Below are 53651 nucleotides of genomic sequence, written 5' to 3' on the forward strand. Positions count from 1 at the left end.
GCTCCGGCCCCCGCCGCCGGCGCTCCCGCCGCCGCGACCCCGGCCGCCGCCCCCGCTTCCGCTCCGGCCGCGGCTCCCGCCGCGCCGGCGGCCTAAGATACGATTGCAGGATTAAGTCCGATGGCTCACGCCGCTGACATCGATCACCACGACGCCCACGGCGCCGACGAAAAACCGCCCTTCTTCGCGCGTTGGTTCTTCTCGACCAACCACAAGGACATCGGCACCCTCTACATCCTGTTCGCCATCATGGCGGGCCTGGTCGGCGGCGCCCTGTCGGGCCTGATCCGCTGGGAACTGGCCGAGCCGGGCATCCAGATCTTCGGCCCCAACTCGTCGGTCAGCCTGCTGGGCCTGATCGAGCAGTCCAAGCACGGCTACAACGCCGTGGTCACCGCCCACGCCCTGATCATGATCTTCTTCATGGTCATGCCGGCGATGATCGGCGGGTTCGGCAACTGGTTCGTCCCGATCATGATCGGCGCGCCGGACATGGCCTTCCCGCGGATGAACAACATCTCGTTCTGGCTGCTGGTCGCCGCCTGGGTGCTGCTGCTGACCTCGATGTTCGTCGACGGCGGCCCGGGTCGCGGTTTCGGCGGCGGCTGGACGATCTATCCGCCCCTGTCGACCACCGGCCACACTGGCCCGTCGATGGACCTGGCGATCCTGGCCCTCCACCTGGCCGGCGCTTCGTCGATCCTGGGCGCGATCAACTTCATCACCACGATCTTCAACATGCGCGCGCCGGGCATGACCCTGCACCGCATGCCGCTGTTCGCCTGGTCGGTGCTGATCACCGCCTTCCTGTTGCTGCTGTCGCTGCCCGTCCTGGCCGGCGCCATCACCATGCTGCTGACCGACCGTAACTTCGGCACCCACTTCTTCGACCCGGCCGCCGGCGGCGACCCCGTCATGTTCCAGCACCTGTTCTGGTTCTTCGGTCACCCGGAAGTGTACATCCTGATCCTGCCGGGTTTCGGCATCATCAGCCACATCGTCTCGACTTTCTCCAAGAAGCCGATCTTCGGCTACCTGGCGATGGCCTACGCCATGGTCGCCATCGGCTTCGTCGGCTTCATCGTGTGGGCCCACCACATGTACACCGTCGGCATGAGCATCAACCTGCGCGCCTACTTCGTGGCCGCGACGATGGTCATCGCGGTTCCCACCGGCGTGAAGATCTTCTCGTGGATCGCCACGATGTGGGGCGGCTCGATCAGCTTCAAGACGCMCATGCTGTGGGCGATCGGCTTCATCTTCCTGTTCACCGTCGGCGGCGTGACCGGCGTGGTCCTGTCGAACGCCGGCATCGACTACAGCCTGCACGACACCTACTACGTGGTGGCTCACTTCCACTACGTGCTGTCGCTGGGCGCGGTGTTCGCCATCTTCGCCGGCTTCTTCTACTGGTTCGAGAAGATGTGGGGCGTGAAGTACAACGAGTTCCTGGGCTGCGTGCAGTTCTGGATCATGTTCGTCGGCGTCAACCTGATCTTCTTCCCGCAGCACTTCCTGGGCCTGCAGGGCATGCCGCGTCGCTATGTCGACTACCCGGTGGCCTTCGCGCACTGGAACTACATCTCGTCGGTCGGCTACGCGATCACGGCCGTAGGCGTGGTGGTGTTCCTGGTGATCCTGCTGGAAGCCGCCATCCGTCGCCGCAAGGCCGAGGCCAATCCGTGGGGCGAAGGCGCCACCACCCTGGAATGGACCCTGTCCTCGCCGCCGCCGTTCCACCAGTTCAGCGATCCGCCGGTCATCAAGGCCGACAGCCACTGAACCTGGTAGACTAAGACACGCCTAAACGCGGGGGCGCGGGCCGGATGAGAATCCAGCCCGCGCCCTTCGCCCATCAAGACCTGAAGACCCTTAAGTATTATGGCCCGTACCACCGTCCTGAACCCTGACGCCGAGGCGACCGAAACGGTCCGCCACGCCCGTTGGCAGGACTATTTCCAGCTGATGAAGCCGCGGGTGATGTCGCTGGTGGTCTTCACCGCGCTCACGGGCCTGCTGGCCGCCCGCACCCCGATCCACCCGCTGCTGGGCGCGGTGGCGGTGTTCTGTATCGCCGTCGGGGCCGGGGCCTCGGGCGCGCTGAACATGTGGTACGACGCCGACATCGACGCCAAGATGCGCCGCACGCGCGGCCGCCCGGTGCCCGCCGGCCTGGTCAAGGGCGAGGAAGCCGCCACCCTGGGCGTGGTGCTGTCCATCCTGTCGGTCATGCTGATGGGCGTGGCGATCAACTGGCTGGCCGCGGGCCTGCTGGCCTTCACCATCGTGTTCTACGCGGTGGTCTACACCATGTGGCTCAAGCGCTGGACGGCCCAGAACATCGTCATCGGCGGCCTGGCCGGCGCCCTGCCGCCCGCCATCGGCTGGGCCGCGGCCACGGGCCACGCGCCGCTGAACGCCTGGCTGATGGTGCTGATCATCTTCCTGTGGACCCCGCCGCACTTCTGGGCCCTGTCGCTGTACATCTCGACCGACTACGCCAAGGCCGGCGTGCCGATGCTGCCCGTGGTCAAGGGCGCCAAGGAGACCCGCAAGCAGGTTCTGCTCTACAGCCTGGTGCTGATCCCGATCTGCGTGGCCCCGGTGTTCACCGGCCTGGGCGGCTGGCTCTATCTGGCCGTCTCCGGCCTGGGCGGCCTGGTGTTCCTGACCCTGGCCTGGCGGGTGTTCGCCAGCAACGCCGGCGACGCGGCCGACCCGCGCCCGGCCGACCGCGACCTCTACGAGGTCAAGGACGAGGCGCCAGCTACCGACAAGAAGGTCCTGGCGGGCGGCGCCAAGAACGCCCGCAATCTGTTCGCCTTCTCGATCCTCTATCTGTTCGCCCTGTTCGCCGCCCTGCTGGCCGAGGCGGTGCTGGGCCTGCCCACCCTGGAGCTGCCGCTATGAGCCGTAAGGACCTCGATCCCGCCGCCAAGGCGCGCGGCGGCCGCAACATCGCCCTGGGCCTGGGCCTGGCGGCGTTCGTCATCCTGGTGTTCGTGGTCACCGTCGTGAAGCTGGGAGGCAATGTTGGCCCCCACTTCTAAGGACGAGCTGTCACCCGAGGACCTGGCCAAGATCGAGGCCGACAACAAGGCCGGGACCGCCGAGCGTCCCGCCAAGCGCAGCCACGCCAAGGTCGCCGCCATCTGCGGCGTCGCCTTCTTCGGCATGGTCGGCGCGGCCTACGCGGCCGTGCCGCTGTACAAGCTGTTCTGCCAGGCCACCGGCTTCGACGGCACGGTGCGCAAGGCCGTGGCCAAGCCGACCAAGGTGCTGGACCGCAAGGTCGAGGTCCGCTTCGACGCCAACGTCCGCACCCTGCCGTGGGACTTCCAGCCCATGCAGACCAGCCAGCAGATCCGCATCGGCGACACCGGCCTGGCCTTCTACAAGGTGACCAACCATGGCGACAAACCGCTGACCGGTCGGGCGCTGTACAACGTCGTGCCCGAACAGGCCGGCGCCTACTTCCAGAAGCTGGAATGCTTCTGCTTCTCCAACCAGACCATCGAGCCCGGCCAGACGGTCGAGTTCCCGGTCGTCTACTTCGTCGACCCCGGCTTCGTCACCGACGCCGACACCAAGGACAAGCAGACGATCACCCTGTCCTACACCTTCTTCCCGGCCGTTCCGGACGCACCCGGGAAGAAAGACGCGGCCACGCCGCCCCGTATCGTCGAACCCCTTGGCGGCAAGCCGCCGAGGGCGCTATAGCGTTTCACACATGAGTGCGTCGGGCGGGGGACTGGCCGGCGCATTCCGAGGGATTAAAGGGTTAGCACGCACATGGCCCACGGCGCCGTCAAACACGATTATCACATCCTGCCCCCCAGCCCGTGGCCGTTCGTCGGCTCGGCCTCGGCCACGCTGATGGCCCTGGGCCTGATCGCCTGGATCAAGGGCGGCGTCTTCGGCATCGAGAAGGGCCAATGGTGGCTGTTCGCGACCGGCCTGGCCGGCGTGCTCTACACGATGTTCGGCTGGTGGCGCGACGTGGTGAAGGAAGCCAACGCCGGCGACCACACCCCCGTCGTCTCGATCGGCCTGCGCTACGGCATGGTGCTGTTCATCGCCTCGGAAGTGATGTTCTTCGTGGCGTGGTTCTGGATCTTCTTCGAGATGGCCCTGTTCCACCACCACCGCACCCTGTCGGGCATCGAGGAAGTCCGCACGGCCTGGGCCACCTGGCCGCCGGCCGGCGTCGAGACCGTCTCGCCCTGGCACCTGCCGCTGGTCAACACCCTGACCCTGCTTCTGTCGGGCACGACCATCACCTGGTCGCACCACGCCCTGCAGCAAGGCGACCGCAACGGCGCCAAGTGGGGCCTGATCCTGACCATCCTGCTGGGCATGCTGTTCACGACCATCCAGGTCTACGAGTACAGCCACATCAACCACGAGCACCTGTTCTACTCGGAAGCGGCCGCCAATTCGGGCCTGTACGGCTCGACCTTCTTCCTGGCCACCGGCTTCCACGGCTTCCACGTGTTCGTCGGCACCCTGTTCCTGATCGTCTGCCTGATCCGCCTGCTGAACGGGGCCTTCACGCCCAAGCAGCACTTCGGCTTCGAGGCCGCCGCCTGGTACTGGCACTTCGTGGACGTGGTCTGGCTGTTCCTGTTCGCCTTCATCTACGTGATCTTCGGCGGCTCGCCGCACTAGATCATCCGCTTCGAGAGGGCCCGGAACGCCAAGCGGTGTTCCGGGCCTTTTTCTTTTCGAGATCCCCTCATGGCCCAAGTGAACCCCTACCTCGCCRGCGCGACCGGCCATTGCCCGCGCTGCGGCGAGGGGATGCTGTTCGACGGGTTCCTGAAGGTCGCGCGGACCTGCGAGGCCTGCGGTTTCGACCTGGGCGCCCACGAGACCGGGGACGGGGCGGCCACCTTCGTGATCCTGATCGCCGGCTTCCTGTGCGCCTTCGGGGCGCTGTTCTCGATGTTCGCCTTCGCCTGGCCGGTCTGGCTCTTGCTGGTCGTCTGGCTGCCGGTGACCCTGGTCGCCTGCCTGGCCCTGATGCGCCCGGCCAAGGGCCTGATGGTCGCCGCCCATATCGCCAACCACGCCTCCGAGGCCGGCCGCCACGATGTCTGACGCTCTCGCTCCAAAAGACCGCCGCTTCCCGATCGGCCTGACGATCGCCACCCTGATCGCCTTCGCCATCCTGTGCGGCCTGGGGACCTGGCAGGTGAAGCGCCTGCACTGGAAGGAAGGCCTGCTGAAGCGGATCGAGGCGCTGAAGACCGCGCCGGCCCAGCCGCTGGACGTGGTGCTCAAGGCCGGCCAGGCGCCCAAGGACCTGGAGTGGACGCGGGTCACGACGACCTGTCTGCCGGAGCAGGGCTTCAGCGTTCCGATCCCGCCGCGCTACGCCCTGCGCGACGGCGAGATCGTCTGGCGGGCGATGGACACGTGCCGGCCTCGGGGACCGAACGGTCCCGTGTTCCTGGTGGACCGCGGCTATATCGAGGCGTCCAGCGGCGCGATGACGGCGCCCGCCTTCCAGGCCGCGCCGCCGGTCCAGCTGACCGGCATCCTGCGGACCGCCATCCCGCCCAAGATGGCCATGCCCAGCCCGGCCGAGATCGAGAAGACGGCGCCGCCTCCCAGGCCGAAAGCCGAGGGCGCCGACGCCGTCGTGGAGGAGATCGTCATCACCGGTCAGCGCTTCGAACCGATGATGATCGTCGTCGAGCACGAGACTCCCGCCGCGCCCGGCGTGACCCCCGCGCCGCTGCCGGCAGAAATTTCCAATCGGCACCTGGAATACGCGCTTACGTGGTTCGGTCTTGCCGTAACCCTGCTGTTTATCTATGCCGCCATGCTCTGGCGGAAGATGAGATCCTGATGCGCTACGTTTCGACCCGGGGCGAATCCCCCTCGATCGGTTTCCTGGACGCGGTCCTGGCGGGCCTGGCCCCCGACGGCGGGCTGTACGTGCCCGAGCGCTGGCCGACCTTCACGCCCGAAGAGATCGCCGCCTTCGCCGGCCAGCCCTACGCCAAGGTGGCCGCCGCCGTGGTCGGCAAGTTCGTCGGCGACGACATCCCGGCCGACGACCTGCAGCAGATGTGCGACGAGGCCTACGCCACCTTCGCCCACGCCGCCGTCGCGCCGCTGAAGCAACTGGCCCCCGGCCGCTACCTGCTGGAGCTGTTCCACGGCCCGACCCTGGCGTTCAAGGACGTGGCGATGCAGCTGCTGGGGCGGCTCTACGACTACGTGCTGTCGCGCCAGGCGCGGACCATGACCATCATCTGCGCCACCTCGGGCGACACCGGCGGCGCGGCCGTCGAGGCCTTCCGCGGCCGCTCGCACGCCCGGATCGTGGCCCTCTTCCCCGAGGGCCGGATCAGCGAGGTCCAGCGCCGGTTCATGACCACGGCGACCGACAAGAACGTCGCCTGCGTCTCGATCCAGGGCTCGTTCGACGACTGCCAGGCCATCGTCAAGCAGGCCTTCCAGGACGACCAGTTCCGCCACGCCGTCGACCTGTCGGGCGTCAACTCGATCAACTGGGCGCGGATCGCCGCCCAGAGCGTCTATTTCTTCACCGCCGCCGTCGCCCTGGGCGCGCCGGCCCGCAAGGTCGCCTTCGTCGTGCCCACCGGCAATTTCGGCGACGCCTACGCCGCCTATGTCGCCACTCGCATGGGCCTGCCGGTCGCCCGCGTGGTGGCCGCCACCAACAGCAACGACATCCTGGCCCGGGCCTTCGAGGAGGGCCGCTATTCGCGCGGCGCCGTGGCCGCCACCCAGAGCCCGGCCATGGACATCCAGGTGGCCTCCAACTTCGAGCGCCTCTATTTCGAGGCCGTGGGCCGTGACGGGGTCGAGACCGGCCGCGCCTTCCGCGCCTTCGCCGGCACCGGCGTGCTGGACATCCCGCCCAGCGCCCACGCCAAGATGCGCGAGCTGTTCCAGGGCGCCTCGGTCAGCGAGCCCGACACAGCCAAGACCATCCTGTCGACCCTGAACGAGACCGGCGAGGTCATCGACCCGCACACCGCCGTCGGCGTGGCCGCCGCCAACGTCCTGCGCCTGGCCGATCCGGCGACCCCGGTCGTGGTGCTGTCCACCGCCCACCCGGCCAAGTTCCCCGAGGCCGTCCAGGCCGCCGCCGGCGTCGTCCCGGCCACCCCGCGCGCCACGCCGGACCTCTCCCAGAAGCCCGAGAAGTTCGACCGCCTGCCGGCCGACGMCGAGACGGTGAAGGCCTTCGTGCGGGTTTTCGCGGGGAACTGATCGAAATCCTTCTCCCCTTGCGGGAGAAGGTGTCGGCGAAGCCGACGGATGAGGGGTCGCTAGACCTGTCCGGAAAGGCCCGCGCGACCCCTCACCCGGCCCTTCGGGCCACCCTCTCCCGCAAGGGGAGAGGGACCAGGGGCGCTTGGCCACACTGGCGCGGCCGCCTCCGCACCGCTATGTGCGTGGGCAGATGAACATCGCCACAACCCTCCACACCCTCGAAAACGGCGTCCGCGTCGTCCATGACCCGATGCCGGGCCTGGAGACCATCGCCCTCTCCGTCGTCGCCGGGCGCGGCGCGGCCTATGAGGATCCGGCGCGGTCCGGCTGGTCGCACCTGCTGGAGCACATGGTGTTCAAGGGCGCCGGCGCCCGCAGCTCGCGCGACATCGTCGAGGTGATCGAGGCCGAGGGCGGCCAGATCAACGCCGCCACCGGCTATGAGCGCACCAGCTTCCAGGTCCGCGCCCTGAAGGGCGGCCTGGACCTGGGCATGAGCGTCCTGTCCGACCTGGTCCTGCGCCCCATCCTCGACGCGGCCGACCTGGCCCGCGAGAAGCAGGTGGTGGCCCAGGAGATCGCCGAGGCCGCCGACGCGCCCGACGACTACGTCTTCGACCTGGTCCAGGCCGCCGCCTGGGGCGACCACCCGTTGGCCCGCCCGATCCTGGGCACGGTCGACAGCGTCAACGCCGCGACGCCCGAGGATCTCGCCCACTGGCGCGGCCAGCTCTACGCCGCCGACCGCCTGATCGTCAGCTGCTCGGGCGCCGTCGATCTCGACGAGGTGCTGGACCTGGCCCGCCGCGAATTCGGGTCGATGCCCGCCGCGCATGGGGCCCTGGCCAGCGACCCCGCCGGCTTCGTGGGCGGCCGCAAGAGCCAGGCGCGCAAGCTGGAGCAGGCCCACCTGGTCTTCATGCTGCCGGCCGTCAGCGCCCGCGAGGACGACTATTTCGCCCTGCGCATCTTCGCCGAGGCCCTGGGCGGGGGCATGTCGTCGCGCCTGTTCCAGGAGGCCCGCGAGAAGCGGGGGCTGGCCTACAACATCGACGCCTACGCCGACACCTACGCCGACGCCGGGGCCCTGGGCGTCTATGCCGGCTGCGCGGCCGGCGACGCGGCCKAGACCGCCAAGGTCTGCGCCGAGCAGATCGCCCTCCTGGCCGCCCGCATCGACGACGCCGAGCTGGCCCGCGCCAAGGCCCAGCTGAAGGCCCACATGTTCATGGCCCGCGAACAGCCCCTGTCGCGCGCCGAACAGGCCGCCGGCCAGGCCCTGATGTTCGACCGCCTCTACACCCCGGCCGAGCTGGCCCAGGCGGTGGACGCGGTCAGCGTCGACGACCTCCAGCGCCTGGGCCGCACCATCCTGGGCCCGGGCAAGGCCGCCAGCGCCATCCTGGGCGCCAAGGCGGCTCTGAAGGCGGGGGACGTGTTCGAGACGGCGCTGGGCTAAACCCCTCTCTCTTAGAGAGAGGGAGGGGCCCGCCGCCGCAGGCGGTGGGAGGGTGAGTGGTTACACCCTCTCAGGATCAGGCTCCGACGAAGACGGCGCGTGTGTGTCCGCCGTAGCGCCCGCACCTTTTCGATCGTGTCCACCGCCCTGGCCTTTCCGGCCGGCGGTGAAACCTCTCACCCTCCCACCGCTTCGCGGCGGGCCCCTCCCTCTCTCAAAGAGAGAGGGATTCCTTACGGTCAAGCTATCGTAAAAAGTGTCCACTACAATCATAACTTGTGCTTGAATACCCCTTTCGGGCGAAGAACGCCCTCGGAGGGAACGAGATGACGGGACGCTGGATGACCGTGGGCCTCTGCGCGCTGGCGCTGGCCGCTTGCCACAAGAAGGAGGCCGCCAAGCCGCCGGCCCCGACGGCCGAGACCCCCGCAACGCCGGCGACCACGGCGACGACCACCACCACGACGACGGAGACCACGCCGGCCGCGACGACCGAGACCCCGGCGGCCCCGGCCGACGTGCCCGCGACCCCGCCGGTCGACCCGACCGCCACCGTGCCGACCCCGCCGCCGCCCGGCGTGACGCCGGTCACCAGTCCCAACGCGCCGCCGAGGCTGGTGCCGCTCAAGCCGCTCCGGGTGATCATGCGGCCGATCAAGCCCGCCCCGACGGCTTCGGCCCCCGCCTCGGCCCCGGCGCCCGCGCCTGCCCCGGCCGCGTCGCCTGCCCCGGCCCCGGCCAAGGCCGCCCCGGCGGCGCCCATCAGGATCGGGGGATCGACCTCGGGCGCTTCCGGCCGGCCCGGCGGACGGCCGCCGCCGCCGCCCAAGTCCCCGGTCCAGGTGAAGGCCGAGCGTGACATCCTGGGTCTGTGGACCCAGCAGAAGAGCCACGAGATCGTCAACTTCACCTCCGACGGCAGGGTCACCTACGTCGAGAAGATCACCGACAAGCCGAAGTGGACGGGCAGTTGGAGGGCCGGCGCGGACGGAGTGGTGGTGTTCACCCTGTCCATGCCCGGCGCCACCAGCAGCCTGGAATATTCGGCCTATCCGACCGCCTCCAACATCATGGCCATCGCCCCGCATTTCACCAAGGAATGGGGCGGCGAGGGGCAGTACGCCTACGAGCGGCTGCAGTAGGGACGTGACGGACCCTCTCCCCTTGCGGGAGAGGGTGACCTCGCGGGAGCGAGGTCGGGTGAGGGGTTGCGCGGGCCCATCAGGATAGGTCTATCGACCCCTCATCCGTCGGCTTCGCCGACACCTTCTCCCGCAAGGGGAGAAGGACAGGAGGCTCGTCTAAAGCCGCCCGCGCCGTCCGCCCTTCAACTTGTCCAGCGCCCGCCGGGCGTGTTCCGCCTGGGCGGCCACCGGCGCCAGGGCGGCGTTCAGCGGCTCCAGCGACAGGTCGGCGGTCGCCTTCACGGCCTTGGCCGGCGTCGTTCGCGGCGTCGGTTCCAGCAGGGCCACCTTGCGGCCCATGACGGCGATCGCGCCGACGGCCTTGGCCCGGTCGAGGGCCGCGCGGATCTCGGCGGGATCGACGCTGCGTTCGATGATCGCCCAGGCGGCGTCCAGCGCGTCCATGAGCTTGGTCTGCAGGGCCTGGCGCCAGGCGATGGCCGGGGTCAGGGGCGGAGCGGGGGTGTGTTGGGTCTGGTTCATGCCCCTAGTGTGCGGCCGTCCCGGAGGGTGGGGATCGGAACCGTGCGTTTTCGTGTAGCGCGTTGATTTCGTTGAGGGCGGGTTTGGAATTTGCGGGGATAGAGCTCGTTTCGCTCACCTTTCAGCTCGTCATCCCGGGCCTTGTGCCCGGGACCCCTCTCTCAGCCGCAGGTGCAGCAGGGGCGAACCGCCGGCGGTTCGCTTGCACTTCACGTGCGAGCGGACACAGGGGTCCCGGGCACAAGGCCCGGGATGACGGCGCTAAGAAGGGAGGGACGCTCTGGTCCCACCTGCGACCCTGTGGATAACTTCCGCCTCTTGCCTCGGGCGGCTCCACCCCCGAAGGTGCGCGTCTCAACGAGACCCTGTTCGCCTTGACCGCCTTCCTGCGCCTCTTCCAGCCCGATCCCGGCCCCCGCCTCGAAGGCGACAAGGTGTTCCTGCGTCTGCCGCGCCTGCACGACTACAAGCCGTGGGCCGAGCTGCGCGCCCAGTCGGCGGCCTTCCTCAAGCCGTGGGAGCCGACCTGGCCCGAGGACGACCTGACCCGTCAGGCCTACCGCGCCCGACTGGCCGCCTACGCCCGCGAGCTGGAGCTGGGCGAGGCGTTCCCGTTCTTCATGTTCCGCCGCGACGACGGGGCGCTGATCGGCGGCGTGCGGCTGTTCCACATCCGCCGCGGCGTCGCCCAGTGCGGGGTGATGGGCTACTGGATCGGCCAGCCCCACGCCCGCCAGGGCTACATGCAGGACGGCGTCCGGGCGGCGATCGCCTTCGCGTTCGGCGAGCTGGGCCTGCACCGGCTGGAGGCCGCCTGCATGCCGGAAAACCAGCCTTCGGCCGCCGTTTTGCTGAAATCGGGCTTCTCGGAAGAGGGATATGCGCCCGCTTATCTGAAAATTAACGGCGAGTGGCGAGATCATCGTCTGTTCGGGATGGTCGCGTCGAGTTAGCGCGCTCGCCCGTGCGTTGCGCCCTTGGGCGTGGGGTCAGGCATGTCGTTCAAGATCAGTCAGCGTCGCGTATGGGACGCCACGGCCACCCTCGAGGCCCTGGGCGCCGCCGAAGTCGCGCTTTGGCTCTGGGAGCCCGAGGCCGACCGGCTGCGCGTGAACGGCGCGGCCAGGGCCTTGGGCCTGGGGCCGCTGGCCCCCGACTGCTCCTCCGCCGCCTTCCGCGCCCTGACCCTGCCGCAGGACCGCGCCCAGGCCGAGGACATCCTCAAGGTCCGCCCGCCGGGCACCGAGATCGTCGCCCGCCTGCGCGTGCGCAACGGCGAGATCTGCATCTGGCGCGGGACCTGGCTGGAAGACGGGGTGCGCGCCGCCGGCGTCATCGCCCCCGAAGTCAAGTTCGCCGCCAGCGAGCGCGACACCCTGACCGGCCTCCTGGACCGCAAGAGCTTCATCGCCCAGGCCCGCGAGCGGCTGGGCCGCAGCGGCGTGCACGAGCTGGTCGTGGCCGACGTCGACCGCCTGCGCCGCCTGAACGAGGCCCTGGGCCACGAGCGCGCCGACCTGGTGCTGGCCGCCCTGGGCTCGCGCCTGGCCGCCGCCTTCCCGTCCGAGGCCCTGCTGGGCCGGATCGGCGAGGACGAATTCGCGGTGCTGTGCGACCCGGCCGGCTTCGAGCCCGCCGAGCTGCTGCGCACCGCCCTGGAGCAGCCCCTGCGGGTGGCCGGCTTCGACATCCACCCGACCCTGTCGATCGGCGCCGTCTCGGCCGAGGGCGGCGAGGACGCCCCCGAGGCGGCCGAGCTGCTGCGCCGCGCCGAGCTGGCCGTCGAGGCCGCCGCCTCKGCCGGTCGTGGCGGCGCCGCCGCCTACGGCCGCTCGATGGAGACCGACGGCCTGTCGCGCCTGGCCCTGGAGGCCGACCTGCGCGGCGCCATCGGCCGCGGCGAGATCACCCCCTTCTTCCAGCCCGTGGTGCGGCTGTCGACCGGCGCCCTGTCGGGCTTCGAGGCCCTGGCCCGCTGGATCCATCCGCGCCGCGGCATGCTGCCGCCAGACGAGTTCCTCCCGCTGGTGGAGGAGATGGGCCTGATGAGCGAGCTGGGCGAGCACATGATGCGCACCTCGGCCGCCCAGCTGGCCGCCTGGCGCGCCTCGCACCCGGCCGTCGGCGCCCTGACCGTCAGCGTCAACCTGTCGACCGGCGAGATCGACCGCCCTGGCCTGGTCCACGACGTGCGCCAGGTGCTCAAGGAGCACGACCTGCCGCGCGGCGCCTTGAAGCTGGAAGTCACCGAAAGCGACATCATGCGCGATCCCGAGCGGGCCGCGGTGATCCTCAAGACCCTGCGCGAGGCCGGCGCCGGCCTGGCCCTGGACGACTTCGGCACCGGCTTCTCGTCGCTGTCGTACCTGACCCGCCTGCCGTTCGACACGCTGAAGATCGACCGCTACTTTGTGCGGACCATGGGCAGCAACGCCGGCTCGGCCAAGATCGTCCGCTCGGTGGTCAAGCTGGGCCAGGACCTGGACCTGGAAGTGGTGGCCGAGGGCGTCGAGAACGCCGAGATGGCCCGCGCCCTGCAGGCCCTGGGCTGCGACTACGGCCAGGGCTTCGGCTACGCGCCCGCCCTGTCGCCGCAGGAGGCCGAGGTCTATCTGAACGAGGCCTATGTCGACGGCGCCGCGCCGGTGAAGGCGCGGGGGTAGTTCACCCCTCTCCACCCCATCAAATAGATCCGTCATTCCGGGCCTTGTGCCCGGAACCCCTGGTGCAGCCCGCACGTGAAGCGCCTTGGCGCGCTGGCGCGCCACCCCTCCGCACCTGCGGCGGACAGAGGGGTTCCGGGCACAGGGCCCGGAATGACGACTGAAAAAAGAAGGGGAGGGCGAGCGGGCGGCGTTGCCCCAGTCGCTCAGGTCGTGGCTTCCCCGCCGACACCCTTGGCGCTGGTCGCGGGGGGCTTCGAACCCAAGCCCAGGATGACGGGCTTGGGCGGCGTCTGCGTCTGGCCCACCGACCCGGTCCGCTGCTCCCACGCCACCGCATAGCTGCGCAGCTGGCTTTCCCGCTGCTGGTAGGCGGTCAGCAGGTTCTCGGGCGAGGTCTGGGCCATGGCCTCGCGGGTGGCCAGCCAGCGGGCCTGGGAGCGGCCCAGGGCCGCCGGCGGCACGCCGGCCGCCAGCACCGCCTCATAGGCCAGGGTCATCCGCTGCTCGGCCTCGCGCAGGGTGGGGTCGATGCAGGTCATCTGGGCCGCCAGGGTGGGCGCGTCGCGGCAGGCCGACGTATCCTCGGCGGGGACGGCGTCGGCCAGGGGCGAGGCCACCACCGGCGCGCCGACGGCGGTCGGCAGGGCGCCCCAGGTTTCCGGATGGGTCACGGGGCGGGCGTCGGTGGTCAGCACGATCTTCAGGCCGCGCGGACCGTCGGCGGTCGCGACCGTCCCGAACGGGTCGGGAGCCTCGCCCGAGGGGAACGCCGCGGGCGTGGCCTGGGCGGGCGGGACCTGGAACACCAGCGGCTGGGGCGTCGTCTCGTCCGGCCCGGCGCCCAGCAGCAGCCACAGGCCCCAGACGCCCATCGGCATGGCGATCATGCCCAGCAGGATGTTGCCGGCGAACCGTCGGCGGGGCGGCGGCATCACGCCGTAGCGGCGCTGGCCCCAGGTGTCCGGCGGTGGGTTGCGTTCGTCCCGGGTCGTCCAGTTGTCGTTCGACGGCGATGTGAGACGAAGGTAAGCCATGCCACTGTCCTGACCCACACGTCCCGCATGCGCGCGCGAGCCGGGTCCCCCAATGACGGCTTGAAAAGCAACAGCGTGACTATGGCGGAGTATACCCGCTCCCGCTGGTCAGTATAATAAGGTGAATTACTGGTTTTTGGCCCGTCGTCGTCTTGACGAAGTACTCAAGCTCTACCCGCTTGGGAGGACAGGTGATCAGCGGTGATTCCGATCTTGGCCAGGGCCATGGTCCATTTGTTGTCGTAGTCGTCACCGAAGAGTAGCGCTTCGTCGGCGTCGCAGATCAGCCAGACGTTATCCCGCAGTTCCTGCTCCAACTGGCCGGGACCCCAGCCCGAATAGCCCAGGGCCAGTATGGCGTGGCGCGGGCGGCGGACCTTGCTGCCCAGGGCGTCCAGGGCGTCGCGGGTCACGGTCAGGGCCAGGCCGTCGGCCACCGGCACGGTGGAGTCGGGCGAGACGTAGTCGTCGGTGTGCAGCACGAAGCCGCGCTCGCGCTCGACCGGGCCGCCCAGCATCACCAGGTCCCCGCCGGTCTCGATCTCGGGGGCGACCCCCAGATTGTTGAGCAGCTCGAACAGGGTCAGGCCCTCGACCGGGCGGTTGACCGCCAGGCCCATGGCCTGCTCGGCGTCATGGGCGCAGACATAGAGCACGGCGCGCTCGAAACGCGGATCCTCGATGCCGGGCATGGCCACCAGCATCTGGCCGGCCAGGAAGCCGGCGCCGTTCCCCGATTTGTCCTTGCCTGGGTGAGCCTCGCGAGACGTGTCCATGATCAGAGGATCGGTTCGGAACGCGTCGGTTTCAAGTCCAACCTGCCCTTGGCGATCGGTCTCGGCGCCTTTATCTCGGTTGCGCGCTTTCAACGAACACCCAAGACACTCAGGGACACCGCACATGACGATCAAGGTTGGCGACAAGCTTCCTTCGGCGACTTTCATGACCAGCACGGCCGAGGGCCCGGCTCCGGTCACGACCGACGACCTGTTCAAGGGCAAGACGGTGGCCCTGTTCGCGGTGCCGGGCGCCTTCACCCCGACCTGCTCGGCCAAGCACCTGCCGGGCTTCAAGGAGCACGCGGCCGAGCTGAAGGCGAAGGGCGTCGACACGATCGCCTGCGTCTCGGTCAACGACCTGTTCGTGATGAAGGCCTGGGGCGCCGACCAGGGCATCACCGACGAGGTGCTGCTGCTGGCCGACGGCAACGGCGAGTTCACCAAGGCCATCGGCCTGGACTTTGACGGCAGCAAGTTCGGCATGGGCCTGCGCTCGCAGCGCTATTCGCTGATCGCCAAGGACGGCGTGGTCCAGAGCCTGAACGTGGAAGAGGCCGGCGAATTCAAGGTCTCGTCGGCGGACTACCTGCTGGGCCAGCTGTAGGGCTTTCGGGCCTTGAAATGAGAAGGGCGGCTCCTCGCGGAGCCGCCCTTTTTCTTTGCGGCGAACACTTGCCCCCTACGGACCGCTTCGCGGTCGTCTTCCCCCAGAGGGGGAAGAGGGCGCCGAGCTTCCGTCCTCCGCCCCCTATGGGGGCGGACAGACGGCGAAGCCGCCAGGTGGGGGCAAGTCAGTGTGCGCCCAGCATCTCCGGCGTGACGCTCTCGAGATCCGCCCCGCCGCCCGTCACCGCCGCGGCCTGCCCCGGCACGCCGGCCAGCACGTTCTCGCCATAGACCCGGGCCAGGGTCAGCCGCAGGCCTTGCGGCTCGGCCAGCGCCCCCTTGGCCAGCATCCAGCCGCCGACTGTGTCGCCCAGCAGCTTCAGATAGGCGGTGGCGCCCGACAGGGCGTCGGGCATGGCCTTGGCCCGGCGTTCGACCAGCCAGACGGTGGCCGAGCCCACCGCGTCCAGGGCCGCCTTGAAGCGCAGGGCGAAGCCGCCCAGGTCGCCGCCGGTCGCCTCGAGGGCCTCCTGGGTGTCGCGCATGTCGTCCATCAGGTCGGCGATCGCCTGGCCTTCGCCGAGACCCAGCTTGCGGCCGATCAGGTCGATGGCCTGGATGCCGTTGGCGCCCTCGTAGATCGGGGCGATGCGGGCGTCGCGATAGTGCTGGGCCGCGCCGGTCTCCTCGATGAAGCCCATGCCGCCGTGCACCTGCACGCCCTGCGAGGCCACCTCGACGCCGACGTCGGTGGACCAGGCCTTGGCGATCGGGGTCAGCAGTTCCTCGCGCAGCTTGGCGGTCGTCCGCTCGGCCTCGTCGGCGGAATGGGCGGCCAGGTCGGCGGCCACGGCGGTCGACAGGCAGATGCCGCGCGCCGCCTCGATCTTGGCCTTCATCAGCACCAGGGTCTTGCGGATGTCGGGATGGTCATAGAGCCGCGAGGGATAGGCCCCGGTCCAGGCCGAGCGGCCCTGGGTGCGCTCCAGCGAGAAGTCCAGGGCCTGCTGATAGGCCCGCTCGGCGATGGCGGTGCCCTGCGCGCCGACCTGCAGGCGAGCGGCGTTCATCATCGTGAACATGTGGGCCAGGCCCGCACCCAGCTGGCCGACCAGCTCGGCCTTGGCGCCCTCGTACAGCATCACGCAGGTGGGCGAGCCGTGGATGCCCAGCTTGTGCTCCAGCCCGCCGACCCGCAGGTCGTTGTGCGCGCCCAGGGCCCCGTCCTCGGCGACCATCACCTTGGGGGCCAGGAACAGCGAGATGCCCTTCACGCCCGGAGGGGCGTCGGGCGTGCGGGCCAGCACCAGGTGCAGGATGTTGTCGGCGGCGTCGTGGTCGCCCCAGGTGATGAAGATCTTCTGGCCCGACAGGGTGTAGCCGCCGTTGCCGTCCGGGGTGGCCATGGTGGTCAGGGCGGCCAGGTCCGAGCCGGCCTGGGGCTCGGTGAGGTTCATGGTCCCGGTCCATTCGCCGGAGACCAGCTTGGGCAGGTAGAGGGCCTTCTGGCGGTCGGAGCCGTGATGGGCCAGGGCCTCGATGGCGCCCAGGCTCAGCATCGGGCACAGGCCGAACGCCATGTTGGCCGCCTGGACCATCTCCAGCACCGCCACCTCCAGGGTCTTGGGCAGGCCCTGGCCGCCGTGCTCGGGCGCGGCCGCCAGACCCGTCCAGCCGTCCTGGGCGAAGCGGCGATAGGCGTCGGCGAAGCCGGGGGCGCTGCGCACCACGCCGTTCTCCAGCTTGGCCCCGACCAGGTCGCCGGCCCGGTTCAGCGGGGCCAGCACCTCGCTGGCGAACACGCCGGCCGCCTCCAGCACGGCCTCCACCGTGTCGGCGTCGGCCTCCGGGAAGGCGGCGGCCAGGCGGTCGAAACCGGCCACGTGCTTGAGGGCGAAGGCGAGGTCGCGGACGGGCGCGCGGTAGGTCATGGGACAGGTCCGATCGGGCGGAAACTCAGGTGAACTTCGTTTAGATGCTGGGGCGCGCGGTGCAAAGGCGAACCGATCACGGCTTCGTGAAGCGCGGTCCCTTCATCCTCGGGTCAAGCTTCCTAAGTTGGGGGTTCAGCAACTGCTGCAATTACAGTTTGGAGACTGTCCCCATGAACCGCCGCTTCGCCTCAGCCCTTCTGGCCGGCGCCCTTCTGGCCGCGCCGCTCGCCGTTATTCCGGCCGTCGCCTCGGCCCAGACCGCCGTCACCGACCCGGCCCAGGCCCCGGCCGGGACCTGGACGGTCGACAAGCGCCACACCAGCGTGACCATGAAGGTCCGCCACTTCGGCGCCTCGAAGTACACCTTCCGCTTCGGCCAAGGCGCGGTGGACGCGTCCTACGACTACAATCCGGCCAAGCCGCTGGACACCAAGGTCTCGGTGACCATCGACGCCGCCGCCGTCGACACCGGCCTGCCGGACTTCAACAAGGAGATCGGCACGGACCCGAAGTTCTTCAACGCGGCCCAGTACCCCAAGATCACCTTCGTCTCGACCAAGGTCGAACCGGGCAAGCTGACCGGCGACCTGACCTTCCGGGGCGTGACCAAGCCGGTGACCCTGGACGTGGTCTATGACGGCTACGCCAAGACCCCGTTCGGCTCGCAGATCATGGGCTTCTCGGCCACCGGCAAGATCAAGCGCTCGGACTTCGGCTTCACCCACCTGGTGCCGATGGTCAGCGACGACGTCGACCTGCTGATCGAGATCGAGTTCAATCCGAAGAAGTAAGGCGCGAGGCCGGGCGTGAGCTTGGCCTTGGAAACGACATGGGTCCGGGCCCTGATCCGGACCCGGACTTAGAAGCTTGAGACGAGGACGACCATGACCGCCGAAGCGCCTATCGAGACCGCCTCGGCGGCGGGTCGTCCTCCTCGCTCCCGCTACACCAGCGTTGCGATCCTCCTGCACTGGCTGATCGCCGCCGCCATCATCTTCCAGATCATCCTGGGCTGGCGGATGGGCGACGAGCCCAAGGGGCCGGCCACCTACGCCATCTTCCAGCTGCACAAGTCGATCGGCATCACCATCCTGCTGCTCAGCCTGGCGCGCCTGGCCTGGCGGCTGTTCCACAAGCCGCCGCCGCATCCGGTGAACCAGCCGCGCTGGGAGACGATCGCCTCGCAGGTCGTTCATGTGGCGTTCTACGTGATCATGATCGGCCTGCCGATCACCGGCTGGATCATGGTGTCGGCCAGCAAGCTGAACATCCCGACCCTGCTCTACGGGACCATCCCCTGGCCGCACATCCCGGGCCTGCCCGAGCTGGCCGCCGGTCCCAAGCACGCCTGGCACGAGGCCGGCGAGGTCGGCCACGGCCTGCTGGTCAAGTTGACCTACGGCCTGCTGGCCCTGCACCTGGGCGCGGTGGCCAAGCACCAGATCCTCGACCGCGACGAGGTGCTGGGCCACATGGCGCCGGGCGCCCGTCCGGGCTGGCTGGAGCCGCGGGCCTGGTTGGCGGCGCTCGGGCTGATMGCCGTGGTCGCGGCAGGCTACGCCTACAAGCCGGCGGTCAAGCACGCCGCTCCGGCCGCCCCTGCGGCGGAAGCGCCGGCCGCGGCCCCGGCCCCGGAAGCCTCCGCCGCCGCGCCCGCTCCGGCCTCGCCGGAAGCGGCCGCCCCGGCCGCGCCCGACACCGCCCTGAAGGATCCGGTCGCCTGGACCGTGGCCAAGGGCTCGACCCTGTCGTTCTCGGCCACCTGGGCCGGCGACGCCATCGAGGGCCAGTTCAAGCGCTGGACCGCCGACATCCTGTTCTCGCCGGAAGCCCTGGACCGCTCGAAGCTGACGGTCAGCATCGACATGACCTCGGCCGCCACCGGCGACGACCAGCGCGACCAGAGCCTGCCCAGCGACGACTTCTTCGCCGCCGCGACCCATCCGAAGGCGACCTTCACGGCCGGCAAGTTCCGCAAGACGGGCGAGGGCAAGTTCGTCGCCGACGGGACCCTGGACCTGCGCGGTGTCAAGAAGCCGGTCAGCCTGCCCTTCACCCTGAAGATCGACGGCGACACGGCCACGGCGCGCGGTGTAACCACCCTGGACCGGACGGCGTTCGGGGTTGGACAGGGCGAATGGGCGTCTACGGATCAGATCGGCGGCAAGGTGAAGGTCAGCTTCGCCATCACGGCCAAGAAGAAGTAGCAGCCGCCGCGCGGGCCCTCCGCGACGGGGGGCTCGTGCTGCTGCCCACCGAGACCGTCTACGGCCTGGGCGCCGACGCCTCCAATCCCACGGCCGTGGCCGCGATCTTCGAGGCCAAGGGCCGGCCGCGTTTCAACCCGCTGATCGCCCACGTCCACGACGTCGAGACCGCCGCCCGCATCGCCGCCTTCGACGACCGCGCTCGGGCCCTCGCCGCCGCCTTCTGGCCCGGCCCCCTGACCATCGTCGCTCCGGTGCGCGACACGGCCGCCGTCTGCGACCTGGCCCGCGCGGGGCTCGACACCGTGGCCATCCGGGTGCCCGGCCATCCGCTGTCGCGCGCCGTGCTGGAAGCCTTCGGCGGGCCCGTGGTGGCGCCCTCGGCCAACCGCTCGGGCCGGCCCAGCCCCACCACCTTCGAAGACGCCTTCGCCGAGACCGGCGACAAGACCGCCGCCGCCCTGGACGGCGGCCCCTGCCAGGTGGGGCTGGAGTCGACGGTCGTCGCCGTGCTGGACGGCCCCGTCCGTCTGCTGCGCCCCGGCGCGGTGACCCGCGCCCAGCTCGAGGCGGTGGTTGGCCCGCTGGCCGAGGCCGACAACGACGCCAAGCGCTCGCCCGGCCGCCTGGCCCTGCACTACGCCCCCGACGCCCCGGTGCGGATCGAGGCGACGGCGCCGGCCCAGGGCGAGGCGTTCCTGGCGTTCGGGGCATGGCCGGACGGGGAGGGGGTGTTCAACCTCAGTCCGTCGGGCGACCTGGCCGAGGCGGCGGCGAACCTGTTCGCCTTCCTCCGCGCCGCCGACCGCATGAAACCCGCCGGCATCGCCGTCGCGCCGATCCCCGACGAAGGCCTGGGCGAGGCCATCAACGACCGCCTGAGACGGGCGGCCGGGTTCGTGGGATAAGGGCGGATGAAATTCCGCATCATGTACCTGGAAGACAAGTCCAAGGGCCTCAACGGTCCGGCGCGGATCGGGCGCGTCAGGGTCTCCAAGACCGGCGAGACGCTGTACTACGCGGGCCGTACGTTCCAGGCGCTGCGCAATTCGGGCCTGAAGGCCAATTTCAGCGACAGCGAAACCGGTCAGCCCTTCTGGATCGCCAAGGCCCGCAAGGGCGGCGACGACCGCCTCTACAAGGGCGCGGGCGAGCCGCCGACGATCGACGAGGACGTCCGCGAGGAATACTGGCGCGACGTTCGCGGCGTGCCCGATCCGGCGGCGGGCTAGACGTCCAGCGCCGACCTGACGTCGGTCAGCGGAAAGTCGTCGCCCTTGTAGAGCAGCGGCGCGTCCAGTTGCTTGGCCAGGGCGTAGGCGAAGCAGTCGGCGAGGTTGAGCTTCGCGGGGTGATAGCGCCGGCCATAGACGAGGTAGGCTCCAAGCGCGACAGTGGAGAGGTTCTCGTCCGGCGTGACCTTCACGCCCAGTCGTTCCAGCCAGGTGTCCAGATCGTCCTGGGTCGCGACACGTCCCCGCCCGATCAGGATCAACCCGGTTTCGACGTAGTTCACCGCCGAGATACAGGATGCGGTGCGTTCCAGAACTTCAAGGAAGCGGTCAGCTTCGGGTTCTTCGTCACCGATGGCGACCAACGCCGAAGCGTCGACCACGATCACTGAGCGTCATCCACGTCCGTAACGCCCGGGATTTCCCAGAGCGCGTCAAAGTCAGCCTTGGTGACGTTGAGCTTGATCTTGTCGAGACCGGCCTTGCGCCGAAACTCCGCTGTCGCCGCGCGCATGCTCTCCAAGGTCCGAGGTGGCGGCGCAGGCGCTTCTCGCTCCAGCGCTTCGCGCGCCAGAGCGTCGATCACACCCGTGATCGTCTGACCCCGCCGCGCTGCGATCTCGCGCACGGCCTTTTCGGTCTCGGGGTTCTTGATGAAGATGCCCATGACGGCCTCCGGTATATACCGAGTATATACTATGCCCCGGCCGCTCGGAAGCGTATCCTCCGGGCCATGACCAAGCCCGTTCCCGCCGACGTCGTTTCCCGCCTCAAGGCCGTGCTCGGCGAGGGCGGGTGGAGCCAGGACCCCGACCGGCTGGCGCCCAAGCTGAACGAGTGGCGCGGCCGCTGGTCCGGCCAGACGCCGCTGCTGGCCCTGCCGCGCACGGTGGAACAGGTGTCGGCGGTGGTCGGGATTTGCGCCGCCGAGGGCGTGGCGATCACCCCGCAGGGCGGCAACACCGGCCTGGTCGCCGGCCAGATCCCGCAGGGCGAGGTCCTGCTCTCGACCGAGAAGCTGACCGCCGTCCGCGACGTCGACGCCTTCGACGACGTGATGGTGCTGGAGGCCGGGGTCACCCTGGCCAAGGCCCACGAGGTCGCCCTGTCGGTCAACCGCCGCTTCCCGCTGAGCCTGGCCTCGGAGGGCTCGTGCACCATTGGCGGCCTGGCCTCGACCAACGCSGGCGGCACGGCGGTGCTGCGCTACGGCGTGATGCGCGAGCAGATCCTGGGCATCGAGGCGGTGCTGCCCAACGGCGAGGTCTGGAACGGCCTGAAGCGCCTGCGCAAGGACAACACCGGTTATGACCTCAAGCACCTGCTGATCGGGGCCGAGGGCACGCTGGGGATCATCACCGCCGCCAGCCTCAAGCTCTATCCGCTGCTGGCTTCGCGGTGCGTGGCGATCGCCGCCGTGGCCACGCCGCACGACGCCATCGCCCTGCTGGCCAAGGCCAAGGACGAGACCGGCGGCGCCGTCGAGGCCTTCGAGCTGATGGGCCGCTTGGGTGTCGCTTTCGCGCTTAAGAACATACCGGGCCTGCGCGAGCCCCTGGAGGCCGCGCACCCCTGGTACGTGCTGATCGAGACCGCCTCGGGCGAGCCCGGCGCGGCCGAGGCGGCCATGGAGCGGCTGCTGGCCGGGGCGCTGGAGACCGGCCTGATCCAGGACGCCGCGATCGCCCAGACCGAAACCCAGGCCCACGCCTTCTGGGCGGTGCGCGAGAACCAGTCCGGCGGCCAGAAGCCCGAGGGCGCGGCCTGGAAGCACGACGTCTCGGTGCCGGTCTCCAAGGTGGCCGACTTCATCGACCAGGCCACGGCGGCGGTCGAGGCGTTGTCGCCCGGCGTGCGGGTGGTGGCGTTCGGCCATGTCGGCGACGGCAACGTGCACTACGACGTGTTGCGGGCCGACGGGGCGGCCGACGATCCGCACGACGCCCTGCGCGACGAAGGCGCTCGGGTGGTCCACGACATCGTCGCGAGCATGAACGGCTCGATCAGCGCCGAGCACGGCCTGGGGGCGATGAAGTCGGTCGAGGCCCTGCGTTACAAGAGCCCGGTCGAGATCGAGGCCCTGCGCGCCGTCCGCAACGCGCTGGACCCTAAGCGGATCATGAACCCGCGGGTGCTGTTCTAGGCTTCGGTCCGGGCCTCATCCTCGCGGCGCTGGGCGGCCTGGAGCCGGGCCCGTCGCACGCTGACGCAGATGAACATCGAGACCAGGGCGCCCACGGGGAACGAGGCCTTGTAGAAGCCGGCCTGCTGGCCGGTGCCCAGGATGTTGATCGCCGCCGGCACGAAGCCCCAGACGCCGTCCGAGGCCCGCATCCAGAAGGCGCCGACCCCGATGAAGCACAGCACCGCCCAGGCGATGCGCCACTTCAGGCCCGGGGTGCGCAGCACCAGGAACAGGCCCACGAACATCACCAGCGGCGAGATCAGGGCGGCCAGGAGGCCGAGGGTTTGGGGCGACATGCGGTTCCACCGGAAAACGAGGCGCGCAACCTCGTCGAGCGCGCCTCGAAAGTCCAGTCTCGGCTAGAGCCCGTCCACCCCGGCCATCATCGCCTTCAGGGCCGCCAGATGGCCCTTCAACGCCTTGCGTCCGGCGGCGGTCAGGCTGATCCAGGTGCGGACGCGGCCGTCCAGGGGCGTCTTGCGCACCGAGACATAGGCGGCCTCCTCCAGGGTCTTGATGTGCTTGCTCAGCACCGACTCGCTGACGTCCAGGGCTTCGCGGATCGTGGCGAAGTCGATGGTGTCGGCCGCCGCCAGCATGCAGCACATCTGCAGGCGGTTGGGGGCGTGGATCACCGGGTCGAGGGCGGGGCTCAAAGCGAACCGCCGTCGCGCAGGTCGCGGCGGAAGGCCGCTTCCCAGAGATAGCCGCCGATCGTCGCCACGACCGCCACCAGCGCGCCGCCCGCCCAGCCGGCCCAGGCCACGCCGTGCTCGCGCTGCAGGTAGACGCTGGCCAGCATGATCGCCGCGAAGGTCACGGCCAGGCCCACGGCCACCCAGCGGGTGCGGCCGGCGCGATAGCCGTTTATCCACAGGCCCGTGTGGCGGCGATAGGCGCGCATCAGCAGCCAGCAGCCCAGGCCGAAGACCAGGTAGTAGCCGTAGACCGCGATCAGCGGCGCGCCCTGGACGGCGACCACGCCGCCCAGCAGCAGGCCCAGCGTCCAGTGGTACCAGCCCGGCGCCACGGCCCTGCGGGCCAGTTCGGCGTTGGCGGCCTGGACCTCGGCCATCATGCGGGCCGCGTCGTCTTTTTGGAGTGTCATAAGGGTGATCTCACTTTCCATGATGGAAAGTTGCCTGTGACTTTCCAGATCGTCAAGTCAAAACTTTCCATGTTGGAAAGTCGATGAGCGAGGTTCCTTAAGCGTCCGCTCCACACTGGCGTTCCGGGGCCGTTCGGCCTATCTGCACCGCCATGCTGATGGTCATTTCTCCCGCCAAGTCGCTGGACTTCACCGCCCCCGACAAGGTGCTGCCGCTCACCACGCCCGAGCTGAAGCCCCAGATCGCCGAGCTGGCCAAGGTGACGCGCAAGCTGACGGTCGCCGACCTGCGCCGGCTGATGCACATCTCCGAGAAGCTGGCCGAGCTGAACCGCGAGCGCTTCCAGCATTTCGACGCCGCTGTCGAGGAAGGCCTCCAGGCCGTCATCGCCTTCAACGGCGACGTCTACGCCGGCCTCAACGCGCGGGAGCTCGACCGCCCGGCCCTGGACTGGGCCCAGGACCACCTGCGCATCCTGTCGGGCCTGTACGGCGTGCTGCGGCCGCTGGACGCCCTGCAGGCCTACCGCCTGGAGATGGGCACGCGCCTGAAGACCAAGAAGGGCTCCAACCTCTACGACTTCTGGGGCGAGACGATCTCCAAGACCCTGAACGCCGCCGCCGAGGGCCACGCCGACCCGACCCTGGTGAACCTGGCCAGCCAGGAATATTTCGGCGCCGTCGACGCCAAGGCCCTGAAGCTGCCGACCGTGACCTGCCACTTCAAGGAAGAGAAGGGCAACACGCTGCGGGTCCTGGGTTTCTTCGCCAAGAAGGCCCGCGGCCGCATGGCCCGCTTCGCCATCGACAACCGCATCGACAAGGCCGCCGACCTCAAGGCCTTCGACCTGGACGGCTACAGGTTCCGCGCCGACCTCTCCACGCCGGCCGACTGGGTTTTCGCTCGCCTCCAGCCCTGAATTCATCTACCGATGAATTTATAAGGGCTCGCTCATCGCAACAGCGAGCTATATGCTGCGTTGCAGCAAATTTGGCAGGATTGTCAGGGAGCTCGCGATGGCCGTGGATTTCGGTTTGCAGGGGCAGGTCGCCATCGTGACCGGCTCGACCAGCGGCATCGGTCGCGCCCTGGCCGACGCCCTGGCGGCGCAGGGCGTCAACATCGTCCTGAACGGCCTGGGCGAGATGACGGCCATCGAGAAGACCCGCGCCGAGCTGGCCGAGAAGCACGGGGTCGAGGTGCTGTACCACGGCGCCGACATGACCAAGCCCGACCAGATCGCCGACATGGTCAAGGCCGCCAAGGCCGAGTTCGGCGAACTGGACATCCTGGTCAACAACGCCGGCGTCCAGCACGTGGCCCCGATCGAGGACTTCCCGATCGACCAGTGGGACCTGATCATCGCCATCAACCTGTCGTCGGCCTTCCACGCCACGCGGGCCGCGATCCCGATCATGAAGGAGCAGGGGCGCGGGCGGATCGTCAACATCGCCTCGGCCCACGGCCTGGTCGCCTCGCCGTTCAAGGCCGCCTATGTCGCCGCCAAGCACGGCATCCTGGGCCTGACCAAGACCGCCGCCCTGGAGCTGGCCACCTTCGGCGTCACCTGCAACGCCATCTGCCCGGGCTTCGTGAAGACCCCGCTGGTCGAGGCCCAGATCGTCGACCAGGCCAAGGCCCGGGGGATCTCGGAAGAAGCGGTGATGAAGGACGTGATCCTGGCCGCCCAGCCGACCAAGCAATTCGTCACCTTCGACCAGCTGAACGGCATCCTGCTGTACCTGGTGTCCGACGCCGGCGCCTCGGCCAACGGCGCGTCCTTCAGCGTCGACGGCGGCTGGACGGCGCAGTAGTCCCAGCCGGGGACATGCCCTTGGGCGTGTCCCCAAGCCTTGGCTCGGCGCTTTCTGATGGGGACACGCCGCGAGGGCATGTCCCCGATCGTATGACGGAGTCCGCATGCCCATCGGTCCGTTCAAGAAGAAGCCTTCCGGCCCCAAGCCCATCAGCCTGGCCCTGCAGGGCGGCGGTTCGCACGGGGCGTTCGAGTGGGGGGTGCTGGACCGCCTGCTCGAGGAGGAGGACCTCGACATCCTGGCGGTGACCGCCGCCTCGGCCGGGGCGATGAACGCCGTCTGCCTGGCCCAGGGCCTGATCGACGGCGGCCGCGACGGGGCCAAGGCGCGGCTGGAGCGGTTCTGGAAGCAGGTCAACCGCAACGGCGGTCGCAACGTGTTCGGCGACACCAGCATCTGGACCAGCGCCTTCGCCGGCGGGGCCGACTGGATCAAGAACAGCCCCGGCTGGCGGCTGGCCGAGACCTTCGCCCTGTCGATGAGCCCCTATGAGTTCAACCCGTTCAACCTGAACCCTCTGCACGACGCCCTGGAAGGCGAGATCGACTTCAAGGCCCTACGCGAACGCTCGCCGATCAAGCTGTACATCGCGGCCACCCAGGTGCGCACCAGCAAGGCCAAGGTGTTCCGCGAGACCGAGCTGACCGCCCGCCACATCATGGCCAGCGCCTGCCTGCCCCAGGTGTTCCAGGCGGTGGAGATCGACGGCGAGCCCTATTGGGACGGCGGCTTTCTCGCGAATCCGCCCCTGTGGCCGCTGTTCTACGACGACACGCCCGACGACATCCTGCTGGTCAGCCTCAACCCGTTCGTCCGCGAGGAGACGCCCAAGACCCCGGGCGAGATCATGGACCGGCTGAACGAGATCACCTTCAACGCCGCCCTGGCCAGCGAGCTGCGGGCCATCGGCTTCGTACGCAAGCTGCTGGACGAGGGCCTGCTGAAGGACACCGCCCGCGGCCGCTACCGGCGGATGCTGATGCACGCCATCACCGCCGACAAGGCCCTGGCCGACCTGTCGCTGGGCAGCAAGTTCGACACCGAATGGAGCTTCCTGACCGACCTGCGCGAACGCGGGCGCAAGGCGGCCGACGACTGGCTGGGCCATTGCCTGACCCAGGTGGGGGTCAGCTCGAGCTTCGATCCGAAGGACGGGGTTCCGTAGCGGGGCCGGGGACATGCCCGCGCGGCGTGTCCCCAAGTCCTGGCGCGGCGTTTGCTGATGGGGACACGCCACAAGGGCATGTCCCCGGGCGGAGAGGTCTTCCACCCGACCCGCCCGGGGCGTATCTGACCCCGCATGGTTTCCGCTTCCGCCGTCCAACCCGCCGCGTCCGCCGCCGAATATCCCGTCCCCACCGTCGGCGTGATCTGCCTGCGCGGCGACCAGGTGCTGCTGATCAAGCGCGGCACCCCGCCGCGCCTGGGCCAATGGAGCCTGCCCGGCGGACGTCTGGAGCGCGGCGAGACCACGGTCGTGGCGGCCCTGCGCGAGCTGGCCGAGGAGACCGGGGTGCGGGCGCAGTTGCTGGGCCTGGTCGACGTGGTCGACGGCCTGTTCACCTCGCGCACCACCGGTGAAACGACGCGGCACTATGTGATGATCGACTACGCCGCCCGGTGGGTCAGCGGCGAACCCGTGGCCGGCGACGACGCGGCCGAGGCGCGGTTCGTGTCGCTGGACGAGGCGCTGGCCATGGTCGAGTGGGACGTGACGCGCGAGGTGATCGCCGAGACGTTCGCGCGGTTCGGCGGCTAGCGCCCGCGGAGCGTCACGCCTCGTATTCGAACTCCACCAGATAGACGTTCTGGCCCGGGCCGTGCTTGGCCACTTTCAGAAGATCGACCACGCCCTGGAAGCCGGAACGGCGCGCTAGGGCCGGGGTGATGTCGTCCAGGCCGATCTGGCGGATGGCGGTCACGTGGATCGCGCCCGGCCCCAGCGGATAGCGGCCGCCGGCCTTCACGCGGGGGCTCTGCCAGATGCGGACGCTGCAGGTGATCTCGCCCCGCATGACGGGTTCCCGCAGCCGCTTGGTGAACATCATCGGATAACCCCCATGAGGCGCCKAACGCTGGCGTTCGTCCCGCGCTGACGCCATGTTCCTCGAAAAGAGGAAGCCCCGCCATGACTCTCCACACCCTGGCCATCCCGACCTTCACTCAGATGCTGCGCAACCTGTCGGGCCAGCTCGACAAGGGCGAGGCGTTCGCCGCCGCCCAAGGCCTCCAGCCGGCCGACCTGATCGACGCGAGGCTGGCGCCCGACATGTTCCCGCTGTCGGACCAGGTGCGGTTCACCTGCCACCAGGCCCGCCAGACGGTCGCGCGCCTGACCGGCAAGACGCCGCCCGACCTGGCCGACGTCGAGCCCGGCTTCGCGGCGCTGAAGGCGCTGATCGCCGCGACGGTCGATGGCTTGGCGGCGACGCCCGAGAGCGCCTTCGACGGGGCCGCCGAGCGGGCGATCGAGCTGGTCATGCCCAACGGCATCGTCTTCGACATGACCGGCGAGCAGTTCCTGCGCGACTGGGCCTTGCCGCAGTTCTATTTCCACCTGGTCACCGCCTACGACATCCTGCGCCACAAGGGCGTGGCCCTGGGCAAGCCGGACTATGTGGCCCACGTGCTGCCGTACATCCGCCCGGGGACGATGCCGGGGCGGTAGGTCCGTTCCTCTTCCCCCTCTGGGGGAAGACGACCGCGAAGCGGTCCGTAGGGGGCAAGTGTTCGCTGCGGAAGCCTTGACGTTCAGCCCCACACCCGCTCCTCTCAAACAAACGTTCGGGAGCGAAACGCGCATGGCCTACAAACCCTTCGACCTGACCGGCCGCACGGCCCTGGTCACCGGCGGCAATCGCGGCATCGGCCTGGGCATGGCCACGGCCCTGGCCCAGGCCGGGGCCGACATCGTCATCTGGGGCAGCAACGCCGAGCGCAACCAGGCCGCCGAGGCCGAGCTCCTCAAGTACGGGACCCGGGTCAAGGCCCAGGTGGTCGACGTCAGCCAGGAGGACCAGGTCCGCGAGGGCATGGAGGAGGCCGTGGCCGCCCTGGGCCGGGTCGACAGCGTCTTCGCCAACGCCGGGGTCGGCTACGGCGCGCCCAGCTTCGTGGAGATGAAGACCGAGGTCTATCGCAAGACCCTGGCGGTCAATCTGGACGGGGTGTTCTTCACCTTCCGCGAGGCCTGCCGGCACATGGTGGAGCGGGCCAAGGGCGGCGACCCGGGCGGCTCGATCGTCGGCATCGCCTCGCTGGCCGCCATCGAGGGCGCGGCCCGCAACGAGGCCTATGCCGCCACCAAGGGGGCGGTGATCTCGATGATGAAGTCGGTCGCCGTCGAGCACGCCCGCTGGGGCGTGCGGGCCAACGCCATCCTGCCCGGCTGGATCGCCACCGACATGACCCAGGGCGCCCAGGACAACCCGGCCTTCGCCGAGAAGGTGATCCCGCGCGTGCCCGCCCGCCGCTGGGGCCAGCCCGCCGACTTCGGCGGCGTGGCCGTCTACCTGGCCTCGGATGCTTCGAGCTACCACTCGGGCGACACCTTCGTGATCGACGGGGCCTATTCGATCTTCTGATCACGGTGCGAAAACTGGACGGCTGGGTCCACGAAATCCCGTTATAAATAAGGGACTTGCGGAACCTCCGGGCCGGTGAGAAGCTTTCCCTGTCGACAGCCCGGGCGAAAGATCCGGGCGTCGCCAGAGGAAACGAGAGATGACCCCGCAAGACATCGTGGGCCTGACGCCGCCGCGCGGCATGCTGGCCCTGATCGCGATGATCCTGACCTCGATGGCGGCCTGCTTCTGGACGTCGGAAGCCKAGGCGCAGCCGGACGTCCTGCGGCGGAATTAGGCGACCTGGCCCCCTCTCTCTTTGAGAGAGGGAGGGGCCCACGCCAAAGGCGTGGGAGGGTGAGTGGTTTCACCCTCCGCCGGAAATTCCCCGTGCTTTCCGTCGCGCTTCTTGGAGGCGTCAGGCTCGCTCCCAACAGGACTTCGCTCCCGAACCGTCTTCGTTTGAATCCGGTTCTGAGAGCTCGTAACCACTCACCCTCCCACCGCTTCGCGGCGGGCCCCTCCCTCTCTCTAAGAGAGAGGGGGTCATTCCCTCGCGGCACGCTTTGCGCCCTCTGAAACAGCGCCCATCCTCCCCCGAAAGGCGGCGAACAAGCCCGGGAGGAGACCCCATGACCCTGCACACCCCGCTGTGCGACCTGCTCGGCGTCGAGCATCCGATCCTGCTGGCCGGCATGGGCGGGGTCTCGTACGCCCAGCTCGCGGCGGCCGTGTCCAACGCCGGGGGCTATGGCGTGCTGGGCATGGCCGGCACCAGTCCGGATTTCATCCGCCTGCAGATGGCCCAGGTCCGCGACCTGACCGACAAGCCGTTCGGCGTCGACCTGCTGGCCGCCACGCCCGACGCCCTGACCGCCTCGGTCGACGCGATCATCGAGGGCGGGGCCTCGTCCTTCGTCGCCGGCCTGGGCGTGCCCCTGCCGATCATCGAGAAGCTGAAGGGGGCGGGGCTGAAGGTCATGGTCGTCTGCGGGGCCGTGAAGCACGCGGTGAAGGCCCAGCAGGCCGGCTGCGACGCGGTGATCTGCCAGGGCGGCGAGGGCGGCGGGCATACGGGCCTGGTGGGCGCCCTGGCGCTGATCCCCCAGGCCGTGGACGCCGTCGACATCCCGGTGGTGGCGGCCGGCGGGCTGTTCGATGGGCGCGGCCTGGCCGCGGCCCTGGCCCTGGGCGCCCAGGGCGTCTGGATGGGCACCCGCTTCATCGCCTCGACCGAAGCTCATGCGGGCGACCTCTATCGCCAGGCGGTGGTCGAGGCGTCCGACGAGGACACCGTCCGCACCCGGTCCTATTCGGGCAAGCCGATGCGGGTGCGCAAGAACGCCTGGGTCGAGGACTGGGAGTCCCGCCCCGCCGACATCCTGCCCTTCCCGCAGCAGGCCATCGCCTCGATCCAGGCCGGGGCCATGGGCGGCATCGGCGGTCAGATCGAGGGCCTGGACCCGGACCGGTCGTGCTTCGCCATGGGCCAGAGCGCGGGAGGCGTACGCGAGGTGCTGCCGGCGGAGGAGATCGTGCGGCGGATCATGGCGGAGGCGGAGGCGGCGATTGGGCGGACAGCGGCGTTAGTGGCTCACTGACTTGCCCCCACCTGACCGCTACGCGGTCTGTCCGCCCCCATAGGGGGCGAATGCCGCGAGCGCGGCGCCCATCTTCCCCCTGTGGGGGAAGACGATCGCGAAGCGATCCGTAGGGGGCAAGTACTAGCCGCCGAAAACCCTCAGGTCTTCACCTCGGGTAGCATCCGCTGGAAGTGCGCCTCGACCTGGGCATGGCACTCGCAGGCCCGCCGCTCCAGCCTCGGCTGGTCCAGGATCTCGATCCGCCCGCGCCCCGTGCGGATCAGCCCTTCATCCTGCAGCGCCTTGGCCACGGCCGTGACCGTCGTCCGCTGGACGCCCAGCATGTCGGCCAGGGTCTCCTGGGTCAGGCGGATGGTGGCGTCGTTGGCGCGGTCGTGCGTCGACAGCAGCCAGCGGCACATGCGCTGGTCGATGCTGTGCAGGGCGTTGCAGGCCGAGGACTGCATCATCTGGGCCAGCAGCACGTCGGCGTAGCGGGCGAACAGGTCGGCCAGGGCCGGAGAGCGCAGCTTGGCCTCCTCCAGCCGGTTGGTGGGGATGCCCAGGGCGGCGCCCGGGATGCGGACCACGGCGCGGCCGTAGGCGGGCTTGAAGCCGGCGCTGACGATGCCGCCGACCGCGCCCTCGCGGCCGATCGAGGCGACCYCGATCTCGTCGCCGTCGCGGGTGACCACCAGCAGCGAGGCCATGGTCGAATAGCAGGGCAGGACCGTCGTCACGACGTCCTCGCCGGCGTCGAACAGGGTCTGGCCGACGGACAGGGTCATCGGCGTCAGATACGGCGCCAGCAGCGCCAGGTCATGGGGGCGCAGGGCGGCCAGCAGGCGGTTGCCCGCGCAGCCCGGCGGGGGGATCGTATTCGCGACAGCCATTTCGGCGGTGTCGGCCATGGTCGCCTCCTGGAGGCCAGTCAAGCTCGTTGAGACGATAGCGCGCGACGGGGCGATCAGTTTCCTGTCGACGCCGGCCGGGTTCCGAGTCACCGTCCGGCGCAGCTTGGTTAACCCAGGGCTCTTGGGGGGGAGAGACGACATGCGGGACCGCGCCGTCATCCGGCATCGCCTCAGCCAGTACAGCGCTCTGTGGCTGGGCGGCTTCCTGCTGGTGCTGATCATCGCCGCCGGAGGCAGCCTGGTGGCGGGGCTGGACCTGGTGGACGTGGCCGACTGGGTGCTGCCCACCGCCTTCGTCCTGCTGGGCGCGGCCATGGCCTACGGGGTCGGCGCCACGGCGCTGTCGCGGGCCGGCCTGGCGACCAAGAGCCTGGTCACGGCCCTGGGCCTGCTGCTGGTGCTGCCGCTCTTGTGGGCCCCGGTCCTGGCGGTGCTGGTCGTGGCGGCCATCGGCGGGGCGGTGATCGAATATTCCACCGCCTATGCCGGCTTCCGGATCGCCGTCAGCCAGATCATCTACCCGCTGGTCTCGCTGTTCACCGAAAGCCCGCTGGCCACTGCGGTGTGGGCGATGTTCCAGGTCGTGGCCTCGGTGATCGGCTTCGTGGCCTCGGTGGTGCAGGTGCTGAAAGCCGTGCGGGGCTTCCTGTACGGCGGCGACGACGGCGGGGACGTGGAGGCGGCCTGAGGGGAAGGGCGAAATCAGAAAACGGAAAGCCGAAATCAGCTCAGCAAGGTCGGCTGGTGCAGCTGGCCGGTGTCGTCCTGCAGGTGCATGCGGACCGGCAGGCCTACGCCGGTGACCTGTTCGGCCAGGCGGCGGGCGGCGGTCTCGGCCTGGCGGCGGGTGGCGTAGGCGCCCACGCGCAACTGGTCGCCGATGATGGCCCAGGTTTCTCCGACGCGAACCAYGCCGTAATGCACTTCAGCCATATCGGCCTCCCTGCGCGTGTTGTTCCCCACGTTATCCACAGGGTCGCTCCGATCCGTGGCCATCGCAAGGCCTGTTCGAGTCTTTTTGTGCATCCGCACGGTTCGCGTGAGGCGCGCGGAACCGTGACAACGGCGCGGCCAGCGGAGATAGTGCCGTCCATGAAACGCCTGCCGCTCAACGCCTTGCTCGCCTGCGCCGTCCTGTTCGGGGGCGGGGCCGCCGTCGCCCAGGATCGGGGTCCGACCGAGCGGCAGTCCCTGCTGGACCTGGCCTTCACCCTGGGCGAAAGCCACGCCCTGCGGCAGGTCTGCGAGGGCGGTGGCGACCAGTACTGGCGCTCGCGCATGGTCCGGCTGACCGAGGTTGAGAAGGCCGACCAGGCCTTCGACGCCCAGCTGCGCGAACGGTTCAACACCGGCTTCGCCGCCCGCCAGGGCCAGTTCCCGCAGTGCGACGACGCCAGCCGCCAAGCCGAGCAGCAGGTCGCCCGCAAGGGTCAGGCCCTGGCCGCCAAGCTGTCCCAGTCGATGGTGACCCGCGCCGCGCCCGATCAAGCGGCGCCGGATTCCGTGGCGGAGAACTGAGCCAGGCGCTAGGCTGCCTTCCAATGGTTGTGGGAGGCTTTTGAAGTGCTGTCTTATCTGGTTCCGCTGGTGCTCGTGGCGCTGGCGATCTTCCTGGTCGTGAACGTCATCAAGATCGTGCCCCAGGGGCGCKAGTTCACCGTCGAGCGGTTCGGCCGCTACACCCGCACGCTCAAGCCCGGCATCAGCATCCTGACCCCGTTCATGGAGAGCATCGGCCGGCGGGTGAACATGATGGAGCAGGTGCTGGACGTGCCCCAGCAGGAGGTCATCACCAAGGACAACGTCTCGGTGAAGGTCGACGCCATCGTCTTCATCCAGGTGATGGACGCCTCGCAGGCCGCCTATCGGGTCGACAACCTGATGTACGCCATCACCCAGCTGGCCCAGACCAACCTGCGTACCGTGGTCGGCTCGATGGAGCTGGACGAGGTGCTCAGCCAGCGCGACCAGATCAACACCCGGCTGCTGTCGACCATCGACCACGCCACCGGCCCCTGGGGCGTGAAGGTGGCGCGGATCGAGATCAAGGACCTGACGCCGCCGTCCGACATCACCAACGCCATGGCCCGCCAGATGAAGGCCGAGCGCGAGCGCCGCGCTGTGATCACCGAGGCCGAGGGCGAAAAGCAGTCGCAGATCGCCCGCGCCGAAGGCCAGAAGCAGTCGGCCATCCTGCAGGCCGAGGGCCGCCGCGAAGCCGCCTTCCGCGACGCCGAGGCCCGCGAACGTGAAGCCGAGGCCGAGGCCAAGGCGACGGCCTTCGTGTCGGAAGCCATCTCCAAGGGCGACGTCAACGCCATCAACTACTTCATCGCCCAGAAGTACGTCGAAGCCTTCGGCGACCTGGCCCGCTCGCCCAACGCCAAGACGGTGATCGTGCCGGCCGATTTCGCGGGCCTGACCGGCACCGTGGCCGGCGTCGCCGAGCTGGTGAAGACCCTGGGCGGCAGCGACGGCGGCGGGGCGCGTCCGGCCGTGCCGCCGACGCCCAAGCGCGGAGGCTGACGCCATGCACGGCCTGATGGAGTTCTATGCCGGCCATCCGTTCTGGGTCTGGCTGGCGGTCGCGGCCGTGTTCCTGGCGGTCGAGGTGGCCACCGGCACCGGCTGGCTGCTGTGGCCGGCCGCCAGCGCCCTGCTGGTGGGCCTGCTGACCCTGGCGGTCCAGCCCGGCTTGCCGGTCGAGCTGGGCCTGTTCGCGGCCCTGACCATCGCCACCACCTACCTGGCCCGGCGCTTCCTGCGGCCGGTGCTGGACGCCGGCAATCCCGACCTCAACGACCCGTCGCTGCGCCTGGTCGGCCGCGACGGCGAGGCCCTGGACGGCTTCGCCAACGGCAAGGGCCGGGTGTTCGTCGACGGCAAGGAATGGGCCGCCGTGGCGCCTGAAGGCGTGGAGCCCGCGGCGGGTCAGAAGGTGCAGGTCGTGGCCGTCGAGGGCGCGGTGCTGACGGTGCGGTGACCCGTATCCCTCTCCCATAGGGAGAGGGAGGGACCCATGCGAAGCATGGGAGGGTGAGGGGTTAAAACGCCAGACGGCGCGCCGGCAGGGCGTTCGTGCGAAATAAGTGAGGGTGTAACCCCTCACCCTCCCACCGCTGCGCGGCGGGCCCCGCCCTCTCCCTCTGGGAGAGGGTTCTTTTAGGCCTAGACCTTCAGCCGGTACCCGGTCTTGAACACCGCCCACACCGCCGTCAGGCAGGCGGCCAGGAAGCACAGGGTGGCGCCGAAGCTGACGATGGGGTTCAGGTCCGACACGCCGTAGAAGCTCCAGCGGAAGCCGCTGACCAGATAGACCACCGGGTTGAACAGGGTGATCTTCTGCCAGATCGGCGGCAGCATGCTGATCGAATAGAAGCTGCCGCCCAGGAAGGTCAGCGGCGTGACCACCAGCATCGGCACGATCTGCAGCTTCTGGAAGTCCGTCGCCCAGACCCCGATCACGAAGCCGAACAGGCTGAACGTCACCGCCGTCAGCACCAGGAAACCCAGCATCCAGAACGGGTGGGCGATCTCGTAGGGCACGAAGACCCGGGCCGTGGCCAGGATCAGCAGGCCCAGGCACACCGACTTGGTCGCCGCCGCGCCCACATAGCCGATCACCGTCTCGATCCACGACACGGGGGCCGAGAGCAGTTCGTAGATCGTGCCGGCCCACTTGGGCATGTAGATGCCGAACGAGGCGTTGGAGATGCTCTCGCCCAGCAGCGACAGCATGACCAGGCCGGGGATGATGAAGGCCGCGTAGCTGACTCCGTCGATGGCCTGCATGCGCGAGCCGATCGCCGAGCCGAACACCACGAAATAGAGGCTGGTCGACAGCACCGGCGAGATCACGCTCTGGGCCAGGGTGCGGAACCAGCGGGCCATCTCGAAGCGGTAGATGGACTGGATGGCGTGGATGTTCATTTCGCGTCCCTCACCAGGCTGACGAAGATCTCTTCCAGCGAGGATTGGCTGGTGTGCAGGTCCTTGAAGTCGACGCCTTCCTCCGAAAGCCGGCGCAGCAGGCCGGCGATGCCGGTCTCCTCGGCCTGGGCGTCGAAGGTGTAGATCAGCTCGTGGCCGTCGGCGGCCAGCTCCAGGGCGTAGTCCGACAGCTTGGCGGGCACGGCCTCCAGCGKGCTCTGCAGCTGCAGGGTCAGCTGCTTCTTGCCCAGCTTGCGCATGAGCACGTCCTTGTCCTCGACCAGGATGATCTCGCCCTTGCTGATCACCCCGATCCGGTCGGCCATCTCCTCGGCCTCCTCAATGTAGTGGGTGGTCAGGATGATGGTGACGCCGCTTTCGCGCAGCTTGCGGACCATCTCCCACATGTCCCGGCGCAGCTCGACGTCGACGCCGGCGGTGGGCTCGTCCAGGAACAGGATGGTCGGCTCATGGCTCAGGGCCTTGGCGATCATCACCCGCCGCTTCATGCCGCCCGACAGCGTCATGATCTTGGCGTCCTTCTTGTCCCACAGCGACAGGTCGCGCAGGACCTTCTCGATATGGGCGTCGTTGCGGGGCTTGCCGAACAGGCCGCGGCTGAACCGGGTGGTGGCCCAGACGGTCTCGAACGCGTCGGTGTTCAGCTCCTGGGGCACCAGGCCGATCTTGGTCCGGGCGGCGCGGTAGTCCTTGACCACGTCGTGGCCGTCGGCGGTGACCGTGCCGGTGCTGGGATTGACGATGCCGCAGATGATGCTGATCAGCGTGGTCTTGCCGGCCCCGTTGGGACCCAGCAGGGCGAAGATCTCGCCCTTCCGGATCTCGAGATCGACGGTCTTCAGGGCCTGGTGGCCCGAAGCATAGGTCTTGGTCAGACCGGAAACGGAAATGATCGCCATGGGATTCCTGGGCTGCGTCCGCCCCCTCCCGGAGCGAAGCCGCGCGTGGCAGATGGGGCGGGCGCGCGAACTTGGCTAGGGCTCATGAGGTTTATGAGCCGAAGTTTGTCGCTCGCGCCCTGGGCGTCCAACAACCTTTACGATCCTGGAACCCCATGCTACGGCCAAGCTCGGGGGGACGAATACAATGCTGGCGATCGCCATTCTGATGTACGCCTTGGCGCCTGCCGCCATGGCCCAGGTCGAGCCGAGCGCCGCGACAGCGGCCGCCGCGCAGACGCAAACTCAAGCTCCAACGCAAACGCAGATCCAGGCGCAAACCCAGGCGCAGACGCCGCCGGCGGCCGAGGCCCCGGCCGCGCCGCGGACGCTGAAGCTGCCCGCCGGGACTCAGGTCGAGGTCGAGCTGGTCGATCCGCTGAGCTCGACCACCAGCAAACTGGGCGACCGATTCGCGATCCGCCTGGCCCAGCCGATCTCCAGCCAGGGCGTCGACCTGATCGCCCCCGGCGCCACCGGCCAGGGCGAGGTCATCGACGTCGCCCGCGCGGGCATGGGCGGCCGGCAGGGCAAGCTGATCATCTCGGCCCGCTATCTGGACCTGAACGGCAAGCAGGTCCGCATCCGCGGGATGACCCTCCTGGCGTCCGGCAAGAGCCGGGTCGACCTGGCGACCGGCGTGCTGCTGGTGCCCTATGCGGGCGTCGCGGCGGTCTTCATCCAGGGCGGGGAAATCCAGATCCCCGCCGGCGCGCGCGCCACGGTTCGACTGGCCGAAGACCTGGATCTTCCGGTCAGCGCGACAACGCCTTCACCCACGACTGAACAAACAGGGACGTTCTAGTGAAAAAGTATCTGATCGCGGCTGGGGCCGCGCTTTCGCTCGCTTACGGCGCTTCGGCCTTCGCCCAGGACGCCACGCAAGCCGCGCCGGCCGCTCCGGCCGCCGAAGCCGCTCCGGCTCCCGCCGCCGCTCCGGCGTCGGACGCCGCGCCGGCCGCCGCGGACAGCACCGCCGGCAAGGGCCGCATCTACTTCTTCCGTCCGGGCCGTCTGCCGGGCGCGATCTACACCTACCACATCGTCGAGGTGGGCGATGACGGCAAGCCGGCCAAGGACGCGGAACGCCTGGGCGACCTGCCCAACGGCGGCGCCTTCATCCTCGACGTCGAGCCGGGCATCCACAGCTACAACATCACCGGCCCGATGGCGGTCAACAAGGCCGAGGACCGTCTGCGGCTCGAGGTCGAGCCGGGCGAGACCTACTATGTCGAGCAGACCGTGCGCATGGGCATGGTGACCGGCGGCTTCCGCCTCACGCCGGCCGACGAGGCGCGCTTCAAGACCTCCAAGGTCAAGCTCGACAAGGGCAAGAAGGGCTAAGACCCTTCGGTCGATGGCCGAGAGGACGGGGGAGTCACCGCGCCGGCAACGGCGGCAGCTCCAGGTTCCGCTTCTCGGCCATCTGGCCATACAGCCCCACGATCATCCGATGGCGCAGGAGGTCGCCCGCCGCCTCCACGGCCTCGTGCAGGGCGATCAGTCCCCGGCGCAGGGCGGCGTTGGCCCGGTCCAAGGCCTCCAGCGATAGGTCGGCGGCTTCGATCGAGGCGATCTCGGTATATTGGACGCCGTAGACGTCGGCGGCCTCGGCCAGGACGGCGGCGATGGCCGCGTTCTCCCAGACCCGCGCCTGGGTCCCGCGCTCCACCTCCTGGGCGGCCAGCAGCGACAGCAGGGCGATCACCCCCACGCGGCCGGTCATGAACTCGCCCTGCTGCTCGGGCGGGCCAGGGATGGCCAGGGCCATGAAGTTTCCACGCAGGATGTCGGGCAGGGCCGGGGTCATCAGACGCCCTCCAGCTGGACCAGCCGCTTGGCCAGGATCACGTCGTGCCGCCGCGCGGTGTACCAGCCCGAGATCGCCAGGATCGGATCGGTGAACCCGCCGTCGCGATATTCCTTGGCCGCCGAGGTCCAGATCGCCTGGCCCTTCACGGCGTTGAACAGCGACCACCAGGCCAGGGCCTTGGGATCGACCGTCAGCCCGCTGGCCGCCTCCCACAGGGCGATGGCGTCGGCCTGCGGGACCAGGCCCCCGACCTTGCCCTCGTCGAAGTGGTTCCACAGCGGATCGAAGGCCCAGCCCAGGTCCTCGATCGGGTCGCCCAGGTGGGCCATCTCCCAGTCCAGGATCGCCAGGATCGTCCCGGCCCCGTCGTGCATGAAGTTGCCGGTGCGGTAGTCGCCGTGGACGATCGACACCCGCTGGGCCGGCGGCGGCGGGTGGCGATAGAGCCAGCGGATGGCGGCGCGGACGATCGGCTGCGGATGCTGCTCGTCGGCCTCGATCACGCCGGACCAATGGTCGAGCGCGATGCGCCAGCAGTCCTCCGGCGCGGGCGCCTCGGCGGCCTCGCGGATCGGCGTCCCCTCGTGCGGCAGGGCGGCCAGCTTGCCCAGGGTGGTGAAGAACTGCGCGCCCAGGGCGGCGGCGTGCTCGGCATAGGGATCGAACACGAACGGCGAGGGCACGGTCCCTCCGTCGATGCGCTCCATCAGGAAGAACGGCCGTTCCAGCGGCCCGCCGCCTTCCTCCAGGGCCACGGCCTGGGGCACGGGCAGGTGGCCGTGGACGGTGCGGTAGGCCAGGAACTCCAGCCGCCGGTCGGTCTCGATCAGGCTGCCGGGCGGATCGCGGCGCAGGATCATGCCGCGCGTCACCCCGCCCGTGTCGGCGTCCAGGCGATAGGTCTCGCGGCTGGCCCCGCCGGGGATGCGCGACAGGTTCGAGACCGAGGTCGGCGCGCCCCACAGGTCGGTCAGATAGGCCTCCAGCCCCGCCTTCAGGTCGCTCATGGAGCCCCCCTCACGAAGCCATGTCCAGGATGGACTTGAAGCCCGACGGCGCGTGGGGGCCCAGGGCCAGCTGCTCGAACACCCCGCGCCCGACCTGGGTCGAACCGTCAGGACGCCGCCAGGTCACCTTCGACAGGGCCTGGACGTGCAGGTGGAAGGGCAGGGTGCGGTCCACGTCCGCCAGCACCAGGTCCTCGCGCTCGACCTTCAGCTTGCCGTGGTTCAGCCCATGACCCCAGACCGGATGGCCATAGCCCAGGCTCAGCATGAAGAACTCGGCCTGGGGCGCGATGTCGACCTCGCCGCCGTCCGGCAGGTGGATCGTCCCCCGCGTCGCGTGCCGCGTGCCGGCGCGCCAGTCGACGCCGTAGTCGACGTCGTCGAAGTCGGTGGCCCCGTCGCGGCCCGAGCCCAGCGGCGCCCAGACCGCCCGCCGGTTCCAGGCCCGGCCGTGCTCGTCGTCGTTGGTGTGGAAGAAGAGGTCGCCGTCCGGAAACACGCACGGGGTCCACAGCCAGAAGAACTGCGGCAGGACCTGCGGGGCCATCTCCTGGGGATCGCGCGCCCCGATCGGCCGCACGCCCCACGAGCGGTCGCGGGTGCCGACGAAGCCGGAAACGTCGCGGCGCACCCCGTCCACCTCGATCCAGCCGTCGTAGCGGCCGTTCTGGGTTAGGCGGGTGTAGTCCAAGAGGGTGCGCGGCCCGATCCGGCGGGTGAAGCGCGGCTCCTCGATCGGGAACGACCGGCCCTCGAAGGTGATCTGGGCGCTGATCCCCTGGTCGGGGGCCTCGACCGTGATCCGCAGGCGCTGCAGGGGCTCCAGCACCTCGATGGCGATCGGCCCCACCGATAGGTCCATTCGCTCCATCTCCAGCCAGCGGCTGGCGTGCAGGTTCACCTGGCGGCCGTCCTTCATCCAGCAGAAGGCGGCGTCGGCGATGTTGAGGTGCGGATAGATCCCGAAGGCGGCGGCGAACATGGCGTCGCCATCACCTGTCGGCTCATAGCCGTTGAAGAAGTAGCGGTCGTAGAAATTGCGGTCGGTGCCGGCATAGGCCACCGGCTCGGCCGTCTGGTGGATCGGGTAGTCGTCGCCCCGGGTCAGCATGGCCTAGGCCCGGCCGCCGGGCGTGAACTCGACCTCCAGCTTGCTGATCGCGTGGACGAAGTTGTTGGGCGCGATGTCGATCTCGCCGGTCCAGCGGATGTCGGGGAAGCGGCCCAGGATCTGGCGATAGGCTTCCTCCAGCTGGATCTGGGCCACGCGCTTGCCGATGCAGACGTGTGGGCCGTAGCCGAAGGCGATGTGCTTGTCGGCGTTGGGCCGGGTGATGTCCAACTGGTCGGGATTGGCGAACACCGCCTCGTCGCGATTGGCCGCGCCGTAGTACATGACCACCTTCTCGCCCTCGCGGACGGCCTGGCCGGCGATCTCGGCGTCGCGGGTGGCCGTGCGGCGCATGTAGATCACCGGGCTGACCATGCGGATGAACTCGTTGACCGCCCCGCCCATCAGCGACGGGTCGGCCACCAGCCGGGCCTTCTGGTCGGGGAACTCGGTCAGCAGCTTCATGGTGCCCGACAGGGTGTTCCGCGTCGTGTCGTTGCCGGCGAACACGATCAGCAGCCACGAGCCGTCCAGGTACTCGTCGCTGAGCAGGGTCCCGTCCACCTGGGCGCGGGCGATGGCGCTCATCAGGTCGTTCTGGGGATCGGCCCGCCGCTTGAGCAGCATGGTGCGGCCGTACTCGAACATCTCCTCGACGTTGGTGTTGAAGTCCTGGACGAACTGCATGAGTTCCAGCGTCGGGGTGATCGGGGCCAGGGCCTGCTTCAGCGCCATGTCCTGGGCCATCTCCAGGAAGTGCATCCACTTCAGGAACTTGCCGCGGTCCTCGGGCGGCACGCCCAGGATCTCGCACAGGGTGAACAGCGGCAGCTTGGACGAGAACATCTCGACCAGGTCGCAGCGGCCCAGCGGCGCCATCTCGTCCAGCAGCCGGCCGATCTCGGTCCGCACGGTCTCGGTCAGGGCGCGCAGATAGGCCGGGGTGAAATAGGGCATGTGTTCGCGGCGCAGCTGCATGTGCTCGGCGCCGTCGAGGTTGATCATGGTGTCCATCGAGGCGCGGTAGAGCAGGGCGTGGCGCTTCTGCGGATCGCCGTGCGCCATCAGGATGCCGCCCTTGCGCGACGAGAAGGTCTGGGGATCGGCCTCGACCGCCATGATGTCGGCGTGGCGGGTGATCGCCCAGAAGCCGGGACCGCCATAGGGCTCGGGGTGCCACATCACCGGGGCCTGGGCCCGCAGCTTGGCGAAGTCGCCATAGGGCTGGCCGCGGGTGAACTGCTCGATGTTGGACAGGTCCACCCCGTCGAGGGTGGGGAACAGGGTGGGGGCGCCGGGCCCCTCGATCCCGTCCATGGCGGTCTCGCTGACGAGCTGCATGGCCATGCGCTTCTTCCCTTTTGTCCCTGGTCCCGGGCCCGCGAACTTCGCCGCGTGGCCGGCCGAAGTAGTTCAGACGACAGGTGTCGTGTCAATCGACTAGCGTCGAATCGGGGGGCGTGGCAGAAATGGCGGGAACGGACGGAGGGAAGTTTGGCGAGAGCGGCGGCGGAGAAGACGGGCGGCCTGCGCGAGGCCCAGCGCCAGCTGACCCGCGAGCGGCTGATCGACGCCGCCGTCGCCCTGTTCGGCCGGCGGGGCTTCCGCGCCGTGACCATCGAGCAGATCGCCGCCGAGGCCGGCGCCAATCGCGCCACCTTCTACCTGCACTTCCGCAACAAGGAGGACGTGGCCAACGCCATCGGCGACCGGCTGGTCCCCAACATCCAGGCCACCTTCGCGGCGTTGGACGCGATCCCGGACCCGACCCTCGAGGACGTCCGCGCCTGGCTGGCCGAGGGCATGGCCGAGCAGACCGACGAGCGCCGCAACCTGCTGGCCGTGGCCACCGAGGCCAATGTCGCCGACCCCGACCTGGCCGACGACTATCTGCGCTTCATCAACCTGTTCATCGACGCCATGCCCAACTACCTGGGCCGGTTCTCGGCGGAGGACCTGCCGGCAGCGCGCACGCGGATGCTGATGCAGCTCGTCCAGTTCGAGCGGCTGTCCTACGTGATGGTGGTCCAGCGGGCGTCCGCGCCGCTGGAGCCGCTGCTGGATGAGTTGGCGGAGAGCTGGTGGCGGTTGCTGCGGGGGAAGTGACGCCGCGCGGGGACATGCCCTTGGGCGTGTCCCCACCAGACGCACTGCCAGATTTGGGGACACGCGCGAGCGCATGTCCCCGGTTGGTCAGGCCTTCGCCACATCCACCACGGCCGCCGGGTCCACCGCCCGCCGGTAGCCCCAGTCCGTCTTCACGGTCGCCCCGTCCTTGGCCGCCGACTCCAGGATCGCCTGCATCAGGCGCATGTCCTGCAGCCCCTCCTCGCCGGGCGAGACCATCGGCGCCTTGCCGCGCACCACGTCGGCCATCCAGTCCATCTCGCGGGCGAACTGGTCGCCGGCCGGGGCGGGGACCGGCGGCTGGGCCGCGCCGCCCTTGACCACGGTCAGGCGGTTGCCGCCATAGAAGGCCGCCGGGTCGGCGACCAGCCGGCCCTGCTCGCAGATCACCTCGAAGGCCATGGTCGGGGCGTAGGCGAACGAGGTCGAGCCGTTGGCGATCACGCCCGAGGGGAAGCGGAACTGCCAGTTGATCAGGTCCTCGGTCTCCTTGAACCGCGGATCGTTGCGGTCGGTCTGGGCCCACGCCTGCACGGCGACCGGCTCCTCGTTCAGCAGGTAGCGGGCGGCGCTGACGCCGTAGACGCCCATGTCGCCCAGGGCCCCGTTGCCCGACAGCTTGCCGTCCAGCCGCCAGACGTCGGACGGGTCGGAGAGGTCGGCCTGCCGGCCCATGGTGGTGTTGATCTGCCGGACCTTGCCCATCGACCGCGTCCGCAGCCGGCGCATGACGTCCAGGTTCTGGGCCTCGTAGTGGCAGCGATAGGCGATCATCAGGTGGCGCTGGGCGGCCTTGGCGGCGGCGATCATCGCCTCGGCGTCGGCGATCGTGGTGGCCATCGGCTTCTCGCACAGCACGTGCTTGCCGGCCTTGAAGGCGCGGATCGTGTACTCGGCGTGCATCGAGTTGGGCAGCACGATGTAGACGACCTGGATGCGCGGGTCCTTCGCGATGCGGTCGTAGTCGTCGTAGCTGTAGACCGCGTCGGCCGGCAGGCCGTTCTCGGCGGCCACGCGCCTGGCCTTCTCCGGATGGCCGCTGACCACCGCCGCCAGCTTGGCGCCCTTGGCGATCTTCAGGGCCGGGATCAGCTGGTTCAGGCTCAGCTTGCCCAGGCCCACGATGGCGAAGCCGATCTTGTCGGAGGCGGGCATGGCGGGCTCCTGGGCTTGGGCCTTGGCGGCGACGGGGGCGAGGGCGGCGGCCACGCCGGCGGCGGCGATCAGGTCGCGTCGGGAAGGGCGGTTGGGCATGGGGGCTCCTTCGGCTTTCGTGCTGGGGGGAGATGGTCATGGCTTGGGATCGTCGGCGGTGAACGGCGAGCAGCAGGGCTTGCCGATGGCGTGGAACTCCATGATCTCGGCCCGCGTGCCGTCGGGATCGAACAGGTTCAGCTGCCACTTGGCGTCGCGGCCGATCTTGGGCGTCTCCTTCTGGCCCTCCAGGCGGTCGCCGTTCCACAGCAGGGTGTAGGCCAGCCGCGTGTCGGGGACGCCCAGCGAGAAGTGGTCCAGCACCCCGGCCGTGGCCTGGCTCATGCCGGGCGGCGGGCCCCGGCCGTCGGGCGGGGCGACCAGCATGTATTCCAGCCAGTCCGAACCGTCGGGCACCTGCAGCGACACCCAGCTGGGCTTGTCGTCGCTCATGCCGCCGAACCAGTAGGGCCTGAAACCCAGGACGCCGCGATAGAAGGAGTCGGCCTTGGCCCGGTCATGGACGATGAAGCCCACGTGGATGATGCGGCTGGACAGCGGATTGACGGCGATCGCGGGCGGCTTGGCCGGCGGCTGGACGAACTGGACCTTCACGCCCTCGGGATCGACCACGTCGAACCAGCGGCCGCCGTCGGCCCCGGTCTCGACCTTGGCCGGGACGGCCACGCCCTTGGCCTCGAGATAGCGGCGCAGGCCTTCCGCATCGGCGGTGTTGAAGGCGGCGTGGTCCAACYGGTCGATCCGGGACGGACCGGGCGGCAGGGGCAGAACCTCGACGAACTGGGTCGGGCTGAAATAGTAGCGCGCGCCGGCGGGGTTCTCGGGATCGGGCCCCTTCACCGCGCCCAGGCCCCGGACGTAGAAGGCCTCGCTTTTCGCCGGGTCGGCGGCATGGACCGCTAGGTGCGACACCGAGACGATGGGCGGCCGGGCGGGCTCGGCCCGGGCGACGCACGGCGTTCCGCCGGACAGCAGGATCAGGGCGCAAGCCAGGGCTCGCATCATCGTCTCACTCCCGCGCGACCCTCCGCTCTCGGCGCGGGCGAGGGTGTCGGGCCGCAGGATAGCGCGACGTGGTAGCGTTACCAGGGAAAAGAGGCGCCGACCAAGGTCGGGCTTGCCAAGGCTGGCCCTGAACGCAAACAGCGCCCGTGCCGAGGGGGGAGGGCACGGACGCTGCGCTTGCAGGACGCTGGGGCCGGCCGGGGGGAGGAGCCGGGTTGTCCGCGTCGAAGAAGAGATTGGGATCCGAACCGGGCTTCGCAACGGCGCGACCAAGGTCATTTCGCGGCGGGATCGTTTCGAGTGGGTGATGTTGTGTCGGCCTGGGCCCTCGCCGCTCAAGCGCCTTCCAGGAATTCCGGCGGCACGGCCGCGGTCAGCCAGACCCCGTTCCCTGTCCGGAAGAACGCATGGCCGGCTCGGGCCATGTCGCCGCTCGACACCCGCAGGATGACGGCGTCGCCCCGGCGGCCGCCCACCTGGCGCGCGGTGTCGATGTCGGGCGACAGGTGGACGTGATGCCGCGCCATCGGCCGCAGGCCCTCCTGGCGGATGGCGGGCAGGAAGCGCTCGACCGTGCCGTGGAACAGCACCTCGGGCGGGGACGCGGCGACCCAATCGCCCTGCACCTCGAGGGAGTGGCCTTGCCGGGCGCGCAGGCGCGCGCCGTCCGGAGACAGTTCGAAGCGCTTCTTCTCGCTGGTGTCCACGACGTGCCGGAGGGCTTCCGAGGAGGCGGGCTGGCCGGCCTTTTCCAGCGCCTTCAGCACGGCCTCGACCGGCGTCCAGCCTTCGCCGTCCAGGACCAGGTTCCCCTCGTCGGGCCGATGCCGCAGCCAGAACGACAGAAGCTTGGACATCCCGACGGCGGTGGTCTTGTCGATACTCATGTCGTGGATATGCCGGGATCGCTCGAAGCTTGGCAATGGATCGACGAGCGGGCGTTCCTGTCGCCAAGAGGGTCCTATCGGCCGCCTGCCTAGAGGTTCGGCGCCGTCTTGAAGCGGTCTGGAACATAGCTCCTGGCCAGCGAGGCCTTGTCGAACATGTCCGTAGCCGGCAGTTCGGAGAGGACGCTGACCGCCTCCGACGACAGACCGAGCCGACCCTCGGGGCTGTTCTGGGCGTAGGTCGAGCGCACGATCACGCCAGCCTGCGTGACGTCGTAGGTGCGGATGTCGTCCTTGTCGACCAGGCGGACATGATCGGCTGTCCCGAACGGCGTCTTGACCTGCCCCTGCCAGGCCATCGCCAGGAAGGCCTTGTTGGTGTTGATGCCGCAGGCCGCGCGGGCCACGAAGGGGCCTTCGACCGTCTTGCCCGTGGTCAGCGATAGCGCTGCTCCGGTTTGCGCCTTGCAGTCGGCGATCACGCGATCTCGTGGCGTCTCCACCCGATGCTTATCGCCCGAGTGGAATTCCGCCCCCCATTCCAGGACCGGGGTTCCGCTGCGTGACTCCTCGTTCCAATTGTAGACGGCGTAGGTGGCCCGGGTGGTCTTGGTGCGGTCCACGACCTCCTTGACCTTGCCGGTCAGCTCGACCGGCGGCGGGGCTCGATCGCAGGCCGCCAGCGAGGCTCCGGCCAGGACGGCGACCTGGGCGGTCCGGAACATGAACTTCATCGACGACGATCCCCCGATACGCTTTGGCGCGAGCTTAGCTATGGGCCGAGGGCGGGGAAAGGCTGATGGCCCTAGCCCCCAAACCGCGCCCGATAGGCCTGGGGCGTGGTCGCCAGTGATTTCCTGAAGTGGTGCCGCAGGGCCGGGGCGCCGAAGCCGACGGCCTGGGCGATCTGTTCGACGCCGAAGGGGGTGGTCTCCAGCAGGTCGCGGGCCCGGGCCAGGCGCTCGGCCAGCAGCCAGCGGGCCGGCGTCGTGCCGGTKGCGGCCTCGAAGCGGCGCAGGAAGGTGCGGGGGCTCATGCCGGCCGCGTCGGCCAGGGCCTTGACCGTGTGCTCGCGGGAAAGGTCGGCGCGCATGCGGTCGAGGATCGGCGACAGGCGCGAGGCCTCGTGGGCGGTCGGCACCGGCCGCTGGATGAACTGGGCCTGGCCGCCGTCGCGGTGGGGCGGGATCACCAGTCGCCGGGCCACGGTGTTGGCCGCTTCGGGCCCGAAGTCGCGGCGCACCAGGTGCAGGCCCAGGTCCAGGCCCGCGGCGCTGCCGGCCGAGGTCATGACGTCGCCCTCGTCGACATAGAGCACGTCGGGCTGCACATCGATGTCGGGATGGAGGGCGCGCAGCCTGTCGACATAGCGCCAGTGGGTGGTGGCCCGGCGGCCCGCCAGCAGGCCCGCCGCCGCCAGCACGAAGACGCCCGAGCAGATCGACATCACCCGCGCGCCGTTGCGGTGGGCGGCCCGCAGTGCGTCGATCAGCGGCCGAGGGACCGGCGCGTCGGCGCCGCGCCAGCCGGGGGCGATGATCGTGCCGGCCGCTTCGACCAATTCAAGCCCGCCGTCGGCGACGACCTGCACCCCGCCCAGGCCGCGTAGCGGACCCGGCTCGATGGCCGCCGTGGCGAACGCGTACCAGCGGGGACCCATCTCGGGCCGGGGCAGGCCGAACAGCTCGACCGCCACCCCGAACTCGAAGGTGCACAGGCCGTCATAGGCCAGGGCGACGACGCGCCGGTTGGCGGGTCCGGCGGGTGTGGTGGCGTTTGGCATGATCTTTACGGTCGATGTCTATCCTGCCAGCTAACGCCGGGCGGCCGCCTGGGGCAAGTCTTCCTCGCCAACCAAGGAGGCCGTCATGAGCTTTGTTTCCGCCATCCCCGCCGCCGCGTCGCCGGTCGCCGCCGCCCACTTCGCCGCCCGCCTGGCCCTGGAGACCGACTGCGCCGACGTCGCCGCGTCGATGAAGGCCGGCGAGGTCGACTTCGTCCTGCTGCATGTGGTGGGCTCGCCGGAGGCCTATGCCCGCCGCCACGTGCCGGGCGCGATCCATCTGCGCCACGCCGAGATGACGGCCGAGCGCATGGCGGCGTGGCCGGCCGACACCCTGTTCGTGGTCTATTGCGCCGGCCCGCACTGCAACGGCGCCGACCGCGCCGCGCTGAAGCTGGCGACCCTGGGCCGCCCCGTGAAGCTGATGATCGGCGGCGTCACCGGCTGGGAGGACGAGGGCCTGGCCTTCGCGACGGGCGAGGCGCCGGGGGTGTTGGCGGCGTAGGCTAAAATAACCCGCTCATCCCGGCGAATGCCGGGACCCAGATCCCAAAGCGGAGAGGCTGACTGGAAGAGCTCAGAGCCCGAGGCGTCAGGCACACCGCCATTCCATCTGGGTCCCGGCATTCGCCGGGATGAGCGGATTTTTAGAGAGGCTGATGGGGACACGCCCAAGGGCATGTCCCCGGTCGTGCTAGGCCCGTTCGCCCAGCGCCTTCAGCATGCCCAGCCGGGCCAGCTCGTCGGCGCGTTCGTTGTGGACGTGGCCGGCGTGGCCCTTGACCCAGCGCCAGTCGACCTCGTGCCGGGCCCGGGCGGCGTCCAGGCGCTGCCACAGGTCGACGTTCTTGACCGGGCTCTYGTCGGCGGTCTTCCAGCCCTTGGCCTTCCAGCCGTGGATCCACTGGGTGACGCCCTTCATCACGTACTGGCTGTCGGTGTGCAGCTCGGCCTTGGTCGGCTTGTTCAGGGCCTCCAGGGCCTGGATGGCGCCCATCAGCTCCATGCGGTTGTTGGTGGTCGCCAGCTCGCCGCCGCACAGCTCCTTCTTCTTGTCGCCGTACATCAGCAGGGCGCCCCAGCCGCCGGGACCGGGATTCCCCCGGCAGGCGCCGTCGGTGTAGATGATCAGCTTGGGGGTCACGCGCCGGCTCCGAACAGGCTGAGGCCTTCGCGGTGCACGGCCAGCTTGCGCTCGTATTCCAGCGGATCCTTCGGCTTGACCAGCGCCCCGGCCGGGGTCGCGCCCCAGTCGGCGAGGCGGGTCAGGAAGAAGCGCATGGCCGCGCCGCGCGCCAGGATCGGGATGGCGTCGCGCTCGGCCGGGCTCAGCGGCCGGCGGCGCTCGTAGCCGGCGATCAGGGCCCGGGCGGCGGTGATGTTGAAGCTGCCGTCGGACTCGAAGCACCAGGCGTTCAGGGTCACGGCGATGTCGTAGGCGAAGGCGTCGTCGCAGGCGAAGTAGAAGTCGATGGCCGCCGCGAACTTGCCGTCCGGCTTGAAGAAGACGTTGTCCGGGAAATAGTCGGCGTGGATCACGCCCGACGGCAGGCCGCGCGGCCACGACAGGGCCAGCTCGGCCAGGTCCTTGTCGATGGTGGCGGCCAGGCCCGGCTTGAGGCCGTCGGCGGCCTGGCGGTGCTTGGCGAACAGCGGGGCCCAGTGCGGCTGGCCCAGGTCGTTGGCGCGGCGGGCCGGATAGCCTTCGCCGGCCAGGTGCAGCCAGGCCAGGCCCTCGCCGGCCTCGCGGCAGTGGGCGATGGTCGGGCGGCGGGCCGACAGGCCGGGCAGGAACTCGACCAAGGCGGCGGGCTTGCCGCGCACGGTCTTCAGCGTGGCGCCCGAACGGTCGGCGATCGGCTTGGCGCTGGGATAGCCGCGATCGGCCAGCCAGGTCAGCAGGTCCAGGAAATAGGGCAGGTCCTGCGGCTTGGCCCGCCGCTCGTAGACCGTGAGGATGAACCGCCCGGTCTGCGTCTCCAGCAGGAAGTTGGAGTTCTCCACCCCCTCGGCGATGCCCTTGAACGCCACGGCCTGACCCAGGTCGTAGTCGCCCAGGAAGGCGGCGAGTTCGTCGTCGGTGATGTCGGTATAGACGGCCATGGCGCGGGGATGCGGGACCGGGCGCTGGCGGTCAAGAGCGTGAGCCCGTCCTTTTCGTCGGCCGTCCCCGAGAAAAGCTGAAGTTCGCCGGAACGCCCGAGGATTTCGAGCGTCCCGGCGGAGACTACATCCGTTCCGGAGCCTCGATGCCCAGCAGGTTCAGGGCCAGTTCCAGTTGCTTCAGCGTCGTCTCGACCAAGGTCAGTCGCGAAGCCCGAACGTCGGGATCTTCGGCGGTCAGAACAGGGCAGGCGGAGAAGAACTTCGAGAAGCTCTGAGCCAGCTTGTAGGCGTGCTCGGCGATGAAGTTGGGGGCCTTCTTGTCGTAGGCCTCCGACAGCGCGCCCTCGAAGGCGTCCAGCAGCAGGGTCAGGTCGCGTTCGGCCGGTTCGCCGACGACGATGGGAGCCGAAGCGAACTTCTGCTCGGTTGCCTTGCGCAGGATGCTCTTCATGCGCACCGCCTGGTAGAGCAGGTACGGCCCGGTCTTACCTTCCAGGCTGGTGAAGCGATCCAGGTCGAAGACGTACGAGGTGCCGCGGAAATTCTGGAGGTCCGCGAACTTCAGGGCGGCGATGCCGACCTTGTGTGCGATGTCCTCGAACTCTTCGGGCGACAGCTCGGCKCCGGCGCCCGCTTCGCGCAGGCGCTCGCGGGCCTTCTCGCGGGCCATCTCGATCAGGTCGTGCAGCTTCAGGACGCCGCCGGCGCGGGTCTTGAAGGGCTTGCCGTCCTGGCCGTTCATGGTGCCGAAGCCGATGTGCTCCAGACCGCCCGGCTCGGCGTAGCCGGCCAGGTAGGCGGCGCGGAACACCTGCTCGAAATGGTCGGCCTGGCGCTGGTCCACGGCGTAGAGGATCAGGTGCGGATCGAACGACTTGCGGCGGTCCAGGATCGTGGCCAGGTCGGTCGTGCCGTACATGGCCGAGCCTTCCGACGAGACGACCAGCAGCGGGTCGGGGCTCTCGACCTCGACCACCGTGCCGTCGGCCAGCTTCTTCTTCTTGGTCTCGCCGGGACGGGCCACGCGGACGATCCGGGCGCCCTGGTCGTCGACCAGCAGGCCCTTGACCTCCAGCTGGCGGACCATCGGGGCGATCAGGTCCTGCACGTCGCTCTCGCCCTTCCACAGGTCGAAGTCGACGCCCAGGGCGTGGAACTCGCGCTCCAGGGCCACGCGGCTGATGTTGACGAAGTGACGCCACAGCAGGCGGTAGCCGAAGCGGCCGTTCTGCAGTTCGGCGGTGGCCTTGCGGGCCCGCTCCTTGAACTCCGGATCTTCCTTCTGGCGCGCCGAGGCGGCCGGATAGATGCGGTCCAGGTCCTCCAGCGACACGCGCTGGGCGAACTCGGCCATCACCTTCTCCTCGTCGGCCTTGGAGAAACCGCGCGGGGCTTCTACCAGGCGCTCGAGCAGGGCGCGGATGAAGGCGTCCTCCTCCATGATGGCGCTGATCAGCAGGCCCATCTGGAAGCCCCAGTCGCCGAAGTGGGCGTCGCCCACCACGTCGTCGCCGCGGAAGCGGTACAGGCGCTTGACCGACTCGCCGATGATCGAGGCGCGCAGGTGGCCCACGTGCATCGGCTTGGCCACGTTGGGGCCGGCGTAGTCGACCAGCACCCGGCGCGGGTTGGCCAGGGGCTCGGCCCCGGCGCGCGGGTCGGCGGCGATCTCGTTGGCGCGGGCGGCCAGGGCGTCGTCGCTGACGCGCATGTTGATGAAGCCGACGCCGGCGATCTCGACGGAGGCCAGGCGCGGGTCGGTCTTCAGGATGTCGACGACCTGCACGGCGATCTCGCGCGGATTGCGCTTGGCGCTCTTGGCGGCCGCCAGGGCCCCGTTGCATTGGAAGTCGGCCAGGTCGGGCCGGTCGGACGCGGTGACGCGACCGAAGTCGGGGGACAGTCCGGCGGCCTGGAAGGCGGCCGCGGCCGCCTCGCTCAGGGACCGCTTCAAATCACTCATGGCTTGGGCGTGTTTCCGGTTTGGGTCTGGGCCTGCTGGGTTTGGCCGGCGTTGACGCGGAAGCGCTTGCCGTCACGGTTGAAGGCGGCCATTTCCGGGGTCACGTCGAAGCCGATCAGGACCTCGAAATTGCCGCCGCTGACCTTTTCGTCGGCGCGCGGGATGGTGATGGTGTTCAGCGTCTGGTTCACATAGACGCGATCCTGGCCCGGCGCGAACTTCACCGGCAGGTCGAAATATTCCTTGGCCAGGACGCTCTTGTTGCGCTCGGTCACGGCGACCCAGTAGCGGTAGGTCTTCTGGTCGCTGTTCGCCTGGGGACCACGCCCCATCTCGAACAGCATCTGGACCTGCATCTTGATCGGGTCGTTGCTCTTGTAGGCGCAGCCCGAGGACAGGCCCTGGATCTCGCCGGTGTACATCGCCTGGGCGGCCGATTCCTTGCCGTCCTTGAACTCGACGTAGCGGCTGGCGTCGTACAGCACCTTCACATAGGGGCAGGGGCCGGCGTTGCGCAGCTGGGCCAGCGGGGCCTTGGGCTGGTTCCACTCGTCGTCGCGCTTCTTCTTCTTGGCGGCCTGGTCGTCGTCGCCGCCTTGGCCGCCGCCGGGACCGCCGCGTCCCCCTTGCTGGGCATGGACGGTCGTCGCGGTGGCGGCGATCGAGAGGGCCATCAGGGCGCTGAGGGCGACAGAAAGGTTGCGGCGCATGAAACGTCCGGTTCGAGATTGGAAAGCTTGAGCGGGAATTCCCCGCCAGCGTCATGGAGCCTGATAAAGGCATATGCGTGACGTCGCAATGTACAGCAGGTTTCAACAGGATGCGGCGGACTTTTCGTCCAGGGGGCGGTCGGACGCTGGCGCGGGGGGCTCGGAACCCTTAGGTTCGGGGCCATKAACGCCCACTCGCCCATCCCCAGCCCCGGCCGCCGCGAAATCCGCGTGGTCCTGGCCAGTCCGCGCGGCTTCTGCGCCGGCGTCGACCGGGCGATCCAGATCGTCGAGCGGACGATCCAGAAGTTCGGCGCGCCGGTCTATGTGCGCCACGAGATCGTCCACAACCGCCACGTCGTCGACCGGCTGAAGGCCCTGGGCGCGGTGTTCATCGAGGAACTGGACGAGGCGCCCGATGACCGCCCCGTGGTGTTCTCGGCCCACGGCGTGCCCAAGACCGTGCCGGCCGCGGCCAAGGCCCGCGAGATGGTCTATCTGGACGCCACCTGCCCGCTGGTCTCCAAGGTCCACGTCGAGGCCCAGAAGCATTTCGACGCCGGGCGCGAGATCGTGCTGATCGGCCACGCCGGCCATCCCGAGGTGGTCGGCACCATGGGCCAGCTGCCCGAGGGCACCGTCACCCTGATCGAGGACATCGACGACGCCCGCGCCTGGGTCCCCAAGGACCCGGCCAACGTCGCCTTCCTCACCCAGACCACCCTGTCGGTCGACGACACCGCCKAGATGGTCGACCTGCTCAAGCAGCGCTTCCCGGGCATCGCCGCCCCGCACAAGGAGGACATCTGCTACGCCACCACCAACCGCCAGGAGGCGGTGAAGCTGCTGGCCGGCGCCTCGGAGCTGATCCTGGTGGTCGGGTCGAGGAACTCGTCCAACTCGGTGCGGCTGATGGAGGTGGGCAAGCGGGCCGGCGCCCGGGACGCCCGGCTGATCGACGACGCCCGAGGCATCGACTGGTCGTGGTTCGAGGGCGTGTCCCGCGTGGGCCTGACCGCCGGCGCC

Annotated in this window: 62 protein-coding genes (1 of these 62 running past the window's edge); 35 read left to right on the plus strand and 27 right to left on the minus strand. The window is 69.5% G+C overall.

From position 1 onward, the window contains the following. The first annotated feature begins 120 nt into the window (after nucleotides 1-120). The 10 genes from ctaD to AC1U89_RS21235 all read left to right on the plus strand — a co-directional run bounded on the left by ctaD (nucleotide 121) and on the right by AC1U89_RS21235 (nucleotide 9855). Complete coding sequence (gene ctaD, locus AC1U89_RS21190; RefSeq protein WP_479901617.1) at nucleotides 121-1782, plus strand: cytochrome c oxidase subunit I; 1662 nt, start codon at nucleotides 121-123, stop codon at nucleotides 1780-1782. 99 nt (nucleotides 1783-1881) lie between these two features. Further along, nucleotides 1882-2910 (plus strand): heme o synthase, encoded by a 1029-nt coding sequence (locus AC1U89_RS21195; RefSeq protein WP_479901618.1) that lies wholly within the window; start codon nucleotides 1882-1884, stop codon nucleotides 2908-2910. Continuing rightward, nucleotides 2907-3050: a hypothetical protein gene (locus tag AC1U89_RS21200; protein WP_018061469.1), complete on the plus strand. Its 144-nt coding sequence runs from the start codon at nucleotides 2907-2909 to the stop codon at nucleotides 3048-3050. The genes AC1U89_RS21195 and AC1U89_RS21200 overlap by 4 nt, the downstream gene beginning before the upstream one ends. A gap of 31 nt (nucleotides 3051-3081) precedes the next feature. Then, nucleotides 3082-3720, plus strand: coding sequence for a cytochrome c oxidase assembly protein (locus tag AC1U89_RS21205; protein ID WP_479901684.1), 639 nt, complete (start codon nucleotides 3082-3084; stop codon nucleotides 3718-3720). Between the two features lie 72 nt (nucleotides 3721-3792). Further along, on the plus strand, nucleotides 3793-4668 hold the full coding sequence (locus AC1U89_RS21210) for a cytochrome c oxidase subunit 3 (protein ID WP_479901619.1): 876 nt from the start codon (nucleotides 3793-3795) through the stop codon (nucleotides 4666-4668). 69 nt (nucleotides 4669-4737) lie between these two features. Continuing rightward, nucleotides 4738-5100 (plus strand): DUF983 domain-containing protein, encoded by a 363-nt coding sequence (locus tag AC1U89_RS21215; RefSeq protein ID WP_479901620.1) that lies wholly within the window; start codon nucleotides 4738-4740, stop codon nucleotides 5098-5100. Further along, nucleotides 5093-5854, plus strand: a complete 762-nt coding sequence (locus tag AC1U89_RS21220) for an SURF1 family protein (protein WP_479901621.1) — start codon at nucleotides 5093-5095, stop codon at nucleotides 5852-5854. The genes AC1U89_RS21215 and AC1U89_RS21220 overlap by 8 nt, the downstream gene beginning before the upstream one ends. Next, entirely contained in the window at nucleotides 5854-7251 is a 1398-nt protein-coding gene (thrC, locus tag AC1U89_RS21225; protein ID WP_479901622.1) for a threonine synthase, read from the plus strand. Before AC1U89_RS21220 ends, thrC begins: the two co-directional genes overlap by 1 nt. Before the next feature lie 199 nt (nucleotides 7252-7450). After that, nucleotides 7451-8713, plus strand: coding sequence for a M16 family metallopeptidase (locus AC1U89_RS21230; protein WP_479901685.1), 1263 nt, complete (start codon nucleotides 7451-7453; stop codon nucleotides 8711-8713). 326 nt (nucleotides 8714-9039) lie between these two features. Continuing rightward, nucleotides 9040-9855 carry a hypothetical protein gene (locus tag AC1U89_RS21235; protein WP_479901623.1) on the plus strand — a complete coding sequence of 272 codons (816 nt, stop codon included), beginning with the start codon at nucleotides 9040-9042 and terminating at the stop codon, nucleotides 9853-9855. Nucleotides 9856-10014: 159 nt separating this feature from the next. Here AC1U89_RS21235 and AC1U89_RS21240 read toward each other — a convergent pair whose 3' ends face one another. After that, complete coding sequence (locus AC1U89_RS21240) at nucleotides 10015-10380, minus strand: hypothetical protein (RefSeq protein WP_479901624.1); 366 nt, start codon at nucleotides 10378-10380, stop codon at nucleotides 10015-10017. 374 nt (nucleotides 10381-10754) lie between these two features. On the opposite strand from AC1U89_RS21240, the gene AC1U89_RS21245 reads away from it, so the two are divergent. Continuing rightward, a complete protein-coding gene (locus AC1U89_RS21245; protein WP_479901625.1) occupies nucleotides 10755-11333 on the plus strand; it encodes a GNAT family N-acetyltransferase in 579 nt (192 codons plus the stop codon). A 42-nt stretch (nucleotides 11334-11375) separates the two neighbouring features. Further along, on the plus strand, nucleotides 11376-13043 hold the full coding sequence (locus AC1U89_RS21250; RefSeq protein ID WP_479901626.1) for a putative bifunctional diguanylate cyclase/phosphodiesterase: 1668 nt from the start codon (nucleotides 11376-11378) through the stop codon (nucleotides 13041-13043). 206 nt (nucleotides 13044-13249) lie between these two features. Here AC1U89_RS21250 and AC1U89_RS21255 read toward each other — a convergent pair whose 3' ends face one another. Together AC1U89_RS21255 and AC1U89_RS21260 are read right to left on the minus strand one after the other, a co-directional pair. Further along, nucleotides 13250-14080 carry a lysozyme inhibitor LprI family protein gene (locus AC1U89_RS21255; protein WP_479901627.1) on the minus strand — a complete coding sequence of 277 codons (831 nt, stop codon included), beginning with the start codon at nucleotides 14078-14080 and terminating at the stop codon, nucleotides 13250-13252. Between the two features lie 164 nt (nucleotides 14081-14244). Then, the gene (locus AC1U89_RS21260; RefSeq protein WP_051695222.1) at nucleotides 14245-14856 is read right to left on the minus strand and encodes a YqgE/AlgH family protein; all 612 of its coding nucleotides are present in this window, start codon (nucleotides 14854-14856) and stop codon (nucleotides 14245-14247) included. 124 nt (nucleotides 14857-14980) lie between these two features. Here AC1U89_RS21260 and AC1U89_RS21265 point away from each other — a divergent pair, with 124 nt between their 5' ends. Further along, nucleotides 14981-15463: a redoxin family protein gene (locus tag AC1U89_RS21265; protein WP_479901628.1), complete on the plus strand. Its 483-nt coding sequence runs from the start codon at nucleotides 14981-14983 to the stop codon at nucleotides 15461-15463. A gap of 187 nt (nucleotides 15464-15650) precedes the next feature. On the opposite strand, the gene AC1U89_RS21270 is transcribed toward AC1U89_RS21265, so the two are convergent. After that, nucleotides 15651-17396 carry an acyl-CoA dehydrogenase gene (locus tag AC1U89_RS21270; protein ID WP_479901629.1) on the minus strand — a complete coding sequence of 582 codons (1746 nt, stop codon included), beginning with the start codon at nucleotides 17394-17396 and terminating at the stop codon, nucleotides 15651-15653. Nucleotides 17397-17569: 173 nt separating this feature from the next. On the opposite strand from AC1U89_RS21270, the gene AC1U89_RS21275 reads away from it, so the two are divergent. From AC1U89_RS21275 to AC1U89_RS21290, 4 genes are all read left to right on the plus strand, one after another. Further along, nucleotides 17570-18190, plus strand: a complete 621-nt coding sequence (locus AC1U89_RS21275; protein ID WP_479901630.1) for a YceI family protein — start codon at nucleotides 17570-17572, stop codon at nucleotides 18188-18190. 93 nt (nucleotides 18191-18283) lie between these two features. Beyond that, on the plus strand, nucleotides 18284-19606 hold the full coding sequence (locus AC1U89_RS21280; RefSeq protein WP_479901631.1) for a YceI family protein: 1323 nt from the start codon (nucleotides 18284-18286) through the stop codon (nucleotides 19604-19606). Continuing rightward, nucleotides 19537-20514 carry an L-threonylcarbamoyladenylate synthase gene (locus tag AC1U89_RS21285; RefSeq protein ID WP_479901632.1) on the plus strand — a complete coding sequence of 326 codons (978 nt, stop codon included), beginning with the start codon at nucleotides 19537-19539 and terminating at the stop codon, nucleotides 20512-20514. Before AC1U89_RS21280 ends, AC1U89_RS21285 begins: the two co-directional genes overlap by 70 nt. A 6-nt stretch (nucleotides 20515-20520) precedes the next feature. Further along, on the plus strand, nucleotides 20521-20838 hold the full coding sequence (locus tag AC1U89_RS21290) for a 1-deoxy-D-xylulose-5-phosphate synthase (protein WP_479901633.1): 318 nt from the start codon (nucleotides 20521-20523) through the stop codon (nucleotides 20836-20838). Here the strand turns inward: AC1U89_RS21290 and AC1U89_RS21295 are convergent. Both AC1U89_RS21295 and AC1U89_RS21300 read right to left on the minus strand, forming a co-directional pair. Beyond that, nucleotides 20835-21227 carry a type II toxin-antitoxin system VapC family toxin gene (locus tag AC1U89_RS21295; RefSeq protein WP_479901634.1) on the minus strand — a complete coding sequence of 131 codons (393 nt, stop codon included), beginning with the start codon at nucleotides 21225-21227 and terminating at the stop codon, nucleotides 20835-20837. The two genes, AC1U89_RS21290 and AC1U89_RS21295, sit on opposite strands and share 4 nt — an antisense overlap. Then, nucleotides 21224-21505, minus strand: a complete 282-nt coding sequence (locus tag AC1U89_RS21300) for a type II toxin-antitoxin system VapB family antitoxin (RefSeq protein WP_479901635.1) — start codon at nucleotides 21503-21505, stop codon at nucleotides 21224-21226. The genes AC1U89_RS21295 and AC1U89_RS21300 overlap by 4 nt, the downstream gene beginning before the upstream one ends. A 66-nt stretch (nucleotides 21506-21571) precedes the next feature. Here AC1U89_RS21300 and AC1U89_RS21305 point away from each other — a divergent pair, with 66 nt between their 5' ends. Beyond that, nucleotides 21572-22981 (plus strand): FAD-binding oxidoreductase, encoded by a 1410-nt coding sequence (locus tag AC1U89_RS21305; protein ID WP_479901636.1) that lies wholly within the window; start codon nucleotides 21572-21574, stop codon nucleotides 22979-22981. Here the strand turns inward: AC1U89_RS21305 and AC1U89_RS21310 are convergent. The 3 genes from AC1U89_RS21310 to AC1U89_RS21320 all read right to left on the minus strand — a co-directional run bounded on the left by AC1U89_RS21310 (nucleotide 22978) and on the right by AC1U89_RS21320 (nucleotide 24131). Further along, the gene (locus AC1U89_RS21310; RefSeq protein WP_479901637.1) at nucleotides 22978-23319 is read right to left on the minus strand and encodes a hypothetical protein; all 342 of its coding nucleotides are present in this window, start codon (nucleotides 23317-23319) and stop codon (nucleotides 22978-22980) included. The two genes, AC1U89_RS21305 and AC1U89_RS21310, sit on opposite strands and share 4 nt — an antisense overlap. 63 nt (nucleotides 23320-23382) lie before the next feature. Continuing rightward, nucleotides 23383-23679, minus strand: a complete 297-nt coding sequence (locus AC1U89_RS21315) for a transcriptional regulator (RefSeq protein ID WP_479901638.1) — start codon at nucleotides 23677-23679, stop codon at nucleotides 23383-23385. After that, a complete protein-coding gene (locus AC1U89_RS21320; protein WP_479901639.1) occupies nucleotides 23676-24131 on the minus strand; it encodes a hypothetical protein in 456 nt (151 codons plus the stop codon). Before AC1U89_RS21320 ends, AC1U89_RS21315 begins: the two co-directional genes overlap by 4 nt. A gap of 152 nt (nucleotides 24132-24283) precedes the next feature. Here AC1U89_RS21320 and yaaA point away from each other — a divergent pair, with 152 nt between their 5' ends. The 4 genes from yaaA (at nucleotide 24284) to AC1U89_RS21340 (ending at nucleotide 27708) form a co-directional block, all read left to right on the plus strand. Then, the gene (gene yaaA / locus AC1U89_RS21325; RefSeq protein WP_479901640.1) at nucleotides 24284-25051 is read left to right on the plus strand and encodes a peroxide stress protein YaaA; all 768 of its coding nucleotides are present in this window, start codon (nucleotides 24284-24286) and stop codon (nucleotides 25049-25051) included. A 97-nt stretch (nucleotides 25052-25148) separates the two neighbouring features. Next, complete coding sequence (locus AC1U89_RS21330) at nucleotides 25149-25946, plus strand: 3-hydroxybutyrate dehydrogenase (protein WP_479901641.1); 798 nt, start codon at nucleotides 25149-25151, stop codon at nucleotides 25944-25946. Between the two features lie 106 nt (nucleotides 25947-26052). Continuing rightward, nucleotides 26053-27114 (plus strand): patatin-like phospholipase family protein, encoded by a 1062-nt coding sequence (locus AC1U89_RS21335; RefSeq protein WP_479901642.1) that lies wholly within the window; start codon nucleotides 26053-26055, stop codon nucleotides 27112-27114. A 135-nt stretch (nucleotides 27115-27249) separates the two neighbouring features. Further along, entirely contained in the window at nucleotides 27250-27708 is a 459-nt protein-coding gene (locus AC1U89_RS21340; RefSeq protein WP_479901643.1) for an NUDIX hydrolase, read from the plus strand. Between the two features lie 13 nt (nucleotides 27709-27721). Here AC1U89_RS21340 and AC1U89_RS21345 read toward each other — a convergent pair whose 3' ends face one another. Next, nucleotides 27722-27997 carry an ASCH domain-containing protein gene (locus tag AC1U89_RS21345; protein ID WP_479901644.1) on the minus strand — a complete coding sequence of 92 codons (276 nt, stop codon included), beginning with the start codon at nucleotides 27995-27997 and terminating at the stop codon, nucleotides 27722-27724. A gap of 80 nt (nucleotides 27998-28077) precedes the next feature. On the opposite strand from AC1U89_RS21345, the gene AC1U89_RS21350 reads away from it, so the two are divergent. The 4 genes from AC1U89_RS21350 (at nucleotide 28078) to AC1U89_RS21365 (ending at nucleotide 31113) form a co-directional block, all read left to right on the plus strand. After that, nucleotides 28078-28617: a DUF1993 domain-containing protein gene (locus AC1U89_RS21350; RefSeq protein ID WP_479901645.1), complete on the plus strand. Its 540-nt coding sequence runs from the start codon at nucleotides 28078-28080 to the stop codon at nucleotides 28615-28617. A gap of 133 nt (nucleotides 28618-28750) precedes the next feature. Next, nucleotides 28751-29533: an SDR family NAD(P)-dependent oxidoreductase gene (locus AC1U89_RS21355; RefSeq protein ID WP_479901646.1), complete on the plus strand. Its 783-nt coding sequence runs from the start codon at nucleotides 28751-28753 to the stop codon at nucleotides 29531-29533. Nucleotides 29534-29672: 139 nt separating this feature from the next. Continuing rightward, nucleotides 29673-29810, plus strand: a complete 138-nt coding sequence (locus tag AC1U89_RS21360) for a hypothetical protein (protein WP_479901647.1) — start codon at nucleotides 29673-29675, stop codon at nucleotides 29808-29810. Nucleotides 29811-30144: 334 nt separating this feature from the next. Beyond that, nucleotides 30145-31113, plus strand: coding sequence for an NAD(P)H-dependent flavin oxidoreductase (locus AC1U89_RS21365; protein WP_479901648.1), 969 nt, complete (start codon nucleotides 30145-30147; stop codon nucleotides 31111-31113). A 140-nt stretch (nucleotides 31114-31253) separates the two neighbouring features. Here the strand turns inward: AC1U89_RS21365 and AC1U89_RS21370 are convergent, their stop codons facing one another. Beyond that, a complete protein-coding gene (locus tag AC1U89_RS21370) occupies nucleotides 31254-32006 on the minus strand; it encodes a Crp/Fnr family transcriptional regulator (RefSeq protein WP_479901649.1) in 753 nt (250 codons plus the stop codon). A gap of 142 nt (nucleotides 32007-32148) precedes the next feature. Here AC1U89_RS21370 and AC1U89_RS21375 point away from each other — a divergent pair, with 142 nt between their 5' ends. Continuing rightward, nucleotides 32149-32697, plus strand: coding sequence for a hypothetical protein (locus AC1U89_RS21375; RefSeq protein ID WP_479901650.1), 549 nt, complete (start codon nucleotides 32149-32151; stop codon nucleotides 32695-32697). A gap of 35 nt (nucleotides 32698-32732) precedes the next feature. On the opposite strand, the gene AC1U89_RS21380 is transcribed toward AC1U89_RS21375, so the two are convergent. Then, nucleotides 32733-32942, minus strand: a complete 210-nt coding sequence (locus AC1U89_RS21380; protein ID WP_479901651.1) for a hypothetical protein — start codon at nucleotides 32940-32942, stop codon at nucleotides 32733-32735. 159 nt (nucleotides 32943-33101) lie between these two features. Here AC1U89_RS21380 and AC1U89_RS21385 point away from each other — a divergent pair, with 159 nt between their 5' ends. From AC1U89_RS21385 to AC1U89_RS21395, 3 genes are read left to right on the plus strand one after another with little or no spacing between them, the layout of a single operon-like run. Beyond that, entirely contained in the window at nucleotides 33102-33527 is a 426-nt protein-coding gene (locus AC1U89_RS21385; protein ID WP_479901652.1) for a TIGR02301 family protein, read from the plus strand. Nucleotides 33528-33575: 48 nt separating this feature from the next. Further along, the gene (locus tag AC1U89_RS21390; RefSeq protein WP_479901686.1) at nucleotides 33576-34535 is read left to right on the plus strand and encodes an SPFH domain-containing protein; all 960 of its coding nucleotides are present in this window, start codon (nucleotides 33576-33578) and stop codon (nucleotides 34533-34535) included. 4 nt (nucleotides 34536-34539) lie between these two features. After that, on the plus strand, nucleotides 34540-34992 hold the full coding sequence (locus tag AC1U89_RS21395) for an NfeD family protein (protein WP_479901653.1): 453 nt from the start codon (nucleotides 34540-34542) through the stop codon (nucleotides 34990-34992). Nucleotides 34993-35177: 185 nt separating this feature from the next. Here AC1U89_RS21395 and AC1U89_RS21400 read toward each other — a convergent pair whose 3' ends face one another. Further along, nucleotides 35178-35939 carry an ABC transporter permease gene (locus AC1U89_RS21400; RefSeq protein ID WP_479901654.1) on the minus strand — a complete coding sequence of 254 codons (762 nt, stop codon included), beginning with the start codon at nucleotides 35937-35939 and terminating at the stop codon, nucleotides 35178-35180. Next, complete coding sequence (locus tag AC1U89_RS21405; RefSeq protein ID WP_479901655.1) at nucleotides 35936-36859, minus strand: ABC transporter ATP-binding protein; 924 nt, start codon at nucleotides 36857-36859, stop codon at nucleotides 35936-35938. The genes AC1U89_RS21400 and AC1U89_RS21405 overlap by 4 nt, the downstream gene beginning before the upstream one ends. A 187-nt stretch (nucleotides 36860-37046) precedes the next feature. Here AC1U89_RS21405 and AC1U89_RS21410 point away from each other — a divergent pair, with 187 nt between their 5' ends. Together AC1U89_RS21410 and AC1U89_RS21415 are read left to right on the plus strand one after the other, a co-directional pair. Further along, nucleotides 37047-37703 (plus strand): hypothetical protein, encoded by a 657-nt coding sequence (locus AC1U89_RS21410; RefSeq protein ID WP_479901656.1) that lies wholly within the window; start codon nucleotides 37047-37049, stop codon nucleotides 37701-37703. Next, complete coding sequence (locus AC1U89_RS21415) at nucleotides 37703-38242, plus strand: hypothetical protein (protein ID WP_479901657.1); 540 nt, start codon at nucleotides 37703-37705, stop codon at nucleotides 38240-38242. Before AC1U89_RS21410 ends, AC1U89_RS21415 begins: the two co-directional genes overlap by 1 nt. A gap of 34 nt (nucleotides 38243-38276) precedes the next feature. Here the strand turns inward: AC1U89_RS21415 and AC1U89_RS21420 are convergent, their stop codons facing one another. Genes AC1U89_RS21420 through AC1U89_RS21435 form a run of 4 tightly spaced genes read right to left on the minus strand, consistent with a single transcriptional unit; the run spans nucleotide 38277 to nucleotide 42170 of the window. Beyond that, the gene (locus tag AC1U89_RS21420) at nucleotides 38277-38708 is read right to left on the minus strand and encodes a hypothetical protein (protein WP_479901658.1); all 432 of its coding nucleotides are present in this window, start codon (nucleotides 38706-38708) and stop codon (nucleotides 38277-38279) included. Continuing rightward, nucleotides 38708-39718 carry a phosphotransferase family protein gene (locus AC1U89_RS21425; protein WP_479901659.1) on the minus strand — a complete coding sequence of 337 codons (1011 nt, stop codon included), beginning with the start codon at nucleotides 39716-39718 and terminating at the stop codon, nucleotides 38708-38710. Before AC1U89_RS21425 ends, AC1U89_RS21420 begins: the two co-directional genes overlap by 1 nt. A 10-nt stretch (nucleotides 39719-39728) precedes the next feature. Beyond that, nucleotides 39729-40829, minus strand: a complete 1101-nt coding sequence (locus tag AC1U89_RS21430; RefSeq protein ID WP_479901660.1) for an Rv3169 family protein — start codon at nucleotides 40827-40829, stop codon at nucleotides 39729-39731. Nucleotides 40830-40832: 3 nt separating this feature from the next. After that, a complete protein-coding gene (locus tag AC1U89_RS21435; RefSeq protein ID WP_479901687.1) occupies nucleotides 40833-42170 on the minus strand; it encodes a cytochrome P450 in 1338 nt (445 codons plus the stop codon). A 153-nt stretch (nucleotides 42171-42323) separates the two neighbouring features. Between AC1U89_RS21435 and AC1U89_RS21440 the strand changes: the two genes are divergently transcribed. Further along, entirely contained in the window at nucleotides 42324-42935 is a 612-nt protein-coding gene (locus AC1U89_RS21440) for a TetR/AcrR family transcriptional regulator (protein WP_479901661.1), read from the plus strand. Between the two features lie 87 nt (nucleotides 42936-43022). Here the strand turns inward: AC1U89_RS21440 and AC1U89_RS21445 are convergent, their stop codons facing one another. The 5 genes from AC1U89_RS21445 to ftrA all read right to left on the minus strand — a co-directional run bounded on the left by AC1U89_RS21445 (nucleotide 43023) and on the right by ftrA (nucleotide 47846). Further along, entirely contained in the window at nucleotides 43023-44210 is a 1188-nt protein-coding gene (locus tag AC1U89_RS21445; protein ID WP_479901662.1) for a Gfo/Idh/MocA family protein, read from the minus strand. Nucleotides 44211-44246: 36 nt separating this feature from the next. Continuing rightward, nucleotides 44247-45176 carry a VOC family protein gene (locus tag AC1U89_RS21450; RefSeq protein ID WP_479901663.1) on the minus strand — a complete coding sequence of 310 codons (930 nt, stop codon included), beginning with the start codon at nucleotides 45174-45176 and terminating at the stop codon, nucleotides 44247-44249. A 335-nt stretch (nucleotides 45177-45511) separates the two neighbouring features. Next, complete coding sequence (locus AC1U89_RS21455) at nucleotides 45512-46063, minus strand: RNA 2'-phosphotransferase (RefSeq protein ID WP_479901664.1); 552 nt, start codon at nucleotides 46061-46063, stop codon at nucleotides 45512-45514. An 89-nt stretch (nucleotides 46064-46152) separates the two neighbouring features. Continuing rightward, nucleotides 46153-46797, minus strand: coding sequence for a hypothetical protein (locus AC1U89_RS21460; protein WP_479901665.1), 645 nt, complete (start codon nucleotides 46795-46797; stop codon nucleotides 46153-46155). 71 nt (nucleotides 46798-46868) lie between these two features. Continuing rightward, on the minus strand, nucleotides 46869-47846 hold the full coding sequence (ftrA, locus tag AC1U89_RS21465; protein ID WP_479901666.1) for a transcriptional regulator FtrA: 978 nt from the start codon (nucleotides 47844-47846) through the stop codon (nucleotides 46869-46871). Nucleotides 47847-47931: 85 nt separating this feature from the next. On the opposite strand from ftrA, the gene AC1U89_RS21470 reads away from it, so the two are divergent. Then, the gene (locus AC1U89_RS21470) at nucleotides 47932-48351 is read left to right on the plus strand and encodes a rhodanese-like domain-containing protein (RefSeq protein ID WP_479901667.1); all 420 of its coding nucleotides are present in this window, start codon (nucleotides 47932-47934) and stop codon (nucleotides 48349-48351) included. A gap of 189 nt (nucleotides 48352-48540) precedes the next feature. Here AC1U89_RS21470 and rnhA read toward each other — a convergent pair whose 3' ends face one another. From rnhA to AC1U89_RS21490, 4 genes are all read right to left on the minus strand, one after another. Then, a complete protein-coding gene (gene rnhA / locus AC1U89_RS21475) occupies nucleotides 48541-48990 on the minus strand; it encodes a ribonuclease HI (RefSeq protein WP_479901668.1) in 450 nt (149 codons plus the stop codon). After that, nucleotides 48987-49949 (minus strand): homoserine kinase, encoded by a 963-nt coding sequence (thrB, locus tag AC1U89_RS21480; RefSeq protein ID WP_479901669.1) that lies wholly within the window; start codon nucleotides 49947-49949, stop codon nucleotides 48987-48989. Before thrB ends, rnhA begins: the two co-directional genes overlap by 4 nt. A 124-nt stretch (nucleotides 49950-50073) precedes the next feature. After that, entirely contained in the window at nucleotides 50074-51915 is a 1842-nt protein-coding gene (locus AC1U89_RS21485) for an arginine--tRNA ligase (protein ID WP_479901670.1), read from the minus strand. Beyond that, nucleotides 51912-52625, minus strand: a complete 714-nt coding sequence (locus AC1U89_RS21490; protein ID WP_479901671.1) for a Tat pathway signal sequence domain protein — start codon at nucleotides 52623-52625, stop codon at nucleotides 51912-51914. Before AC1U89_RS21490 ends, AC1U89_RS21485 begins: the two co-directional genes overlap by 4 nt. A 201-nt stretch (nucleotides 52626-52826) precedes the next feature. Here AC1U89_RS21490 and ispH point away from each other — a divergent pair, with 201 nt between their 5' ends. Further along, a protein-coding gene (ispH, locus tag AC1U89_RS21495) for a 4-hydroxy-3-methylbut-2-enyl diphosphate reductase (protein ID WP_479901688.1) crosses the window boundary here: on the plus strand, nucleotides 52827-53651 show its 5' portion. The gene runs 129 nt beyond the window's last position; 825 of the gene's 954 nt are visible here — the first part of the coding sequence; the start codon lies at nucleotides 52827-52829; its stop codon lies off the right edge, out of view.

Source organism: Caulobacter sp. 05T431, from assembly GCF_056665975.1.

Excerpts from the sequence above, each read along its gene's own strand:
- AC1U89_RS21255 (WP_479901627.1), bottom strand. The coding sequence starts at position 14,080 with ATGGCTTACCTTCGTCTCACATCGCCGTCGAACGACAACTGGACGACC.
- AC1U89_RS21340 (WP_479901643.1), top strand. The coding sequence starts at position 27,250 with ATGGTTTCCGCTTCCGCCGTCCAACCCGCCGCGTCCGCCGCCGAATAT.
- AC1U89_RS21290 (WP_479901633.1), top strand. The coding sequence starts at position 20,521 with ATGAAATTCCGCATCATGTACCTGGAAGACAAGTCCAAGGGCCTCAAC.
- AC1U89_RS21285 (WP_479901632.1), top strand. The coding sequence starts at position 19,537 with ATGGGCGTCTACGGATCAGATCGGCGGCAAGGTGAAGGTCAGCTTCGC.
- AC1U89_RS21395 (WP_479901653.1), top strand. The coding sequence starts at position 34,540 with ATGCACGGCCTGATGGAGTTCTATGCCGGCCATCCGTTCTGGGTCTGG.
- AC1U89_RS21300 (WP_479901635.1), bottom strand. The coding sequence starts at position 21,505 with ATGGGCATCTTCATCAAGAACCCCGAGACCGAAAAGGCCGTGCGCGAG.
- AC1U89_RS21235 (WP_479901623.1), top strand. The coding sequence starts at position 9,040 with ATGACGGGACGCTGGATGACCGTGGGCCTCTGCGCGCTGGCGCTGGCC.
- AC1U89_RS21470 (WP_479901667.1), top strand. The coding sequence starts at position 47,932 with ATGAGCTTTGTTTCCGCCATCCCCGCCGCCGCGTCGCCGGTCGCCGCC.
- AC1U89_RS21330 (WP_479901641.1), top strand. The coding sequence starts at position 25,149 with ATGGCCGTGGATTTCGGTTTGCAGGGGCAGGTCGCCATCGTGACCGGC.
- AC1U89_RS21260 (WP_051695222.1), bottom strand. The coding sequence starts at position 14,856 with ATGGACACGTCTCGCGAGGCTCACCCAGGCAAGGACAAATCGGGGAAC.
- AC1U89_RS21385 (WP_479901652.1), top strand. The coding sequence starts at position 33,102 with ATGAAACGCCTGCCGCTCAACGCCTTGCTCGCCTGCGCCGTCCTGTTC.
- AC1U89_RS21210 (WP_479901619.1), top strand. The coding sequence starts at position 3,793 with ATGGCCCACGGCGCCGTCAAACACGATTATCACATCCTGCCCCCCAGC.
- AC1U89_RS21460 (WP_479901665.1), bottom strand. The coding sequence starts at position 46,797 with ATGAAGTTCATGTTCCGGACCGCCCAGGTCGCCGTCCTGGCCGGAGCC.
- AC1U89_RS21195 (WP_479901618.1), top strand. The coding sequence starts at position 1,882 with ATGGCCCGTACCACCGTCCTGAACCCTGACGCCGAGGCGACCGAAACG.
- AC1U89_RS21430 (WP_479901660.1), bottom strand. The coding sequence starts at position 40,829 with ATGCTGACCCGGGGCGACGACTACCCGATCCACCAGACGGCCGAGCCG.
- AC1U89_RS21265 (WP_479901628.1), top strand. The coding sequence starts at position 14,981 with ATGACGATCAAGGTTGGCGACAAGCTTCCTTCGGCGACTTTCATGACC.
- AC1U89_RS21310 (WP_479901637.1), bottom strand. The coding sequence starts at position 23,319 with ATGTCGCCCCAAACCCTCGGCCTCCTGGCCGCCCTGATCTCGCCGCTG.
- AC1U89_RS21335 (WP_479901642.1), top strand. The coding sequence starts at position 26,053 with ATGCCCATCGGTCCGTTCAAGAAGAAGCCTTCCGGCCCCAAGCCCATC.
- AC1U89_RS21435 (WP_479901687.1), bottom strand. The coding sequence starts at position 42,170 with ATGCAGCTCGTCAGCGAGACCGCCATGGACGGGATCGAGGGGCCCGGC.
- AC1U89_RS21240 (WP_479901624.1), bottom strand. The coding sequence starts at position 10,380 with ATGAACCAGACCCAACACACCCCCGCTCCGCCCCTGACCCCGGCCATC.
- AC1U89_RS21400 (WP_479901654.1), bottom strand. The coding sequence starts at position 35,939 with ATGAACATCCACGCCATCCAGTCCATCTACCGCTTCGAGATGGCCCGC.
- AC1U89_RS21270 (WP_479901629.1), bottom strand. The coding sequence starts at position 17,396 with ATGACCTACCGCGCGCCCGTCCGCGACCTCGCCTTCGCCCTCAAGCAC.
- AC1U89_RS21410 (WP_479901656.1), top strand. The coding sequence starts at position 37,047 with ATGCTGGCGATCGCCATTCTGATGTACGCCTTGGCGCCTGCCGCCATG.
- AC1U89_RS21445 (WP_479901662.1), bottom strand. The coding sequence starts at position 44,210 with ATGCCCAACCGCCCTTCCCGACGCGACCTGATCGCCGCCGCCGGCGTG.
- AC1U89_RS21375 (WP_479901650.1), top strand. The coding sequence starts at position 32,149 with ATGCGGGACCGCGCCGTCATCCGGCATCGCCTCAGCCAGTACAGCGCT.
- AC1U89_RS21345 (WP_479901644.1), bottom strand. The coding sequence starts at position 27,997 with ATGATGTTCACCAAGCGGCTGCGGGAACCCGTCATGCGGGGCGAGATC.
- AC1U89_RS21200 (WP_018061469.1), top strand. The coding sequence starts at position 2,907 with ATGAGCCGTAAGGACCTCGATCCCGCCGCCAAGGCGCGCGGCGGCCGC.
- AC1U89_RS21275 (WP_479901630.1), top strand. The coding sequence starts at position 17,570 with ATGAACCGCCGCTTCGCCTCAGCCCTTCTGGCCGGCGCCCTTCTGGCC.
- AC1U89_RS21365 (WP_479901648.1), top strand. The coding sequence starts at position 30,145 with ATGACCCTGCACACCCCGCTGTGCGACCTGCTCGGCGTCGAGCATCCG.
- yaaA (WP_479901640.1), top strand. The coding sequence starts at position 24,284 with ATGCTGATGGTCATTTCTCCCGCCAAGTCGCTGGACTTCACCGCCCCC.
- AC1U89_RS21455 (WP_479901664.1), bottom strand. The coding sequence starts at position 46,063 with ATGAGTATCGACAAGACCACCGCCGTCGGGATGTCCAAGCTTCTGTCG.
- AC1U89_RS21220 (WP_479901621.1), top strand. The coding sequence starts at position 5,093 with ATGTCTGACGCTCTCGCTCCAAAAGACCGCCGCTTCCCGATCGGCCTG.
- AC1U89_RS21420 (WP_479901658.1), bottom strand. The coding sequence starts at position 38,708 with ATGACCCCGGCCCTGCCCGACATCCTGCGTGGAAACTTCATGGCCCTG.
- AC1U89_RS21355 (WP_479901646.1), top strand. The coding sequence starts at position 28,751 with ATGGCCTACAAACCCTTCGACCTGACCGGCCGCACGGCCCTGGTCACC.
- AC1U89_RS21490 (WP_479901671.1), bottom strand. The coding sequence starts at position 52,625 with ATGCGCCGCAACCTTTCTGTCGCCCTCAGCGCCCTGATGGCCCTCTCG.
- AC1U89_RS21320 (WP_479901639.1), bottom strand. The coding sequence starts at position 24,131 with ATGACACTCCAAAAAGACGACGCGGCCCGCATGATGGCCGAGGTCCAG.
- thrB (WP_479901669.1), bottom strand. The coding sequence starts at position 49,949 with ATGGCCGTCTATACCGACATCACCGACGACGAACTCGCCGCCTTCCTG.
- AC1U89_RS21350 (WP_479901645.1), top strand. The coding sequence starts at position 28,078 with ATGACTCTCCACACCCTGGCCATCCCGACCTTCACTCAGATGCTGCGC.
- AC1U89_RS21425 (WP_479901659.1), bottom strand. The coding sequence starts at position 39,718 with ATGAGCGACCTGAAGGCGGGGCTGGAGGCCTATCTGACCGACCTGTGG.